This is a genomic window from Nocardia sp. BSTN01, assembly GCF_015354405.1.
Taxonomy (GTDB): domain Bacteria; phylum Actinomycetota; class Actinomycetes; order Mycobacteriales; family Mycobacteriaceae; genus Nocardia.
On record NZ_JADKYP010000054.1, the window covers coordinates 1 to 43,232 of the forward strand.

Here is a 43,232-nt window from a genome sequence, read left to right on the forward strand (position 1 = left end):
CAGAACGCCGAGCTCGACGAGCTCGCGGGGTCCGAATTGTTCTGCCGACGCCTTGTATCCCAGCTTGAGATCACTCACTGCGCCACTCCTGTTCGCCGTCACGTGCGTGCTTGGGCCGGCTCCCGGGTGGGAGACGACCGCGTCGACCGAGTGCAGCGCTGGACGGGTGTCCCGAAATTCCTGTCCCGAAATTCCACAGCGCGGCAAGCTGCGGTCGCATTCGACCATAACCAGTGCGAATTCCGCGACCGCCGCGCGTACGCACCTACCGGAACATCACATCACCATCGGCAATAGCCCACAATTGGCTCGTGACTGCCGACAGTGAACCGATTCTGTCCTACCTGACCGATATGGACGGCGTGCTGGTGCACGAGGACCACCTCATCCCCGGCGCCGATGCGTTCCTGACGGAGCTGACCGAGCGGGAGATTCCGTACCTGGTCCTGACCAACAACTCCATCCGCACCCCGCGCGATCTCCAGGCCCGCCTGCTCCGGATCGGGCTGGACATCCCGGCGTCCTCGATCTGGACCTCGGCGACCGCCACGGCCACCTTCCTGAACGAGCAGCGTCCCGGCGGCACGGCGTACGTGGTCGGCGAATCGGGGTTGACGACCGCCCTGCACGAGATCGGCTACGTGCTGACCGACAGCGATCCGGATTACGTCGTCCTCGGCGAGACGCGGACCTATTCGTTCGAGGCGATCACCACCGCGATCCGGCTGGTCGAGCGCGGTGCCCGGTTCATCGCCACCAATCCCGACCCGACCGGGCCCTCGCGCGAGGGCGTGCTGCCCGCGACGGGTTCGGTGGCCGCGCTGATCACCCGGGCCACCGGGCGCGACCCGTACTACGTCGGGAAGCCGAATCCGCTGATGATGCGCTCGGCGCTGCGCCAGATCGGCGCGCATTCGCAGTCGGCGGTGATGATCGGCGACCGGATGGACACCGATGTGATCGCCGGACTCGAGGCGGGCATGCGCACGGTCCTGGTGACCTCGGGAATCTCGACCCGGGCATCGGTGGAACAGTTCCCGTACCGGCCGACGGTGGTGATCGATTCGGTGGCCGATCTCGTGGGACGCACCGGCAATCCCTTCGCGGCCTGAGCGGAAAGTCCGGGCGGCGCACCGGATGTACGCCGGCACAGGACTTCCCGGCGGATCCCATCAGTCCGGACTTACGCCGCGATCCCCGGATTCCAGTGCCTCCAGCGCAGCCGACAGATCGCCCAGCGCATCCACCACTTCGGCGAACCGCTGCGGACCCAATTGTCGCGCAAGCTGTTTCGCCATGACGGCATGTTTCGGGGTGATCCGGCGGACGGCGGCGTAACCCGCATCGGTGATCGCCACCAGCTTCGCGCGGCGATGCGACGGATTCGGCCGGTATTCGGCCAACCCCTTGCCCACCAGCAGGTCCGCGATGCGCTGCACGCTCTGGCGGGTGATGCCCATCTCGCGCGCGATCCCCGATACCGGCAGCGGTTCGTGCAGCACCGCGCCCAGCACCTGCCACCAGGCCGCGGTGATCTCCGCCGGTTTCGCCAGTTCCTCTGCGATCGTGAGGAATTGGCCGTTCAGCTTGAAGGTCGTGATGGCCGCCGCGGAGAACAGTTCGGCGTCACCGCGGCTCATGCCGGCTCGACCGCCGCGGCCCGCAGGGCGAAGAACCCGCTCGGATCCCGGTCCGCGTAGAGCCGATACCAGGCGTCCAGGACGGCCGGCTCGAACAGATCCAGCCGCGCGAAGATATGGCGCGCGAAGTCGATCGGCGCGATGCCACTCGCGGTGATCAGATCGCCGTCGGTCACGGCCGGTTCGTCCACATAGTGTGCCGCTCCCGAATATCCGGTCGAGGCAAGGTTTTCCGGGGCGTTGCCGGTGTGCGGCCGAGCATCGAGCAGGCCCTGTTTCGCCAGTCCGTAGGTCGCGCCGCAGATCGCCGCGACCGGTACGCCGGCCGTCAGGAAGTCCGCTGCCGCCTGGGCGAACGGCGTGAGTTGCCCGTCCTCCCAGATGTCGGCGCCGGGCAGGATCAGCATCGCGCTGTCGGCCGGGGAGAGCTGCTCCAGAGTCAGATCGGGAAGCACGCGCAGCCCGCCCATCGAGGTGACCGGCTCGAGGGTGGCGCCGACGGTGCGGATCCGCAGGCTTCCCGATTCGCGCTGCATCAGTGGGCGATTGATACCGGCCGTGACGTAGCTCGGCTCCCAATCCGCGAACGTGTCGTACACCGCCACATGAACCGTTTCAGCCATGACAGTATGCTGTCATAATTGACAGCATACTGTCAACGGCTTTCGCTGGCTCAGCTCAGCGCCTGCTCCAGATCGCCGAGCAGATCCTCCACATCCTCGAGTCCGATCGAAATGCGCAGCACCCCGTCGGTGAGCCCCACGGCCGCACGCCCTTCGGCACCCATCGCCCGATGCGTGGTGGTCGCCGGATGCGTGATCAGAGTCTTCGCGTCACCGAGGTTGTTGGAGATGTCGACGATGCGCAGCCGGTTCAGCACCTCGAAGGCGCGCTTCTTGCCCTCGTCGGCGCCGGCCGCGAGTTCGAAGGTCACCACGGTGCCGCCGCCGGACATCTGCGAGGTCGCCAGCTCGTGCTGCGGATGCGAGGCGAGGAACGGGTACTTCGTCCAGGCCACGCCCGGATGCCGTTCCAGGAACTCGGCGACGGCCAGCGCGGACTGCGCCGACTGCCGCACCCGCAGCGGCATCGTCTCCAGACCCTTCAACAGGGTCCAGGCGTTGAACGGGCTCAGCGCCGGACCGGTGTGGCGCATCAGATTCTTGACGGGCCCGTCGATGTAGTCGCTCGTGCCCAGGATCGCACCGCCGAGCACCCGGCCTTGACCGTCGATGTGCTTGGTGCCGGAATACACCACCACATCGGCGCCGAGGTCGAGGCTGCGCTGCAACAGCGGCGTCGCGAACACGTTGTCCAGCACGACCTTCGCACCGGCGGCATGGGCCAGCTCGGTCACCCGCCGCACGTCGACGAGGGTCTGCATCGGATTCGAGGGGGTCTCGAAGAACACCGCGGCCGTCGGCTGCGCGAGCGCGCGCTCCCACTGGTCGAGGTCCTCACCGTCGACGAAGACGGTCTCCACGCCCCAGCGCGGCAGGATCTCGTTGCACACCACGAAACAGGATCCGAACAGGCTGCGCGCGGCCACCAGCCGATCGCCCTGCCCGAGCAGCGCGGCCAGCGCGGTGAACACCGCGGACATCCCGCTGGCGGTGGCGAAACACGCCTCGGCGCCCTCGAGCAGCCGCATCCGCTCCTCGAACATCGCGACCGTCGGATTGCCGTAGCGCGAATAGACGAAATGCTCGATATCGCCGGTGAAGGCCGCTTCGGCCGCCTCCGCGCTCTCGTAGACGAATCCGGACGACAGATACAGCGCCTCGGAGGTCTCCTCGAAACCGGAGCGGCGCAGCCCACCGCGCACGCCCAGGGTCGCCGGACCCACGCCCTCGGGCAGCGGCCGATCGAATGCACCGCCGGTGATCATGACTGCCTCCACGAAAAGAATCGCCGCACAACAGATCCGCTCACGACTGCCGCCACGGCAGACCGAGTGCGCGCCATCCGGCGCCACCACGATGCCCCTCGGCGTCCAGCGGACCCTCGAAACCCTCGAGCACGTTGTAGGAGGGCGCGAAGCCGGCCGCTGTCGCCGCCGTCGCCGCGCCGATCGAACGCTGCCCGGACCGGCACAGGAAGATCACCGGGGCATCGCTGCCGCCCGCGCGATCGGCCAGCACCTGTTTCAACTGCTCCACGAACGCGGGATTGGGCGAGCCGGTGCCATCGACCCACTCGATGAGGGCGGTCGGCCGCTCGATCGAGGTGGTGTCGGGCACTCCGACGAATCGCCATTCGGCCTCGGTGCGCACATCCACCAACACCGCATCCGGATTGTCGCGCAACAACTCCCACGCCTGCCCGGGCGTGATGTCACCGGCGTAACTCACTTGTCGAACCTCCTACGGAATCCGCACTTGCCGCGTCCGGTCGGACCGCGGCCAGGTCGTCACCCGGAGCACCCCACCGCGGAGGAGGGTTGCCGACCAGCGAGCCGGGGCTTACCGCTGGTACTCATGACCTGAACCGAGAATGCCTGGTCACAGGCCCGATTGTCAAACATGGACGGCGACGGCTCAGGGGTTGCCGCACACCAGCCAGGTGCCGTTCTCACGGCCGAAATTCCAGTTCGCCGCGGTCTTGTACCCGTCGATCTGGCTGGTCACCGAGGCCGTGGCGTGGTCGCCGTCGATGTGCACCGCGTCGACTCCGGCGATCTCCACCTTCTTGCCGACGGAGCCGGCGCCCAGCGGCGACTTCTTCTCGTCGAAGCCCGCGCATTCGGTGGTCTTGCGCCGGTCGGCGTCGGAATCGCTTCTCGCCGTGGCGAAGTTGCGCGCGGCGATGGCGACCCGGTCCGGATCTGTGAGATTGTTCTCAGCCGGGCGGGTGACCCCGAGGATCACGACGGCGAGCACCGCGAGGACCGCGATGGCGGCGGCGATCAGGAACGGCTTCGCCGATCGCGTGGTATCGCGCTGATCGATCGAGGTAGCCGGATCATCGCCCCGGGGGTCGCTCCGGCCGGCCGGATCGCTGTCACTCATGGTGCGATCATCCCCGGTGGGCCGAAGTGTCGAAGATCACGCCCGCATTTTCGCGCGGATACCGGGAATAGCGGCGGTGTGTGCCACCGATAGAATCACCAGAACTCCGGCCACATCCGGTGCACGGATCGGGAGAGCTCCGCGCGGCAACGAGGCAGCATCGGCGGAGCAGTCGGGCAGGGGCCCGGCCCGCACGTCAACTTAGCCTAAGCTAAGAAGGACGGCTGACAAGACGAGAGTTTTCGACCAAAGGTGCGCGTAGAAATGACCGAACACGCTGGAACGAAGAGCGGCGCGGGCGACCGCCCACTGCGCATCGCGATCGTCGGTGCCGGACCGGCCGGAATCTACGCCGCCGACGCGCTGATGAAGTCCGAGGTCGAGGCGAGTATCGACCTCTACGAACGCATGCCGGCCCCGTTCGGTCTCATCCGCTACGGCGTCGCGCCCGACCACCCGCGCATCAAGGGCATCATCACCGCCCTGCACAAGGTCCTCGACAAGCCGCAGGTCCGCCTGCTCGGCAACATCGACTACGGCAGCGACATCGACCTCGAGGATCTGCGTCGCTTCTACGACGCGGTGATCTTCTCCACCGGCGCCAACGCCGACCGCGCCCTGGGCGTCCCGGGTATCGAACTCGACGGCAGCTACGGCGCCGCGGACTTCGTGTCCTGGTACGACGGTCACCCGGACGTGCCGCGCACCTGGCCGCTGGACGCGGAGAAGGTCGCCGTCCTCGGTGTCGGCAATGTGGCGCTCGACGTGGCCCGCGTGCTCGCCAAGACCGGTGACGAACTGCTGCCGACCGAGATCCCGCCGAACGTCTACGAGGGCCTGCGCAACAACAAGGCGCTCGAGGTGCACGTCTTCGGCCGCCGCGGTCCGGCCCAGGCCAAGTTCACCCCGCTGGAGCTGCGCGAACTCGACCACTCGCCGACCATCGAGGTCATCGTCGATCCGGAGGACATCGACTACGACGAGGGCTCCGAGGCCGCGCGCCGCCACTCCAAGCAGGTCGACATGGTCTGCAACACCCTCGAGCAGTGGGCCATCCGCGATGTCGGTGACCGCCCGCACAAGCTGTTCCTGCACTTCTTCGAATCCCCGGCCGAACTGATCGGCGAGGACGGCAAGGTGGTCGGCCTGCGCACCGAGCGCACCACTCTGGACGGCACCGGAAACGTCAAGGGCACCGGGACCTTCAAGGACTGGGATGTCCAGGCGGTCTACCGCGCTGTCGGCTACCTGTCGCAGAACATCCCGCAGCTGCCGTTCGACGACCAGGCCGGCACCGTGCCCAACGAGGCCGGACGCGTCCTGGTCGACGAGAGCGCCGACGGCGGGGCCCGCTACCTGCCGCAGACCTACGTCACCGGCTGGATCAAGCGCGGTCCGGTCGGCCTGATCGGCCACACCAAGGGCGATGCCAACGAGACCATCGCCTGCCTGCTCGATGACGCCGCCTCCTTCACCCCGGCCGCCGAACCCGATCCCGAGGCCGTGACGACGTTCCTCGAGGAGAAGGGCATTCCGTTCACCACCTGGGCCGGCTGGTACCGCCTCGACGCCCACGAGCGGTCGCTCGGCGAGCCCGAAGGCCGCGAGCGGGTCAAGGTCGTCGAACGCGAGGACATGCTGCGCGCCAGCGAGCCGCACAAGGTCTGAACACCACGCCGGATCCGCATTCGTCACCGACCTGAGGCATGCTGATCACGTGTTCGATTCACACGTTCACATCATCGACCCGCGGTTTCCGCTGGTCGAGAATCAGGGCTACCTGCCGGAGCCGTACACCATCGGCGACTATCGAAAGCGCATGGCGCACTTCGATGTCGACGGTGGTGCGGTGGTGAGTGCGTCCTTCCAGGGCACCGACTCCACGTTCATGGTCGCCGCGCTGGCCGAACTCGGGCCGAACTGGGTCGGCGTGATCAATCTGCCCTCGGACGTCACCGACGAGCAGATCATCGAACTGGACCGGGCCGGAGTGCGGGCGATCCGGTTCAACCTCAAGCGCGCCGCGGTCGACATCGTCACGCTGACCATGCAGGCCGTGCGCGCCTACGAACTCGCCGGATGGCATGTCGAGCTCTACATCGACGGATCCATGCTGGGCTCGCTGGAACCGGTCATCTCCAAACTGCCGGCGCTGAGCATCGACCATATGGGCATGTCCGACGAGTGCCTGCCCTATCTGCTGAATCTGGTGGATCGCGGGGCCCGGGTGAAGGCCTCCGGGTTCGGGCGGGTGTCGATGGATGTGGAATCGGCGATGCGGCGGGTGCACGCGGTGAATCCGGGTGCGCTGATGTTCGGTTCCGATCTGCCGGGCAACCGGGCCGGGCGGCCGTTCCGCGATGCCGATATCGAGATCATCGGCCGGGCCGTCGGCGCCGATATGTACCGGGTGCTGGAGGACAACGCCCGCGCCTGCTACCGGCTGCCGGTGAAGGTGCGCTCGGCCGAGGATCCGGTGCCGACGCTGCCGATTCCGCGCGCCGAACCGCCGACGCTGCGGCTGCGCCGCTCGGAACTTCCCCAGCCGCCGAATCGCCGTCAACCACCGGACCACAACCAGCCGCCGGACCGGACCCGACCGCTGCGGATCATCGAATAACCGCCTACACCGCACCCGGATGCCGTGCGTCACATCCACCGCTTATTGTCGTAGTGTCAACACCGGCGCGCGCCGCCGGTCGCAGGATCGACGACGAACCGAGGTAGGGCGTGAGCACTTCATCCACCACCACCGGGCAGGGCCCACTCGCGGGCATCAAGGTTCTCGAGCTGGCCGGAATCGGCCCCGGCCCGCACGCGGCACTGCTGCTGGCCGATCTGGGCGCCGATGTGGTGCGCGTGCAGCGTCCCGGCCAGCTGCCGGGATTCATGGAACGGCCGCAGTGGCGGGGACGCACCATCGTCGAGGCGAACCTCAAGGATCCGGCCGATATCGAGAAGGTGCTGGGCCTGATCGACAAGGCCGACGTGCTGCTGGAAGGTTTCCGGCCCGGCGTCACCGAGCGGATGGGCCTGGGCCCGGACGTCACCCTCCAACGCAACCCGCGCCTGATCTACGGCCGGATGACCGGATGGGGACAGTACGGTCCGCTCGCCGACCGCGCCGGCCACGACATCAACTACATCTCGCTGACCGGTGTGCTCAACGCCATCGGCCGCAAGGGTGAGCGCCCGGTCCCGCCGCTGAACATGGTCGGCGACTTCGGCGGCGGTTCGATGTTCCTGGTGATGGGTGTGCTCTCCGCGCTCGTCGAGCGGTCCGTCTCGGGCAAGGGCCAGGTGATCGACGCCGCGATGATCGACGGTGCACTCTCGCTCTCGCACATGATCTGGGGTATGCGCGGCATGGGGCTGTGGTCCGACGAGCGCGGCACCAACCTGCTCGACACCGGTATGGCCTTCTACGACACCTATGAGACCTCCGACGGCAAGTACATGGCCGTGGGCTGCATCGAACCGCAGTTCTACGCCGAATTCCTGAAGGGTCTCGAGATCGACCCCGAGGGCCTGCCGATGCAGATCGACCCCAACGGCCAGGACCAGTTGCGCAAGCTGTTCGCCGAGAAGTTCAAGACCAGGACCCGCGACGAATGGGCCGCGATCTTCGACGGCACCGACGCCTGCTGCACCCCGGTGCTGACCTTCACCGAGGCCACCGAGAACGGCCACATCACCGCCCGCGAATCGCTGGTCGAGATCGACGGCGTGGTCCAGCACGCCCCGGCCCCGCGCTTCTCCCGCACCCAGGGCGGCACCCCCACCCCGCCGCCCTCGGCCGCCACCGCCATCGACGAGGTATGGGCGAACTGAGTTCACCGCGGGCGCGGGTCCGCGCGGATCGGCGCCCGCTCGGCGAGTCGCCGCACCGGGAGCGCGACGACTTCACTCCGCGGCCCGGCCCGGCGGCGCGCCGCATCCACGCTCCCACCGGGCGATCTCACAACATGTCGGTATACCCCCTGGATCCGCTTGCGGCCGTTCGGTCTTCACCGCATCCCGCCCTGATACGCGAGGCACTACAGTAATTTCATGCCTCGCAACTGGCCGATGATCGAGCGTGGTGGCGAATTGGGGTCGATTCGCGCCGCGTTGACCGGCACCGAATTCGTCGGCGCGATCCTGACCGGCGACGCGGGAGTGGGTAAGACGACCCTGGCGCGGCAGGCGACAGCCGCGGTAGGCGGAAGTGTGCGCTGGGTGGCGGGCACCGAGTCCGCACGCAGTATTCCGCTCGGAGTGTTCGCACATATGGTCGGTGTGTACACCGCGCACGACCCCGTCACATTCATGGCCGCCGCCCGCGAGGCGCTGCTGGCCGACGGCGACACCATCATCGGCGTCGACGACGCCCACCTGCTGGATCAGCTCTCGGCAACGCTGTTGCTGCAGTTGGCCATCGACAAGGCCGCGCGGATCGTCTGCACGGTACGCAGCGGGGTGCAGGTGCCGGATGCGGTGACCTCGCTGTGGAAGGACGGTCATCTGCTGCGGATCGACCTCACGCCGTTCTCCGAACCGCAGAGCGTCGAACTGGTCGAATCCATGCTCGGCGGACAGCTGGAGGGATTCACCGCCAATCTGATGTGGGAGTCCTCCGGCGGCAACGCCCTGTTCCTGCGGCATCTGGTGGAGGGTGCGCTGGAGGCGGGCACGCTGCGACAGGTCAACGGGGTGTGGCAGTTGCGTGGGCGGGCGGCGGTGACCTCGGAACTGGCGGCGCTGCTGGAGGATCGCGTCGAACAACTGCCGGAGTCGGTGCTGCGCGTGCTGGAACTGCTCACCTTCTGCGAGCCCATCGATCTCGACGTGCTGGCCGAACTGGCCGGGGAGGACGCGGTCGAACAGGCCGAAACCCGCGGTGTGATAAGGATCGTCGAGAACGGCCACCAATTGCTGGTGCGCTACAACCATCCGCTGTTCGGTGAGGTGATCCGGCGGCGCCTCGGCATCGCCTCGGCGCGCCGGCTCCGGGGCCGGTTGTATTCGTCGCTGCGGGAGCGGCCCATCAAATCCGCCTCCGATCGCATCCGGCTGGCCGAATTGGCTTTGGACAGTGACAAATCCGCGGATCTGGAATTGTTCGAGGCGGCCGCGGCCGATGCGATCGGACTGGCGAACATCCCGCTCGGAGAGCGGTTCGCGCGGGCGGCCGTGGAGCGTCGCGGCGGGGTCGAGTCCGCGGATCTGCTGGCGCGCGCACTGCTGTGGCAGGGCCATCGCATCGAGGCCGAACGCACGCTGGCCAGTTTCGATCCGGACCAGTTGAACGAGGTGCAGCTGGCCCGCTGGGGCAGCACCCGCGTCTCGAATCTGCTGTGGGCCATGGGCGATGCCGACCGCGCCGACGAGGTGCTGTCCCTGGTGCGCAGCCGGGTCCGGCATCCGAAGATCGTGTTGACGTTGCAGGGCTTGGCGTCCGCATGTGAGGTGAACGAAAACCGTTTGGAGCAGGCCTTCACCGACGCCGAGGCGGTGATGTCCACACCGGACGCACCGGCCTGGGCGGTGTGGTGGGCGTCGTTCGGCGGCGGTCTGGCGCTGGCGCTGATGGGTCGCGGTGCGGCGGCGCGCGAATACACTCTGCGGGGCCATCAGGTCGAGGAGCAGGTCGACGGGCCGACGCGATTCATGTCCGCGCACGCGGAAGTGCTGGCGCTCACCTTCACCGGTGAACTGGAGGCCGCACGACGCTGCGCCTCCGGCTATTTCGGCTATTCGGCGCCGGGACAGTACCTGGCCTGGGGGCTGTCGAAGATCCTGCAGGGCACCGTCGACGTGGCACAGGGCCACTTCCCGGAGGGCGTCGAGAATCTCGAACAGGCGCTCGCCGCCCTGACCGCCGAGGGCGCCGCCGCGTGGATGTTCCCCGCGAGAATCCGGCTGGCCGAGGCCTATTCGGCTCTCGGCCGGGCCGCGGAAGCCGCCGAGACGATCGCCGAGGCGCGGCTGCGCGGTGGCAGGCACAGCGCGGTCTACGAACCGCAGCTGGAAATCGCGCGCGCGTGGCAGGCCGCCGCCGAAGGCACCGTGGCCCCGGCCGTGCGGCTGGCCATCGGAGCCGCCGACGCAGCGGCCCGTTCCCATCAGCATGCGATCGAGGCCATGGCCCTGCACACCGCGGCCCGCTTCGGCGACCGTACGGTGGCCGGGCGGCTCGCCGATATCGCCGCGCGGATCGACGGCGCGCTGGTGCAGGTGCAGGCTCGCCACGCCGTGGCGGTCGCCTCCCAGGACGGGCCCGGATTGGACGCGGCCGCAGCCGAATTCGAGCGGATGGGCGCCCTGCTCTCGGCCGCCGACGCCGCCGCGCAGGCCGCCTCGGTGCACGAGCGGCACGGCGATCGGCGCCGACTGCTCGAATCCGCCGCGACGGCCAATCGCCTGGCGGCGGCCTGCGGCGGCGCGAGCACACCGGCGCTTCGGCAATCGGCACAACCCCTTCCGCTCACCGCGCGCGAACGCGAAATCGCCAATCTGGTCGCGGCCGGGCTCAGCAACCGGCAGATCGCGGACCGGCTGACCGTATCGGTGCGGACCGTCGAGGGCCATCTCTATCGGGCCTGTATGAAGCTCGATGTCACCGATCGCGAAGCACTCGCCGATCTGATGCGCGGCGAGCCGCCCCGAGGAAAACAGCGCTGACCATCACGCGGGCGTCGAATCGTGGTGAGACGCCACGGATCACAGAATTCGGCACTGCACACCCGGCGCGGTGTCGATTACGATGCTCGCGGCGGCCGTGGTCGCCGCACAGGCAGACTTGCTGACGAGGGTGGTGCTCGGCGTGATCCGTCGAAATCGGTATCTGATGACGGGTATTCGGGTCGCGATGGCCGCGGTACCACTCGCGGTGGTCCTCGGATTCGCCGGTACGGCGGCGGCGACCGGCCCGGTTCAGCCCGGTGTGACCACCCCGGATGCCCCGGCGCCCTCCGACGAGCCGGCGGAATTGCGTTCCGCCTCACCCCAACACGTGCCCACGCCGCAGTCCGCGCCCCGGGCCGCCCCCAAGCCGGAACCGAAGCCCAGCGAACCGCCGGCTCCGCGCGAAGTGCGGGTCGGCGGTTTCAGCGCGCCGGTTCCCGACGCCGTCCCGGATGCGGTGGTCGACGGCGTCAACCGAGCCAACGACGGCATCCAAGGCGCGATCAACCCCAACCCCGAACACAAGTAGTTCCCGGTCACCGGTCGGCGCCCTTGTGCCGCCGGTAATAACGAGCGACGCGGGCCCGGTTGCGGCAGCGTCGGCCCCCGGCGCCGACGCCTACCTCGCCGACCTGCCCGATGCCGAGCTGCACCTGTTCGACACCGGCCATTTCGCCCTGGAAACGCAACTGCGTGAGATCGCCCCGCTCATCGCCGAATTCCTCGATCGGCTGCCCGCGTCGCACTAGCCCCCGCTGCGCTCAGAACAGGGTCGGTTCGCCGAATCCCGAGGTGCGTTCGATTTCGAGCAGCCGGGCCTTGGTCGCGATGCCGCCCGGCGCGGAGAAGCCGTGCAGCCCGTGGTCGGCCGCCAGCACCCGGTGGCAGGGCACGATCAACGGAACGGGATTGCGGCCCAGGGCTTGTCCGACGGCCTGGGCCGCACCGGGCGCCCCGGCCCGGGCGGCGACCTCGCCGTAGGTGAGTGTGCGTCCGGGGCCGATGGTGCGGGTGATGTCGTACACCGCGCGATGGAATTCCGGTTGCGCGCGGTAGTCCACCGGAATCCACCGCAGATCGTCGAGCTCCCCGGTCAGATGCGCGCGGATGGCCCGGATCGCCTCGGCCATCCCGCCGGACGGGTCGACGACGCGAACTCGCTCGGCGGCGATCGCGTCCACACCGCGGCGCAACATGCCGGCCGTGAGGGCACCGGCATCCGAGATCTGTTCGGAGCCAGACGGCCGGGCGGGCTCGATACCCCGGACGACGACTTCCGGCAGTTGGAACCGCACGACGCCGTCATCGGTCCACCCCATCGCGCATCGGCCGATGGCGGTATCGAATTCGGTCACCGAGACCGAGGACAGCTTGCCCGCAGACATACCCCACAGTGTGCACCGAGGGTCCGACATCCTCGGCTGTTGCAGTCCAGTATCACCGACTGGACTGATACCGCTCCGGCGGTCAGGGCACCACAGGCGGTCGAGTCGCCGACCGGTCCCGTGCCACGCAGGTTTGCCGCCCCCGCAAGGCCGCGAGATCTCGGGCCGGATCGCGGCGGCACTCCACCTCGCGCAGTGACCAATCCGCCATCGGCGCATGCGGGCGATACCGCTCGAAGAGCGCGACGACCCGGCGCCCGGATCCGGTGGCATAACGATAGGCGGCCAGGAGAACGACCGCGACGACCAGCAGAGCGGCGAGACCGGAGAACATGAGGTCCAGCCTGCCCGCATCTGGACTTGAATCAAATAGCCACTACCCGGATACTGGCCCTTATGGCAATACGCGTGATCAGTGCGGCCACCCTCACCCGCGACCTGGGCCGCTGGCGGCACGACGAATCCGGCGCCGCTCGCCGCGGCGCGCGCCCGGCATATCTGGCGCTCGCGGAGAGTATTCGCCTGCTGATCCACGACGGCCGGGCCCCGCTGGGGATCGCCCTGCCGAGCGAACGCGACCTGGCGACCGCGCTGGGCGTCAGCCGCACCACGGTCACCTCCGCCTACGCGCTGCTGCGCGAACACGGCTATCTGATCAGTCGGCAGGGCTCGCGCAGCACGGTGGCCCTGCCCTCCGACGTCGCACACGACGGCACCAAACCGGCCCGCAGCATTCTGGCGGTGATGTCGCCGACGGCGCAGCCCACCATCGACCTCACCTACGCCGCGATGTCGGCGCCGCCGCAGATGAACGACGCCTATTCCGCCGCGCTGCAAGGACTTCCGATCTATCTCGGCACCCACGGCATGGATCCGGTGGGCGTGCTGCCGCTGCGGGAGATGCTGGCGCGCCGCTACACCGAACGCGGCCTGCCCACCGAACCGGATCAGATTCTGGTGACTCTCGGTGCGCAGCACGGACTTCGGCTGTTGCTCAATGTGCTCACCGCTCCCGCCGAACGCGTCCTGATCGACCACCCGACCTACCCCAACGCGATCGAGGCGATCCGCGATGTCGGCGCCCGGCCGGTCCCCGTGCCACTGCGTCCCGAACAACCGGAGGCCGCCTGGGACCTCGACGGAATCCGCAGTGCCGCACGGCAAACCGCCGCCAGTACCGCCTACCTGGTGCCGGACTTCAACAATCCGACCGGCCTGCTGATGAACGCCGACGCCCGTGCGGAACTGGCCGCGATCGCCCGTGAGACCCGCATGACGGTGATCGTCGACGAGTCCATGGTCGATCAGCAGCTCGACGGCGAAACACCCCCTCCGGCAGCCGCTTTCGCGCGCGGTTCGGAGATCGTGACGATCGGATCGGCGTCCAAGTCGTTCTGGGGCGGCCTGCGCGTCGGCTGGATTCGGGCCAACCAGTCGCTCATCGCGAAACTGCTCGGCACCCGGTCCACGGTGGACCTCGGCACGCCGGTGATGGATCAGCTGGCCACCGGCTATCTGCTCGACCATGTCGGCGTGATCCTCGAACAACGCCGCGAACAGCTACACAGCCGTCGCGCCGCCCTGCTCGAGGCCCTGTCCGAGGAACTGCCGGACTGGCAGGTGAGTCCCGGCCGCGGCGGTATGTCGATCTGGGTGCAACTACCGGCTCCCGTCTCCACCGCCCTCGCCGCCACCGCGCCCAATCACGGTGTCCTGCTCGCCGCCGGTCCGCGCTTCGGAGTCCAGGGCGCGTTCGAACGTTTTCTGCGAATCCCGTTCACCCACACCGAATCCGATCTGCGGGTGGCGGTGAAGTCGATCGCGGCGACCTACGCGTCGCTGACCCCGCACGCCACCGAACCGTTGGCGCCGCTCACCTGCTACTGAGCCCGAAGGCTTCCTAGTTCAGGATGTCGTGACGGACGATCGTCTCGTCGCGGCCGGGCCCGACGCCGATGCAGGACACGCGGGCACCGGAAAGCTCCTCCAGCCGTTCGACGTACGCGCGCGCGTTGGCCGGCAGATCCTCGAAGCTGCGGGCCCCGGAGATGTCCTCCCACCAGCCAGGCATCTCCTCGTAGATGGGCCTGGCGTGGTGGAATTCGGTCTGCGTGGTGGGCATCTGCTCCACCCGCTCGCCGTCGATCTCGTAGGCCACGCAGATCGGCACCCGGTCCAGGCTCGACAGCACATCCAGTTTGGTGAGGAAGTAGTCGGTGATGCCGTTGACCCGGGTGGCGTACCGCGCGATCACCGCGTCGAACCAGCCGGTGCGGCGGGCGCGGCCGGTGGTCACGCCGACCTCGCCGCCGGTCTTGGCGAGATATTCGCCGGACTGGTCGAACAGTTCGGTCGGGAACGGCCCGGAGCCGACGCGCGTGGTGTACGCCTTCAGGATGCCGAGCACCGTGGTGATCTTGTTGGGTCCCACGCCCGCGCCCACCGCGGCACCGCCGGAGGTGGGATTCGACGACGTCACATAGGGATAGGTGCCGTGGTCGACGTCGAGCAGGGTGCCCTGCGAACCCTCCAGCAGAACGGTCTCGCCATTCTCCAGGGCCTGGTTGAGCAGCAGCCGGGTGTCGCTGATGCGGTGTTTGAAGCCCTCGGCCTGATTCAGCACCTCGTCGACCACCTGCTGCGGGTCGAGTGCGCGCCGGTTGTAGATCTTCACCAGCACCTGGTTCTTGAATTCCAGTGCGGCCTCGACCTTCTGGGTGAGGATCTTCTCGTCCAGCACATCGGCGACGCGCACGCCCACGCGAGCGACCTTGTCCTGATAGCAGGGTCCGATGCCGCGTCCGGTGGTGCCGATCTTCTTGTTGCCGAGGAAGCGTTCGGTGACCTTATCGATGGCCACGTGGTACGGCATGATCAGGTGCGCGTCCGCCGAGAGCAGCAGCCGGGTGGTGTCCACGGAGCGCTGTTCCAGTCCGGCGAGTTCGTCGAGCAGCACACCCGGATCGATGACGACACCGTTGCCGATGACATTGGTGACGCCCGGCGTCAGGATGCCGGACGGGATGAGATGCAGCGCGAAATTGTCGCCGTTCGGCAGGACCACGGTGTGACCTGCGTTGTTGCCACCCTGGTAGCGGACAACCCACTGGACGCGGCCACCGAGCAGATCGGTAGCTTTGCCCTTACCCTCGTCGCCCCACTGGGCGCCGATCAGCACGATTGCCGGCATGGGAGTCTCCTACGGTTTCGACACGCAGCATCGGCGACGCTGCAGCTACCTGCCGTTGCAGAGCCCGATGACGGCGCTCCCGAGGCCCGTCCCTCGTTCCGTGTGGCGGTGGCCGGAGGGACAGTCTAGTGGACACAATTCGTGCCGTAACCAGCCACCTCCTCCCCCGCGCGGCGCAGCGGAGAGCGCGCCGACCGCCCGAGCCGATTACAGTGGCCTGCGGAGGCGTCCCGGCAGGGGTGCGCCCGGTAGGCAGCGAGGGCGATGGCGTTGGCAGGTCCGAGGAGGGTGTTCGGCAGTTGAGTACTCATGTTCTCCGCTGCAACGGCGCTCCCGTGCCCATCGCGCTCGCGTCGCTGCCCACTACCCAGACCACGGCGATCCCCGAGACCGCCGAACTGGACGAACTGCTTCCGGTGCTGGCCGCCGACAACCAGCCGCGACTGATCGTGCTGGGCGAGGACGCCGGTCTGGCCGCGGTGCTCACGCATCTGCTGCGCACCGAACGGCTGACCGTCGAGATCGGCTACGTGCCGGTGGATCGCACCTACGGTTCCCGCGCCTATCAGACCGGGACGGGCTCGCACGCCGCGAAACGGGCGCTGGAAGGCCGGGCCGAGCCGACCCCCCTGATCCGTGACGAGACCGGTACCGTCCTGGTCGGCCGGGCCACGATCACCGGGCGCGACGGCGGCAAACTCGAGGGCGAGGCCTACGTCGACGAAGTCCGGTTGTTCACCGGAAAGGTTGCGGCACTGCATGTTTCGCCGACGCTCGAGATGCCGGGCGTGCGCGCGACGGTGCAGCGCGGCTGGGGTAAGAAGCGCTGGGTGGCCGGGCGTGCGGTACAGCTGGGTTCGCCGGGCGCCGCGGTGACCCGCGACGGCATCGCCGCCGATCGCACCGTGCCGCGGTCGAGTTTCTACCGTCATCACGAACCCTGGCTGCTGGTGCGATGACCTATTCCTTCCCGGCTCGGCGAGTAGTGCGGTACGGACGACGGCCCCGGAGGCGGCAGCTTGCGTAACCACGTAGGGGCCCGGGAGTACCGCCGAGGGATCAGCCCGAGTCCGATCTTCTTGCTGATCGTCGTGATCACCGCCCTGGGCGGGGCACTGGCCTGGGATGCCGACCCGCTGTCCACCCGGGCCAAGGCCGGCGTGTTCGTCCTCGTGGTGGCGGGCTGGATTCTCAGCGTGTGCCTGCACGAATTCGGCCACGCGTACACCGCGTATCGAGCCGGGGACCGCGAAGTGCAGATGCGCGGATACCTGACGCTGAATCCGGTCAAATACAGCCATCCGCTGCTGTCGATCGCACTGCCGATCTTCTTCATCGCGCTGGGCGGGTTCGCGCTGCCCGGCGGCGCGGTCTATCTGAATACGCAGAACTTCTCGACACGCACCCAGCGCGCGATCAGCGCGGCGGGTCCGGCGGTCAACGCGTTGTGCGCGGTGGTGCTGCTGGTGATCGTCCGATTCGCCGGCTCCACCCACGACCACGCCGCCTTCTGGTTCGGCCTGAGTTTCCTGGCGTTTCTGCAGATCACCGCGACGATTCTGAATCTGCTGCCGATTCCGGGGACCGACGGCTACGCGATCGTGGAGCCGTCGCTGAGTTATCAGACCCGGCGTTCGCTGGATCAGGTGAAGCCGTTCGGGCTGTTGCTGTTGCTCGCGATCCTGTGGGTGCCGGAACTCAATCGGGTGTTCTTCGACGCCGTCTACTGGGTGTTCGAGCTGTCGGGCGTGCCCTCGGACTGGGCGGCCATCGGTAGTTATCTGACCCGCTTCTGGACCTGACACGCGAGTGTTCGGCGGGCGCGCCCGGTTCCGGTTCGATTCGCCGGCGAACGGGAACCGGGCGGCCCTCTTCGCGACGGAGCGCCCGCCCCCTACGCGGTCGGCCGCACACCAAAACGGCCGCACGTCGCATCCGTCGCGAAGTTTTCCGACCGCGCCACCCCTCGTCGACGCGGTCGAGACAAACGTACGATCCACGCCGCCCCGCGACACGAGTAGTCGACTACCCGATTCGAACGCGGTGGCCGTGCGCAGCCGGACCCGGCGACCTCGCGGACCGCTCGGCGACTACTGGTACCGCCGTGTCGTCAATCCTGCGGCGCCACATAGGGGTTCTGCACGGTGGGCGGCAGCAGCGCGATCGCCGACAGGCGTGTGATCCCGCAGACCTGCATCAGATCGACCACGATGGAACGCAATTGGGCGAAGACCACGTGCGAGGACAGGCCGGCGCCTTGGACCAGGTCCTTGGTCGCGCCCTTGGCGACTCGTCGCAGGACGCGCGTGGCCTCGGCGGCATCGGGCTGTTCGCCGGGTTCGGCAACCATGTAGCGGCGCACCACTTCCACCGCCTGCCCCAGTTCTTCGACCTCGGCGATCATTCGGGGATCGAGGATTTCGTCGTCGCGCACCAGGGTCAGGGCGCGGCGCAGCAACACTCGGGTATTGCGCACGGCATTGTCGAGCGGGTCCACCGCCGCGCGGATCGCTTCCAGCCGCGGCCGGGAATTCCAGTACAGCGGTGAGATCCGGCTGACCTCGCGCCCGCCCTCCACCGCATTGCGCAGGCCGTCGATCTGCGGTTGCGTACCGCGCACGGAATGCAATGCGGCGCGGACCTTCTCCGCATTCTGCTCGTGGAGGCCGTCGGCGCATTCGGTCAGCGCCGCACCGAGGACGGTGAGGATATCGGCGGCCTGCTGCCGGGCCCGGCGCACGGGGTGCAGCGGAATCGCGGCCACCACCACGACGCCGACGAACCCACCGACCAGCGCGTCGACCATGCGGTTGAGACCTCCGCCGGTATGCGGCGGCATCAACGTGGCGACCAGCACCGCCGAACTGGCGGCCTGCATCGGGATGACCGCACCTCTGTCGAGAAAGACCGCGATCGCCATCGCCACCCCGACGACGAGCGCGATCTGCCACGCACCCGTTCCGACCTGTCCGATGAAGAAGTCGCCGATCCCGATCCCGACGGCCACACCGCCGACGAGTTCCACGGATCGGCGCAGTCGCGCACCGAACGACACGCCGATCGAGATGACCGCGGCCATCGGCGCGAAGAACGGTTGGGGATGTCCCACCAACCGGTGGGCGACGAACCAGGACAGGGCCGCGCCCACCGCACACTGGAAGATCGGAAGCGCGGATCGGCGCAGACGCACCCATCCATTGCGCATGCGCTGTTTACCGCTGTCGCGAACCGCATCGACGGTGATGGCGGTCGCGAACCGTTCCGTGCCGGCCAGTCTCAGTCCAGACCGAGTTCGGCGGCGGCGCGGGGATCGCAATCCTCCAGCAGGTCCAGGCAGCGGGCGTATTCGTCGCTCTCACCGATGGCCTGGGCGGCGCGCGCGAGCGCGCCGACCGCACGGAGGAAGCCCTGGTTGGGTTCGTGGCTCCACGGCACCGGGCCGAAGCCCTTCCACCCGTTGCGGCGCAGCAGGTCCAGGCCACGGTGGTAGCCCGTGCGGGCGAAGGCGTAGGCCGCCACCACATCGAGGGTCACCTCGGCCTGGCCCTCCGGCGCGCCCACGATGCCGGCGCGGTCGAGCGCATCCTCGGCCAGCTGCGCCCAGGCCACGGAAGCCGTCGGATGCGCGGCGGCGACCTGGACCGGGTCCTGATTGTCCAGCAGGGCCTGTTCGGCTTCCGTGTTTTCGGGAAGCAATACCGGCTGCGGTCCGAGCAGATCACCGAAGGAGGTCATGGGCTTCATTGTGCACCGCCACCGCACCGGCTCGCCGGGCAGCGGGTACGCCGGGCCGATGCCGGGCCCCGGTCGCGATGGCGAGCCCTTATATGGTTGCGCGTCTGCCGCCTCCTACGCGCCCCGACCCCATTAGGCTGGCCGTCTGAGACCGACAGTCGACGACCGACAGCCGATAGTGAGCAAGGGGTAGCGCGTGTCCGACCCGAACGACGACCAGAAGCCGCACCAGGGCGCCTCCGGCGACCGCCCGCGTCAGGCTGCATCCGGTGCGGGTCCGGACGGTCCGGCGACGCCCGGCGGTAAGGGTGGCCCCACTCCCGGCCGCGAACCGGACTCCGGCGCCGCGGACCGTACCCAGCGCATCTCCCGGGATCAACTGCCCGGCGCCGCCCCCACCGCGCCCATGCCGTCACCGTCGGCGCAAACCCAGGTCATTCGCGCGCCGGGGGCGAAGAACGCTGCCGGACAGGCGAATTCCGGCGCCGGCGACAAGTCCGGCGCGGGCGCTCCCGGCGCGGAATCCGGCGGTTCCGGTACCGCCGGTTCCGGCAAGCCGGCCGTCGGTGCGCCCGGCTCGAAGGCGAGCGACGGGGGCGAGCCGGCCGGTGCCGAGAAGGGCGCCGCCGGAAAGGCGGGCACCGCGCCGAGCGACGCGGCGGCGGGCGACGCGGAGACGGTCGCCATCCCCAGGCGCACGGAGTCCGGCAAGAAGACCGAGGAACCCGGCAAGGCTCCCACCTCGGAGGACTCCGGCAAATCCGACGCCGCGACCGGCACTGCCGGAGCTGCCGCCACGAACGGCCCGGCGACGACGAAGGGCCCGGCCGCCGCACCCGATGCCGAGCGCATCGCGAAGGGTGCGAAGGGTGCGAGTGCCGCGAAGCCTGCGGGCGTCACGGAGACTGAGGGCGTCGCCGAGACTGGGAGCGTCACGGAGACTGGGAGCGCCGCGAAGGCCGGTGGCGCCGCAGGTGCCGCGGCCGGGCAGGGCGTCGCCGATGCCGCGCGCGCCGCCGCACCGGGATCGAAGGCGCCGAACGCCGCCGCGAACGAGAACGGCGACGGCACCGACGAGTCGAAAACCGTTGCCTTGCCCAAGATTTCGTCCGGCAAGGGTGGCGAGAAGACCGCGAAGTCCGGCCCGGCGCAGCAATCCGGCGGCGCGAACGGCGGTCGGGGCGGCACCGCGCCGGACCCGAAAGCCGAAGCGTCACAGGACGTTCCCGCGATATCGAACCCGTCCGACGACGCCACGACGATCCTGCCCATTCAGAAGCCCGATCCGGCGGTCACCGAGAAGCTTCGTGCCACCCCGCCGGGAGCCGGGCAGAGTGACCCGAAGCGCCCTGGGGCACAAAGTGGTCCGGGCGGTGAGCCGGGCGCGCCCGGCGCTCCGGGATCGCGAGGGCCCGCAGCCGGCGGACCGGGACCGAACGCCCGCATCGGCGGGCCGGCCGCCGCGGCCGGTGCCGCGGGGCTAGGCGCAGCCGCTGCCGGTGCCCAGCGCGGCCCCACAGCCGGCGCACCGGGGCAGGGCCGGACGAGCGGTCCCGGCGGTCCGGGGCAAGGTCCGGCGGGCGGGCCCGGTCAGGCCCAGCAGAATCCCGCGGGCGGAGCAGGAAAGCAGGGCGCGGCCGGCGGCCCCGGCGGGCCGGGGCAGGGTCCGGGCGGCCCGGGACAGCGAGTCAGTGGCGGTCCGGGCGGACCGGGACAAGGTTCGGGCGGCCCGGGACAGCAGGTCGGAGCAGGTCCGGGCGGACCCGGACAGCAGGGACCTGCCGGTGGCCCCGGTACGCAGGGCCGTGGACAGGGTCCCCAGCGTCCCGGCGGACCGAACCCGCAGGGACCGGGTTCTCAGGGGCCAGGTGCACAGGGCCCAGGCGCAAAGGGTCCAGGCGTGCAGGGCACGGGCACACAAGGCCAGAACGGGCAAGGCCCAGGTGCCCAAGGCCCAGGCGCACCGGGTCCGAACGTGCAAGGCGCGAACGCACAGGGTCCGAAAGCCGCAGGTGGACAGGGGCCGAAGGGTCCGGGCGCCCAAGGCCCGGGCGGGCCCGGACCGCAGGGACAGGGTGCGCCGGGGCCTCAGGGTCCGGGCGGGCACGGCCCAGGGGCCCCCGGACAGCGTCCGGGCGGGCCGGGGATGTCCGGAGCAGCCGCAGCGCTCGGCGCACAGGGCCTGAAAGGTCCTGCGGCGCAAGGTGATCAAACCCCGCGCCCCGGAGGCGCGCCGTCACCTGCCGACACCAAGATGACCGCGCCGGCACTGTCCGCGCAGTCGAACGGTCCGGGCGCACCGGGTGGGCCGAACCAGCCGGGCGGCCCGGGGCAATCGGGTACGCCGAACCAGCCGGGTGGACCACAGCCGGTTCCCCCGCGCCCCGTGGCACAACCGCAGCGTGTTCCGGCGGCGGAACCGGATGCGGCGCCGGGTCAGGCTGCGCGCAGTAAGCGCTGGCTGTTGCTCGCCGGCGGTGCGGTCGTGGTGGTGATCGTCGCGATCGTGGCGGTGGTCGCCCTGGCCACCGGCGGTTCCGACAATTCCCCGGAGGCACAGGTCAAGGGCGCGGTCAACAGCTACACCAATGCGCTGGCGTCGGGGAACCTGAGCCAGCTGCAGTCCGCGACGTGCGGCAAACTGCACGACTTCTACCAGAACATCGCACCCGATCAGTACGCCGGCGTGCACAAGCTGGCGGTGGATCAGAAGAAGATCCCGAAGGTCGCGGGTGTGGACGGCGTCCAGATCACCGGGGACAAGGCCGTCGCTCAGGTCGACATCTACACCGATGCCGATCCCAGCCGCTCGACCGCCCGTACCTTCGATCTGCAGCAGACCGACGGCGGCTGGAAGGTGTGCGATCCCGCCGGCGCCGCGCAGTAGCCGCGCCGGAGTCGATGACGTGCGTCACCTCGCCGTCACATCGCGCCGTGTGCCGGCGATGCACATCACAGACACCTGGTCAGCGGTCCGGTACGCCGATAGCATGGCCCGGATTGTCACGCCGCCGACCCTCTACTGATCCGTTCCGGGGTGGTCGACCGGTGCTGTCGTTTACGCAGTAGGAATCGAGCAGGGAGCAAGGGACATGCCGGAGCTGGCACCCGACGCGCCGGCATCCACGGCACTGGCCGGTCGGCACTACCGGATTCGGGACCGCTACGAGGTGGGCAGGGAGAAGGTCCGCGAATTCGCGCGGGCCGTGCAGAACCATCACCCCGCCCACCACTTCGAGGCCGACGCCGCCAAGCTCGGCTGGAATGCCGTCGTCGCGCCGCCGACCTTCGCCTCGGTGCTCGGCATGGCGACCACGCAGGCCCTGCTCGGCAGCGTGCTCAGCCGATACGACCTGTCGCAGATCCTGCAGACCGATCAGGTGTTCCACATCCACCGCCCGATCCTGGCCGGCGACGTCCTGCGCAGCGAGGCGGAGATCGAATCGATCCGCCATTTGCGCGGGAACGATTTCATCACCGTGAAGGCCACCGTTCTCGATGCCGAGGACGCCGTCGTCCAGGTGGGTATCACCACGATCGTGGCGCGTCTGGGCGCCGAGGTCGACACCGATATCGTGCGATTGGTCGACGGTGTGGTCATGCATCGCCGGGAAGTCGGCGCGACCACTCCCGAGGTGCTGATCCCGATCGCCACCGAGGAGGCCACCCCCGAACCCTCGCGCGCCGACTCGCGCAGAGACGTCACCGTCGACACCCAGCCGAATTTCGACGATCTCGCGGTCGGCGACCGGTTGCCCACGGCGACGATGCGACTGACCCGCGGCGATCTGGTCAACTACGCCGGTGTGGCGGGGGACCCCAACCCGATCCATTTCAGCGATCGCGCCGCCGAGCTGGCCGGTCTGCCCACCGTGGTCGCGCACGGCATGCTCACGATGGGTCTGGGTGCGCACTATCTGACCTCGTGGCTAGGTGATCCGGGAGCGATCGAAAGCTACAGCGTGCGTTTCTCCGGATACGTTCCGGTGGAACGTTTTTCGCCGGCGTCGATCGAGTTCTCCGCCAGGATCAAGTCCCTGGACCCGCAGCGCCGGGTCGCGACGATTCTGCTGAGCGCCACCTCCGCGGGCAAGAAGCTTTTCGGTCGCGCGCTGGCCGAGGTCCAGTTGTCCTGATCCCGCGCGTCAGTCCAGCCGGGCGTGCATCAGGTAGACGTTGTAGTCGCTCCAGGTGCTGATGGTGAAGTAGAGATCCGACGACGTCGACCACGGATGGATGAATCCGCCGTAGAGTTCGGGATATTCGGCCGAGACGGGCACCAGCGGCGAACTCGGCGACCACACCCCCTGCGGTGCATTCGATTCCCGCACCACGACCGCGGCCTTCGCGGTGTCGAGATAGCTCATCTGCCAGACACCGCGAGCGCTGTCGTAGCGCACCGACAGTTCACCGACCGGCCCGTCGACGATCGGCGTGGCGGACGCGGCGCCGCCGACCGGGGTCCAGTTTCCGTCGCGCCAGTACTGATAGGCCGAGGTGTCGAGCACCTGATCCTTCGGCACCCGGGCGAGGCCGACGGCGCCGAGCCGCGTATTCGGTGTGCCGAACAGGTAGACGTAGTCGCCCTGCGGAACCATCGCCGACACCTGGAAATTCGCGAGCCCGAAGATGTTGTCCCAGTGCGCGTGCGGATCCTTGGTCCAGGTCTGCCCGTGGTCGTCGGAATACGCGATGCCGCCGTAGTTGGTGTAGAAGGTACCGGGCAGGCTGTTCCAGGTCCGAATCGACATGTAGCTCATGAACTGCCGGGTGTCGTCGGCCGAACCTCGGTGCGGCAGAGCGAAACCGGAGGTCGGGATCGTGGTGATCTCGATATTGTCCTGCTTGCGACTGGTGAGCACCTCGGCGGCGTGGCAGCGGTCGTCGGCGACCATGCGGTCGATGATCATGCCCCGGTCCAGGTCGCGATTCGTGCTGAACGCGAGCAGATTGCTGCGCCAATCCTCACCCATCCCGCCCGGCGGATGGAAGTCGTGACCGACGGTGTCGCCGAAGGCCGTCGCTATCTCCCCCGGCCCGCTCTCCCACATGATGCCCAGGTCGGTGCCGGCGACCTGCCAGCGCTTGTCGGTGCGGTTCACCGAATTCGCGCCGGTCTCCTTGGCCACCTCGCGAACCCGGCTCACCTTCGGCGCCGGCAGCGCGGCCACCACCGGACCCGGTTCGGTCGGCGGCGCGGCTCGCGGCGGCGCGGGCGGCGCGGGTTCGGGCGAGGGGCCGGGCGGCAGTGCGAAATAGAACGGCTTCGGCTTCAGTAGCACCTCCGGCACACCGAGCCGGTTCAGCAGACCGGGCGGAGGCGGCGGACCGTCGGTCAGGTCCGGGCACGGGCTGACGCACGGATCGACCGGCAGATCCACGCTCGTGCGGGTCGCAATCGCGGGCGGCGGTGCCTGATCGACGGTCACCACCGGATACGGAATCGGCACCTCGAGCTTCTTCGGCACCACCGGCTCGTGCACCGGAGCGGGGTCGGTGGCACACGGCCCGGCGCCGGGAACGGTTGCCGCCGAACCTGTCCCGGGTTCGGCGACGGCAGACCCGGGCAGCCCGACCAGCAGTCCGGCGCCCAGCAGCACCACCGCGACCGAAGCCGGTACGCGCACACGCATCAGCAACCACCCCTCGCCGACCGACGATTTCCCCTACCCGCGACCTCGTCCCGCGGGCGGCACGCGCCGACCCTACCCGGGCGATGCCGCGCCACGGCGGTTATCGCGCACTCGCGGGTGTGTTCGGCGCGGCCTATTCGGTCTCGGCCTCGAAACTCAGCACCGTCGAACCGATCCGGATGAGTTCCCCGCCGAACAGCATGGTGCCGCTGTCGACGACCTCGTCGTCGACGTAGATGCCGTTGGCCGAGGCCAGATCCTTGATCAGCATCCCGGCCCGGCTGGGCAGGACGTGCGCGTGATAACGGCTGACCTTCGGATCGTCGAGGATCAGATCGTTGTCGGTCATGCGGCCGATCTTCAAGCCGCCCTTGGCGATCGGCACCACCCGGCCGTCCGCCAGCCGCAGCCGTCCGGCGCGGGCGCTGCGCGGGGTTTCGGTGACGGTTTCGGTCATCGCCTTGGCCATCCGCTCGACCTGAGCGATGGCCAGCGTGTTGAGCGGTTCCTGCCGCAGGACGCGCTTCTCCAACTCGGCCAGCGCCGGGCCGGGATCGATGCCGAGTTCGTCGGCGAGTACCGCACGCACCCTGCGGCAGGCCTCCAGCGCGTCGGCCTGGCGGCCGGACAGATACAGCGCGGTGATGAGCTGGACCCACAGCGGTTCCCGCATCGGGTGCTCGTTCGTCATCGCCACCAGTTCGCCGACCACCGACGAGGCTCGGCCACAAGCGATTTCGGCATCGATGCGGGCGGAGGCGACGAGCAGGCGTTCCTCGTCCATCGCGGTGGCGAAGGTGTCGGCGAAGCGGGTGCCGGACAGATCGTCGAGGGCCTTGCCGCTCCACTGTTCCAGCGCCGCACCGTACAACCGCGACGCGCCCTCATGGTCGCCCGCCGCGGCGGCCTCGATCGCGGCCTTGTGGGCGGCCTCGAATCGGCCCAGATCGCACTCGTCATCGGTGATTTCGAGCCGGTAGCCGGAGGATTCGGTGCGCAGCACCGCGGCCGAGTCGACTCCCGAATTACGCAGCGCCTTACGGATATTGGAGACGAAGACCTGCAGGCTCGCCTGATAGGAGTCCGGCGGTTCCTCGTTCCAGACGATATCGGCCAGCGCCTGCGACGAGACCGCACGCCGCCGGTTGACCGCCAGGGCGGCCAGCAGCGCCCGCGGTTTGGGTCCGCCCACCGCAACGGCGGCGCCGCCGACCGAGAGTTGTACGGGACCGAGTACGCGGACGTCGAGACGGCTGGGCGGAACAGGTTGGGGGCCGGTCGGATCGCTCACCGGTCTCGTTCCTCGCGTCGGCCGGATACCCGGCACAGTGCCCATCTGCTCACGGAGATGATCATCCCGTGCCGCTGGCGAATGAGACAACCCGTCACCACGGCGGCCGCGAATGCCGAGGGTGCGCCGCCCACCGGGCGACGCACCCTCGTTCCGCTTCCGGAACTACTTCGCGCTGACCGACTTACCGGCCGAACGCAGGTCGTTGCAGGCTTCGATGACCCGCTCGGCCATCGATGTCTCGGCCTTCTTCAGGTAGCTGCGCGGGTCGTAGGTCTTCTTGTTGCCGACCTCACCGTCGATCTTCAGCACACCGTCGTAGTTGCTGAACATGTGCGCCGCGATCGGACGGGTGAAGGCGTACTGGGTGTCGGTGTCGACGTTCATCTTCACCACCCCGTACTTCAGCGAGTCGTCGATCTCCGACTTCAGCGAACCCGAGCCGCCGTGGAAGACGAAGTCGAACGGCTTGGCGCCGTCGCCCAGGCCGAGCTTGGCCGCGGCCACGCGCTGCCCCTCAGCCAGCACCTCGGGCTTGAGCACCACATTGCCCGGCTTGTAGACGCCGTGCACATTGCCGAAGGTGGCGGCGAGCAGATACTTGCCGTTCTCACCGGCGCCCAGGGCGTCGATGGTCTTGGCGAAGTCCTCGGACGAGGTGTAGAGCTTCTCGTTGATCTCGGCCTCGACGCCGTCCTCTTCGCCGCCGACCACGCCGATCTCGACCTCGAGAATGATGTTCGCCGCGGCCGCCTGCTTCAGCAGTTCCTTGGCGATCTCGAGGTTCTCGTCGATCGGGATGGCCGAGCCGTCCCACATGTGGGACTGGAACAGCGGGTTCTGCCCGGCCTTCACCCGCTCCTGCGAGATGGCCAGCAGCGGACGCACGAAACCGTCCAGCTTGTCCTTGGGGCAGTGGTCGGTGTGCAGCGCGATCGTCACGTCGTACTTGGCTGCCACCACATGAGCGAACTCCGCCAGCGCGACCGCACCGGTGACCATGTCCTTCACGCCCTGGCCGGAACCGAATTCGGCCCCGCCGGTGGAGAACTGGATGATGCCGTCACTGCCGGCCTCGGCGAACCCGCGGATGGCCGCGTTGATGGTCTCCGAGGAGGTGCAGTTGATCGCGGGGAACGCGAAGGAGTTCTCTTTGGCCCGACCGAGCATCTCGGCGTAGACCTCCGGAGTCGCGATGGGCACTGAGTGACCTCCGTATGTGTGCTGCGAACAACAATTCTGTCAGCCCATACCCTAAGTTCATGGCCCGTTGTCGCGAAAGGCGGGATGGGGTCGGGCGCGCTTGCGGCGGACTTGCCGGGCCGGGCGCGCACCCGCGTCGACCGCCGGGAGCGGTCCGAAACTCGGTTGACCGAAATTCGCCAACGCCTGAGAGGTTCCCATGAGGTTCGGTGAGATCGCGCGGTGACCGGTACTGTGGGGCCCGTGACCACGCTGGCCATCACGAACACTCTCGCCGACGGATTCTCCGTCCACAAGCTGCTCGACCCCATGTATCTGCTGACCGATACCTGGATGTCGAATGCGGTGCTGCCTGCCATCCTGGTCATCGTCTTCATCGAGACAGGGCTGCTGTTCCCGATCCTGCCGGGCGATTCGCTGCTGTTCACCGGTGGCCTGCTCGCGGCGCTCGAACATCCGCCGGTATCGATCTGGGTGCTCGTTCCGGCGGTGGCCGTGACCGCGATCGCCGGCGATCAGTGCGCCTACTGGATCGGCCGGGCCATCGGGCCGACGCTGTTCCACAAGGAGGACGGGCGCTTCTTCAAACAGCGCTACATCACCGAGACGCACGCCTTCTTCGAGAAGTACGGTCCGAAGACGATCATCCTGGCGCGATTCGTGCCGATCGTGCGGACCTTCATGCCGGTGCTCGCGGGCGTGTCGAAAATGGATTACCGCAAATTCCTCACGTTCGACATCATCGGTGGCATTCTGTGGGCCGGCGGCATCACGGTCCTCGGGTACTTCCTGGGGAACGTCGGGTTCATTCGCGATCACGTCGAGGCCATCTTCCTGCTGATCGTGTTCGTCTCGATCCTGCCCGCCATCATCTCCGTGGCGAAGAAGCTGCGTAACCACGAGCCGGTGCTCGAGATCGAGGAGCCCACGATGTCCGTACCGACGAACGAACCCACGCACTGACACCATTGCCTGCTACGCCGTTACCCCTTGCACTGGGCGGATTCGATCCGCTGCAGTCCGCCGGGCCGGCACTCGTCTGGACCGTCGTCCTGGTCTTCGTCTTCCTCGAGTGCGCGGTGATCATCGGCCTGTTCCTGCCCGGCGATTCGATGCTGCTGACCGCGGGCATCATCTTCGCCTCCCACGAGACGGGGCATACACAGGTATGGGCGTTGGTGGTGGCGACCATGCTGGCGGCCATCGCCGGTAATCAGGTGGGGTATGTGATCGGCACCCGCACCGGCCATCGCCTGATAGCCCGCAAGAACGGCAGATACGTCAACGCCGAGAATCTGGCCCGGGTATCGGATCTGCTGCATCGGCACGGGTTCGCGGCGGTGCTCATCGCGCGCTGGATTCCGTGGGTGCGCACACTGTGCCCGCTGGTCGCCGGTGCGGCCGGAATGGACCATCGCCGCTATACCGTGGCCAGTTCGATCGGCGCGGTGATCTGGGCGCCGATTCTGCTGCTGCTCGGCTACTACACCGGCGGCTACCTGAACAAGGTGTCCTGGCTGATGCCGACCGTGAGCGGCTCGCTGGTCGTGGTGCTGATCATCGGCACGGTGATCGGGCTGCGGCAGTACCGGGCGGAGATGTCGCGGCCGGCCGAGGACTTCGATGTGGACCTCGAGGCCCACGACGGCCAGACCTTCGACGCCGAGGGCTTGGACCGGCAGGCTTTCGATTCGGATGCCCTGGACACGCTGCCGCTCGAGATCCGGGCCGCCGACTATCCGGACACCGTGCCGCTGCGCACCGTCCGCCCCGAGCGCGCGGCCACCGCGGCGCCCGCGCGCATCGTGTGGACCGATCCCCGGCACTGACCGGACGGACGGGCGGCGTCAGAGTCCGGCGGCCGTCACCGCCTGCGCGGCCTCCATCAACATCCATCCCGACAGCTGCACCGACAGATCCCGTTCCGGTGTCCGCGACGACGTGACCGAACCACCCGAGGTCGACCGTCCGGCGCCGGCGGTGCCGCCCGGCAGCCGTGCCGGTTCGTTCCAGTCGTGGCCGAACAGCGGATCGCCCTCGACCTCGAGCCGGCGGTCCCAGGCCGCGCGGGCCGACGCTTTCACGATCGCGGCCGCCGAGCGACGGACCGATCGTTGCGCCATCTCGTCCCCGGGCAGCATGATCGCCACCAGCGCGAGATACCGGGCCAGAATCCCGTTGAACAGACCGCCGTCGCCCCCGCCCCCGCCGGTGACGACATTCCGTTCCGTCATGTGGTCCTCGACCGCGCGGAGCAGTAGCTGCACACGTTCCAGGTGACGAGCATCTCCGGTCCGGACGGCCAGTTCGGTTTCCAGTCCGAGGACCACGCCCTGGCAGTAGCTGAACGTCGGCCGTTCGATCCGGCCCGAGGGCAGGTGGATTCCGTCGAGGATCAAGCCCGTTTCCGGATCGCGCAGCGTGGCATCGATCCAACCGGCGATCTGCGCGGCGCGCTCGTGATGCCCGAGGCGCGCGAGGGCGATGGCGGCCGGGCCGTTGGCGGGTGCGTTGAAATAGTCGGCGCCCTTACGCCACGGCACCGCACCGATCTCCGGCTGCCACCCCGCCATGAGCTGCTGCTCCAGCGCGATCAGCCCGCCGCGCACCTCGGTGAGGCCCCGCATGCGTTCGGCCCGCTCCAGAGCGAGTGCGAGCCACGCCATATCGTCGTAATAGTTGTTGGTCCAGCCGGTGATGTTGCGCAGCCGGAGCGCATGCGCGACGGCGGCGATGCGCGCGGTGCGGGCCGGGGTGGGCTCTCGGTTGGCGGCGTCGACCGCACAGTCGATCAGATGGGCCTGCCACCAGTAGTTCCAGCTGAGAAACAGCCGCTCCCCCCGGGTGGCGGGCCAGCCGACCATGCCCAGCTCGACCCCCGGCAGCAGCCACAACCGCCGCAGATGCCGGGACACGATCGCCGACTCGGCCGCATCGGCTCGCTGTGCCCAGATCTCGGCGCCCGGCTCGGCAGCGGAATCGACTCGTGCGCGCCCCCGCCGCAGATGCGGACGCGGTTGCACGTCGTCGCTCCGCGAGTTCATGGGTACATCGTGCCAGTCCGAGCCCCGATTTCGCGCCCGATTTGTTACGCGATCGACTCGTGTCCGCGACGTGCCGAACCGGCCCGGCGGCCACGGCGCGTCAAACCGGTCCCGCGGCATCGGCCGCGCGGTCCAAACGTGCTGCGAGAGCGCGGGATCGGTCACGGAACGCGTGCGGCTCCTCGATCACGAAATCGGCGTCGAGGAAGGCGAGGTTGAGCACCAGCCATTCGAACGAATCCACCCACGTGGTGATCCGGCAGCGCTGCGGTCCGCGCGACTCGATATCGCAGTCCTGAAATTTCAGGATGTCGGCGACCGCCGCGGCGGGAGCGGCGACGGTGACGACCGCGCGATGCCGGCCGGCCGTGAGCTCGCGCCGCAGATAGCCCGCGGCCGTCTCGGCCGGTAGCGGTCGCGGCTCGAAAGATGTTCCGGTGGCGGCGATATCGGCGATCCGATCCAGGCGGAAGGTGCGCCAATCCCCGCGGTCGCGGTCCCAGGCCAGCAGGTACCAGCGCAGATGCTGATACACCTGCCGATACGGTTCGACCCGGCGCCGGGCAACGGCGCCGGTGCGGGTGCGGTAGTCGACGACGAGGTGTTCGTGGTCGGCCGCGGCCTTGGCCACGAGCGCCAGCACCGCCGCGTCGACTGCGGGCGCCGCCACCGCTGCCGTCTCCACCGTCGCCCGCACCGCGTTCGCCCGGCCGCGCAAGCGCTTCGGCAGCAATTGGTCGATCTTGCCGAAGGCGCGCAGGGCGGCGGCACCGATATCCGACGAGCCCTGGTGCTCCCCCTGGCTTGGCGGTTCCGACGTCGCCGCGAGCATGCCGAGGGCGACGACCGTGGCGATCGCCTCGTCGTCGTCGAAGACCAGCGGCGGGAGGATGCGACCGGCGGTGAGCTGGTAGAAGCCGCCCGGACCGGGCTGGGTGGTGACCGGATAGCCGTATTCGCGCAGCCGCTCGACATCGCGGCGGACCGTGCGCGGACTGGTCTCCAGGCGGGCGGCCAGTTCGGCGCCGGTGTAGCGGCGGCCGGTCTGCAGATAGGCGAGCAGATCGAGCAGGCGGCGAGTGGCGCTCATGACTCCATCCTCCGCGAATTGCGGTCACGAGTTGTCCACATCTGTCCCTAGCGTCGGGATATGACTTCGATCCGCATTCGCGCAGCGCGCACCAACAACCTGAGAAGTGTGGATATCGACGTGCCGCGGGGCCGGCTGGTGGTGTTCGCCGGGGTCTCCGGTTCGGGCAAATCGTCGCTGGTTTTCGACACCATCGCGGCCGAGGCGGGGTACCAGGTGAACGAGAGCTATCCGCCGTTCGTGCGCAATCGGCTGCCGCGGTGGACGCGACCCGAGGTGGACTTGATCGATGGGCTCTCGCCGGTGGTGGTGATCGATCAGAAGCGGCTCGGCGGCAATGCCCGTTCGACGGTCGGCACCATCACCGACGCGTACACCTATCTGCGCCTGTTGTTTTCGCGGATCGGGCAGCCGTACGTCGGGGAATCCAATCACTTCTCGTTCAACGATCCGGCCGGAATGTGCCCGGCTTGTTCCGGTCTCGGCGAAACCCTCGTTCCCGATATGGAGCAGGTGCTCGACCCCGATCTCTCGCTGGAACAGGGCGCGATCCGGTTGCCCGGCTTCGCCGCCGGCCAGTACTGGTACCGCCGCTACGCCGAACTCGGGGCCTTCGATCCGACGGTGCCGCTGCGCGACTGGACACCCGCCGAACGCGAAGCACTACTGCACGGCGGGCCACCCGCCGCTGCCCTGCGACCACGTCCGCCGAAGGACTACGAAGGGGTGATCGAACTGTTCGAGCGGGTGTACATGCACACCTCCGACAACCTCTCCGAACGCAAATAGGCTGTGCTGCAACGATTCACCCGATCCGGGCCGTGTCCGGAATGCGATGGGCAACGGTTGAATCCGGCGGCCCGCTCGGCGCGGGTACTCGACCGCACCATCGTCGAGATGAGCCGGATGGAGATCGGTGAACTCGCCGAGCTGATCACCGGGGTGCGCGCCCCCGACATGGTTTCGGTGGTGTCCGCGCTGCACGAGCGGCTTCGTGCCCTCGCGCACATCGGCCTCGGCTACCTGTCGCTGTCGCGTCCGACGACGACACTGTCCGGCGGAGAATCACAGCGCATCAAGACCGTTCGCCATCTCGGCAGCAGCCTCACCGAAATGCTGTACGTCTTCGACGAACCCACCGTCGGATTGCATCCGCACGATGTGCGGCCGATGACCGAACTGCTGAAATCGTTGCGGGACAAGGGCAACAGCGTTCTGGTGGTCGAACACGATCCGGATGTGATGCGGGTCGCCGACCATATCGTCGAGGTCGGTCCGGGAGCCGGAGCCGAGGGCGGACGGATCGTGTTCACCGGTGACTTCGAGCGGTTGACGACCACGGACACACCTACCGGGCAGGCGTTGCGGATCCGGCGCACCGGCCGCACACCGCGGGTGCCGACCGGAAAACTGCGCATCGACAACGCGACTCGCAACAATCTGCGCGACATCTCGATCGACATCGCGACCGGTGTGCTGACCGTCCTCACCGGCGTCGCCGGTTCGGGTAAGTCGAGTCTGGCCGCGGAACTGGTGCAGCGGCATCCGGCGACCGTGGTGGACCAGCGTCCGGTCGGCACCAATCGACGGTCCACGCCGCTCACCTACGCCGGCATCGCCGGCGTGGTGCGCACCCTGTTCGCGAAACGAAACGGGGTGAGCGCCGCGCTGTTCAGCGCGAACTCCGAGGGCGGCTGCCCGGTGTGCGAAGGCGCCGGCGTGATCTACACCGATCTGGCGTTCATGGACGGTCAGGAAACGGTGTGCTCGGCGTGCCACGGTCGCCGGTTCACCGATCGGGTGCTCGGTTACACCGTCGACGGCCTGACCATCGCCGATATCGACGATCTGACCGTCGCGCAGGCCATCCGGCGACTGCCCGCCATCGCGCGCGGCCTGCGGCATCTCGACGAGGTCGGACTCGGTTATCTGCGGCTCGGGCAGTCGCTGACCACGCTGTCCGGTGGGGAATGCCAGCGGCTGAAGATCGCCAAGGAACTCGCGCGTGGTGACCGGCACACCCTCTACGTCCTGGACGAGCCGACCACCGGGTTGCATCTGCGCGATATCGATACCCTGATCCAGCTGTTCGACCATCTGATCGACCGGGGCAACACCGTGGTCGTCATCGAACACAACCTCGACGTGGTCCGCGCGGCCGATCGGGTGATCGACCTCGGACCGGGGCCCGGCCGGCACGGCGGCCGGATCGTCTTCCAGGGAACCCCGGACGATCTGCTGAGCTGCCGCGAATCCGCGACGGCCGCGGCACTGCGTGAATCGCGATGATCACCAGGAACGGTCGAGGTCGGCGTGCTGGGTTATCCACGCGTGCATGGCGATGCCGGCCGCGACACCCGCGTTGATACTGCGGGTCGAGCCGAACTGCGCGATCGACACCGTCATGACCGCGGCCCGTTTGGCGGCCTCGGTGACGCCCGGTCCCTCCTGACCGAACAGGAGCAGGCAATCACGCGGCAGCGCAGCGGTTTCCAGCGGCACCGATCCGGGCACGTTGTCGACGGCCACCACGGTGAGATGCTCGCGCTCGGCGAACTCCAGCAGTTCGGCGATATCGCTGTGATGCACGATGTGCTGGTACCGGTCGGTCACCATCGCGCCGCGGCGATTCCAGCGGCGGCGCCCGACGATGTGCACCGCCGCGGCGGCGAAGGCGTTCGCGGTGCGCACCACCGTGCCGATATTGGCGTCGTGCCCGAAATTCTCGATCGCGATGTGAAACGGATGACGGCGGGTGTCGATATCGGCGACGATCGCCTCCCGCGACCAGTACCGGTAGGCGTCGACGACGTTGCGGCGGTCGCCGTGCGCGAGCAGTTCCGGATCGAGGCGCGGATCGCCGGGCGGCTCGGTACCGAATTCGTCGCGCCACGGGCCGACGCCGTGCGGATGTTCACCCCACTCGGTCGGGCCCGGCACGTCGCCGTCCGATGGATCGGGCAGCGGCTGGAGCGGGTGATTCACGCCGGTCATCGTAGCCGCGCCCGGTACCGTCGGATCCGATGGTGGTGCTGTCCACACCGTCGATCCGCCGGTCTGCTCCCTCGTCCCGCGGATCGTTGCCGACCAGCATGGAAGCTATGACCGAGACACTCGCCGAACCGACGCTCGTCCTCGACCGTCCGGACTCGCGCCCTACCGCCGGATCGGTGCTGCGGGCGATCCTGCGCGCCCCGTTCGAGGCACGGACCTGGAAAGAGCTGACCTACCTGGTCGTCGCCGCGATCCTGGGCTGCCTGGTGCTGGTCTATCTGTTCGCCGGCTACGGCGCGGGACTCTACAGTTCGATCCTGATCATCGGCGCTCCCCTGCTGGCCGGGGTGCTGCTGGGTGGCCGGATCTGGGGACGGATCTACCGCGCGGTGGGTGCGGCGCTACTGACCGCCGATCTGCCGGCCCCGCCGGATTTCGCCGCCCGGCCCGGATTGGTGGGCTGGTTCCGCGGCGTCTTCACCGATCGCACCGCGTGGCGGGCGCTGGTCTTCCTGGTGGCCGAGGCGATTCTCGGGGTGTTCGTCGGATATGTGGTGCTGACCGTGATCGCGGTGACGGTCTTCACCGCGATCTCCCCCGTTCCGTGGGCCGTTTTTCACCCTGTCAATGTGGATCCGCAAGGGCGCGAACATCATTCGCTCGCGCAATTCGGCGACTACTACGTCGACACCTGGCCGCGGGTGCTCGGTCTCGCGGCGGTGGGGATCATCGGCTGCTTCCTGCTGCCGTGGCTCGTGCGCGCGGTGTGCTGGGCGCATCGCGCACTGATGCTGACGCTGCTGACACCGACCGCCCGCGATCGGCGGATGGTCGAACTGCAGGAGAGCCGGCGCGTCGCGGTCGAGGATTCCGCGGCGACGCTGCGCCGGCTGGAACGCGATCTGCACGACGGCACCCAGGCACGGCTGGTGAGTATCGCGATGACGCTGGGCCGGGCCGAGGAACGGCTCGCCGCGGGCGCCGATCCGGCCGCGCTCATCGCCGATGCCCGCGCGAGCTCGAAGGATGCCATCGCCGAGCTGCGGGAACTGGTGCGCGGCATCCATCCCCCGGCGCTCGAACTGGGACTGGAACCGGCGCTGGAGACGCTGACCGCACGGTGCGCCGTACCGGTCGAACTGCGCGTCCACCTGCCGCAGCGCCCCAGTCCGGCGATCGAGGCGATCGCGTACTTCTCGGTCGCGGAACTGCTCACCAATGTGGTGAAACATTCGGGGGCGAATGCGGCGTGGGTGTCGGTCGCGCCGTCGGGTGCGGCCACGATGATGGTGAGTGTGCGCGACAACGGTCACGGCGGGGTGCGGCAGCCCGGTCCGGTCGCCCGGGAATCCGAGGCCGACGCACCGACCGAGCGGCTGGTCAGCGGCGGCCTGTCCGGTCTGGCCGCGCGGGCGCGGGCCGTCGACGGCAATCTGAGCATCGACAGCCCGGTCGGCGGGCCCACGAACATCACCGTCACCCTGCCGATCGCGGGGCCGCAATGAGCACGGCCGAGGTCGGGTCCGATCGTCACGCCGAGGCGCTGCGCATCGTGATCGCCGAGGACAGCGCGATCCTGCGGGACGGTCTGGCCGGGCTGCTCACCGATCGCGGGCACGAGATCGTGGCGATGGTCGGCGATGCGATCCGGTTGAGCGAGATCGTGGCCGAGACCCGCCCCGACGTCGCGGTGGTCGATGTGCGGATGCCGCCCTCGTTCACCGACGAAGGTCTGCTCGCCGCCATCGAACTGCGCCGCACATTCCCCGGCACCGGCGTCCTCGTCTTCTCCCAATGGGTCGAAACCCGTTACGCCACCGAACTTCTGGCCGGCGGCGCGGGCGGTGTCGGTTACCTCCTCAAGGACCGGGTGGCCGACGTCCGCGAATTCGTCGACGCCCTGCAGCGCGTCGCCACCGGCGGCACCGCGCTGGACCCCGAGGTGGTGAGCCAGCTGTTCGGCGCTGCCCGGCAACAGGATTCGCTCGCCCGCCTCACCCCGCGCGAACGCGAAGTCCTGGAACTGATGGCCCAGGGCCTCACCAACGCCTCCATCGCCACCACCCTCACCGTGACCGAACGCGCGGTGGAAAAACACATCGGCAACATCTTCCTGAAGTTGGACCTGCCCCCGTCGGACACCCACCACCGCCGGGTGATGGCCGTGCTGCGCCTGCGCGGATAGCGCGGCAGCCGTTCCGTCGTGAGAAAGTTGCCACGCCAGCCACCACACCGGAGGTCGTACCGTGTTGTCACAGTTCCCCGACCGTTTGCTCACGCTGACCGACTGGAATGCTCTCCCCGAGGACAACGCCAGGTACTACGAACTGGTCGACGGCGTCGTGGTGGCGGTCCCTCGGCCACCGGGACGTCATCAGCAGGCGGTATGGCGTCTCGCCGACCAACTCGAACCGCAGCTACCGCATGCCTATTGCGTGGTCGCCCAGGCCGAACTGGTGATCACTCCGGGGCCGGTCCCGACGGTCCGGGTCCCCGACCTGATGGGGCGGTGAAGGTCGCGGCGGTCGCCGCCGACATCCCGAGAGCCATCGGTGACGACGTCTCGATCACGGTCGAAATCCTGTCCCCCGGCACCCGCCGAACGGATCGAGTCGCCAAATTCGCCGAGTACGCCGAGGCCGGGATCGAGCACTACTGGCTCGTCGACCTCGACGCGACGCCCACCCTCACCGCCTACCGCCTGGACAGTGGCCGCTACGAACTGGTCGCCGAAGATCAGTCCGAGGTTCGCATCGACGTGACCGGCACTCTCGTCACCCTCGATCTACCCGCGCTGACCGGATCCATTTCCCACTAGTCGCGACAAATGACAGGCCGTACTTGCGGCGGGGCCGCAGCGCGACCTCACGCGATGAGCTGGGGACCGTCTCGGCCGGTTGGCCGAAACGTGTCTGTCCGTTATGTGCTATCCGGGCCGGGTGGGAGGGGTGGGGCTTATTCTTGAGGTATCCGCGGGGTGGTGGAGGCGGTTATGGACCACGTACGCATTCTTCGGACCGTGCTCGGGGTGACGGTCGGGTATGTGATTGTGCTCGGGCTGTGGCTGGGGTGGGTGCATCAGCACACGCCGCCGGGGACCGAGCCGTATCAGATCATGGCGTTGGTGGGGGCGTTCGGATCGTGTGTGGGGATCGGGATGCTGCTGGCGCAGCGGCCGACGCGGTCGGATCGGCGGCTGCTGCGGCACGGACTGGAGGGGTGGGCGACCATCGAGCGCGTGCATCCGCTGCAGTACACCGATCACCATACGGAACTGACCGAACTCGATCTGGAGCTGACCGTGCCCGGTTCGGAAACCTATCGGGGCACGGTCGTTTTCGATGTGGCGCCGATCGACCGGCCGAGAATGCATGTGGGCGAGACGATTTCGATCCGGGTGGACCCGGCCGATCGCGATCGGATCATGCTCTGCCTGTGAGCCGCGCGGCGTGCGATCGCGATGCGGCTCAGTCGAAGTCGGCCGGCGCGGTGAGCAGATACTGGGCGCCGGCATAGGTCGCGAGGATGACGGCTTCACTCGCCCGGCGAGAGCGGGACGTGCGCGCGAACAGCCGACGCAGCACGATCAGGCCGTCGGAGAGCGTGAACAACAAGGCGCCCAGGGCCAGCCGGCTGCGCGGATCGCTTCCCGGAACCACGGTTCCGGCAACGACTTTCGCACCGGGAGCCAGGACCGGGTCCGAGGCGAGGGTCGCCGCCGTACCCAGCGTCGCACCGTAGGCGGTCAGCGGCGCGGCGATGCGAGGCGCGCGCGCCCGCAACAGCGTGGCGGCGCCGAGCCACGCGAACACCCGCGGCGCCGCGACCATCGGATGCGGCCGCGCACCGCGTCGCCACCACAGCGCCGAATATCCGCACTGCATGACCGCGAAGGCGGACGCGCCCGCGACCAGCCGGCGGTCGTCGTCGGGGTCGATCAGAAGGATGTCGCCGACGGTGGCCGCCGCCAGAGACCCGAGCAGGAGAGCCCGGTCGGATCGCGACTGTCCCCGGTCATCCGTCGCGCGAGCAGGCTCGGCGTCGCCACGGCCGGCCGACTCGGAGCCGCGCTCGCCCCCTCGTGCGTCCGCCTCACCAGCGGAGACCTCACCAACGCTCGACGCGCGCCCCGCGTGCACCGCGTCGGCCGCCAGCAGGGGCATGAGCAGCGGCTTCGTCGCCCACTGCCACCGGTCCCGCCCGGTGGCCGCGCCGAGGACGGTGACCACCGCGGCACCCACGTACGCAGCCCGGAACGGTCGCGCCATTCGGAATCTCCTCATCAAGCCACGACGACGGTGGACCGGTGCGACGATCGCGACCGGCCTGCTCAGAAACTGGGTTCGATCGGCTTGGGCGGGAGGGTGACCACCTGTCCGGCGTAGCTGAGCCCGGCGCCGAAGCCGAGCAGCAGGGCCAGCTGCCCACCCTTGGCCTTACCTGTCACCAGCATCTCCTCCATGGCCAGGGGGATGGACGCGGCGGAGGTGTTACCCGTGTTCTCGATGTCGTTGGCCATCGGGATGTCGTCGGCGAGGCCGAGGTTCTTCTTCATCAGCTCGTTGATGCGGGCATTGGCCTGGTGCGGCACGAAGACCTCGATATCCTCCTTGGCCACGCCCGACACCTCCAGCGCGGTCGACAGGGCGCGGGGCAGAGTGACCGCGGCCCAGCGGAACACCCGCGGCCCCTCCATCCGCAGCGCCATCCGGCCCACCGGCTCCACCTCGGGGTCGGTGCCCTGCAGTCGCTCGGCCCGGTCCATGTAGTCGAAGAAGTTGACGTCCTGGGAGATCGCCTCGGCACTCTCCCCGTCGCTGCCCCACACCGTCGGGGAGATGCCGTTGACGTCGCTGGGGCCGACCACGACGGCGCCGGCACCGTCGCCGAAGATCATGGCGGTGCCGCGGTCGGTCGGGTCGAGGCCGACCGTCATCGTTTCCGCGCCGATGACCAGCACGTATTCGGCGGAACCGGCCCGGATCAGGTCGGCCGCCACACCGAGGGCGTAGCCGAAGCCGCCGCAACCGGAGGTGAGGTCGAAGGCCGGGATGCCGTTCATCCCCAGATCGAAGGCCACCGAGGGTGCGCCGTGCGGGGTGAGCTTGAGCCAGCTGGAGGTGGCGAGGATCAGCGCGCTGATCTTGGTGCGGTCGATACCGCTGTTGGTGATCGCCCGCTCACCGGCGGCCGCCGACATGGAGCGCAGGGTCTCGTCGCCGCTGATCCAGCGACGATTGCGGATGCCGGTCCGCTCGAAGATCCACTCCGGGGTGGAGTCGAGGACCTCGCAGACGTCGGCGTTGCTGACGATACGTTTCGGCCGGTATGCCCCGATGCCGAGCATCGCAACGTTGTTGCGACCCTCGTTCACTGCAATGCTCACCACAGGAGACTCACTCGACCCTTCACACTGTCGGACATAAGACCAGCGTCCAGGCTAACCCAGGCCGGAATGTCACCCCAGAGCCAGATCCTTCAGGCCCAGAATGGAGCGATACTCCAGTCCCTCCGCGGCAATCACCTGGTCGGCGCCGGTCTCGCGATCGACGACGGTGGCCACGCCGACCACGGTCGCACCGGCCTCACGCAGCGCCCGGACCGCGGTCAGCGGCGAATTGCCGGTGGTCGTGGTGTCCTCGACGACCAGCACCCGCTTACCGGAGATCTCCGGCCCCTCGATCTGCCGCTGCATGCCGTGCGTCTTGGCGGCCTTGCGCACCACGAACGCGTTCAGCGGGCGGCCGGGGGCGTGCAGCATCGCCAGCGCCACCGGATCCGCGCCCATGGTGAGCCCGCCGACGGCGTCGAATTCCCAGTCCGACACCAACTCTCGCAGCAAAGTGCCGATCAGCGGCGCCGCCTGATGATGCAGGGTCGCCCGGCGCAGATCGACGTAGTAGTCGGCCTCCTTACCGGAGGACAGGGTCACCCGGCCGTACACGACGGCGAGCTCCCGGACCAGCTCGGCCAATCTGTCGCGGTCGGTGGTGGATTCGATCATGTGGGTTTATGTCCTTCCCCGTGCGTTGAACATGCCTCGGTTGAGCCGGGTCACCAGATTCCGCGGGATCAGCCCGGCGACGGTGGTGAGCGCCTTGTACTGCACTCCGGGCACGCTGATCACCCGGTCCTTCTCCAGATCCTGCAGCGAACCGGACACCACCTGCTCGACGTCGAGCCACAGGGGTTTCGGTAGCGACGACATCTCGATTCCGGCGCGCTCGTGAAATTCCGTGTGCACGAATCCCGGGCACAGCGCCTGCACCCGGACCCCGGTTCCGGCCAGTCCGCCGGCCAGACCCTCGGTCAAGGATATGACGTAGGCCTTGGAGGCCGAATAGGTCGAGCCGCGGCCCGGTACCAGCCCGGCCACACTGGCGACATTGACCACCGAACCTTTGGCGGCGGCGATCATCGGCGGCAGTGCGGCACGCGTCAATTGCAGCACCGCGGTGACATTGACATCCAGTTGGGCCTGCAATTCCCGCGGGTCCACGGTCCAGAACTCACCCGAGATACCGAAGCCGGCGTTGTTGACCAGGAAGTCCACGCCCGCACCGAGCCGGTCGGCGACGGTATCGCGGTCTTGCGGCCGGGCCAGATCCGCGGCCAGGACCTCGCTACGGGTATCGAAGCGGTGCCGCAATTCCACGGCGAGGGCGGTCAGTCGTTGCTCGTCGCGCGCCACCAGCACCAGGTCGTAGCCGAGGGAGGCCAGCCGGGTGGCGTAGCCCTGGCCGATACCGGAGGTCGGTCCGGTCACCAGGGCGACCGGACGGGTGGCGCCGGGGAGGCGGGCCCCCGAATCTGCGGGGCTATCGGTCATGGGTCGTCAACCACCTAGTGTCGGGCGGATAATCCCGGCGCCCGGACACCGGTTCGCGAACCGGACCGGTCACCGCGGTGCGGGGCCCTGATAGGGACGGAACCCCGGATGGAACGGACCGCCCGGACGCTGCGGCAGCTCGTCCTCGGCGGGCGGTTCGTCGAAATCCTCTGCGGCCGGGTCGCTTTCCTCGCCCTCGACGAATTCCTCGGCGGGCGGCCAGTTGCGGCGGACCCGGTTGCGGGGATCCGGCACCACCGCGAGCGCCGGGCGGCGCGGCGGCTGTTGCTCGGCCTCACCCGCGAGATCGCCGACCGGCGGGGCGATCACGCCGCCCTCGCGGTCCACCGCATCCGATGCCGGACGCTCGCCGGAGTCACGCGGGTCGCCGGGCCGCGGACCGGCCGGTGCGTCGGTGCCGCCGCGCCGAGTGTCCGCGCGGTCGATGCCGTCCACCTCGTCGGGCGCGAAACGGCCCTGGCCGCCGCGTATTTCGCCGTCCCGGGGGCGGGGTGCGCGCTCGTCGCGGAAATCCTGGTCACCGAACCGGTCGTCACCGAACCGGTCGTCTCGACCGTGCTCGTCCTCGAACCGGTCCTCGAATTCGTCGTCGAAACGCTCGAACCGGTCGCCGCGGCGCTCGTCGTAGTCGTCGAAGTCGTCGCCGCGGGCCGGGGCGATCGCCTCGTCGCGGTAGCGGTCGCGGAAACCCCGATCGGGTTCGCCCGGTTCGTCGGCGGCGTTCGGACGCGCACGACCGGGATCGTGCTGATCGGATTCCAGACGGCCGCGGTCGCCACCGGCAACCGGCGGCAGCACGTGCAGCAGACCCGAGAGCCGCAGCACGGAGTCGATCGCGGCTTCCCAATCCTTGGCCGCGGTGCCGACCGGCAGCATGCCGAGCGTCCAGTTGCCCTCACTCCACAACTGCTGCACGGTCGCCGGCAGCGTTTCGATGAAGTGGACCATCCGCTGGTCGACGGCGTGGCGAGCGACGTCCGGATTGGTCGCGAAGACCACGCGGTCGCCGATCGCGCCGAGCAGTTCCAGATCGGCGTCCTTGGGCGGGGAGGCGGTTTTGAGGCGCAGGTCGATATCGATGTCCGAGCCGATCTGGCGGCGCACGGCGACCAGCGTCGCGGCATCCTCCAGATCGAACAGAACGAACTTCTCGCCCTTGCGATTACCGGAGACCACATCGATCGCGGACAGATACCCCAGTTTGGCCATCGCGCCCCGCCGCCATGTCGATGCCAGCGAAGGTTCGACCGAAACGTAGGTATATCCCTGGGATTTGGCCCAGACCTGCCGTACGTGTCCGGTCCGCTGCCGCTGCACGCGATCGAAATACAGCAATACGATCGCACCCACCAGTGCGATCGCCGCGAGGCCGAACCAGATTGCTGCTGTCATCGCCCCCGAGTCTAGTAGGTACGCCCTCGATTGCTCGCCCCGCACGAGCTGTGTTACCGGCGCCGTATCGAACAGAGGCATACATCTACGAGCCGTACACCTTGGTGGGTC

41 protein-coding genes, 1 pseudogene and 1 riboswitch are annotated in these 43,232 nt (G+C 68.7%); of the genes and pseudogenes, 21 read left to right on the forward strand and 21 right to left on the reverse strand.

The genetic code is table 11. The features are described from left to right. Nucleotides 1–353: 353 nt before the first annotated feature. Entirely contained in the window at nucleotides 354–1,112 is a 759-nt protein-coding gene (locus IRT45_RS29335; RefSeq protein WP_194809100.1) for an HAD-IIA family hydrolase, read from the forward strand. Between the two features lie 60 nt (nucleotides 1,113–1,172). On the opposite strand, the gene IRT45_RS29340 is transcribed toward IRT45_RS29335, so the two are convergent. The 5 genes from IRT45_RS29340 to IRT45_RS29360 all read right to left on the reverse strand — a co-directional run bounded on the left by IRT45_RS29340 (nucleotide 1,173) and on the right by IRT45_RS29360 (nucleotide 4,648). Then, nucleotides 1,173–1,640, reverse strand: a complete 468-nt coding sequence (locus tag IRT45_RS29340) for a MarR family winged helix-turn-helix transcriptional regulator (protein ID WP_194809071.1) — start codon at nucleotides 1,638–1,640, stop codon at nucleotides 1,173–1,175. After that, entirely contained in the window at nucleotides 1,637–2,263 is a 627-nt protein-coding gene (locus IRT45_RS29345) for a type 1 glutamine amidotransferase family protein (protein ID WP_194809072.1), read from the reverse strand. The genes IRT45_RS29340 and IRT45_RS29345 overlap by 4 nt, the downstream gene beginning before the upstream one ends. A gap of 50 nt (nucleotides 2,264–2,313) precedes the next feature. Next, a complete protein-coding gene (locus tag IRT45_RS29350; RefSeq protein WP_194809073.1) occupies nucleotides 2,314–3,528 on the reverse strand; it encodes an O-succinylhomoserine sulfhydrylase in 1,215 nt (404 codons plus the stop codon). Nucleotides 3,529–3,568: 40 nt separating this feature from the next. Beyond that, nucleotides 3,569–3,991, reverse strand: coding sequence for a rhodanese-like domain-containing protein (locus tag IRT45_RS29355; protein ID WP_194809074.1), 423 nt, complete (start codon nucleotides 3,989–3,991; stop codon nucleotides 3,569–3,571). A gap of 18 nt (nucleotides 3,992–4,009) precedes the next feature. After that, nucleotides 4,010–4,123: riboswitch (SAM riboswitch) on the reverse strand. Between the two features lie 54 nt (nucleotides 4,124–4,177). Then, entirely contained in the window at nucleotides 4,178–4,648 is a 471-nt protein-coding gene (locus IRT45_RS29360) for a hypothetical protein (RefSeq protein WP_194809075.1), read from the reverse strand. Nucleotides 4,649–4,912: 264 nt separating this feature from the next. Between IRT45_RS29360 and IRT45_RS29365 the strand changes: the two genes are divergently transcribed. The 6 genes from IRT45_RS29365 (at nucleotide 4,913) to IRT45_RS29390 (ending at nucleotide 12,063) form a co-directional block, all read left to right on the forward strand. Next, the gene (locus IRT45_RS29365; RefSeq protein ID WP_194809076.1) at nucleotides 4,913–6,316 is read left to right on the forward strand and encodes an FAD-dependent oxidoreductase; all 1,404 of its coding nucleotides are present in this window, start codon (nucleotides 4,913–4,915) and stop codon (nucleotides 6,314–6,316) included. A 49-nt stretch (nucleotides 6,317–6,365) separates the two neighbouring features. After that, nucleotides 6,366–7,268 carry an amidohydrolase gene (locus IRT45_RS29370; RefSeq protein ID WP_194809077.1) on the forward strand — a complete coding sequence of 301 codons (903 nt, stop codon included), beginning with the start codon at nucleotides 6,366–6,368 and terminating at the stop codon, nucleotides 7,266–7,268. A 110-nt stretch (nucleotides 7,269–7,378) separates the two neighbouring features. Then, nucleotides 7,379–8,479 (forward strand): CaiB/BaiF CoA-transferase family protein, encoded by a 1,101-nt coding sequence (locus IRT45_RS29375; RefSeq protein ID WP_194809078.1) that lies wholly within the window; start codon nucleotides 7,379–7,381, stop codon nucleotides 8,477–8,479. A 219-nt stretch (nucleotides 8,480–8,698) separates the two neighbouring features. Next, the gene (locus IRT45_RS29380) at nucleotides 8,699–11,311 is read left to right on the forward strand and encodes a LuxR C-terminal-related transcriptional regulator (RefSeq protein WP_194809079.1); all 2,613 of its coding nucleotides are present in this window, start codon (nucleotides 8,699–8,701) and stop codon (nucleotides 11,309–11,311) included. A 70-nt stretch (nucleotides 11,312–11,381) separates the two neighbouring features. Beyond that, a complete protein-coding gene (locus IRT45_RS29385) occupies nucleotides 11,382–11,843 on the forward strand; it encodes a hypothetical protein (protein ID WP_194809080.1) in 462 nt (153 codons plus the stop codon). 25 nt (nucleotides 11,844–11,868) lie between these two features. Next, a complete protein-coding gene (locus IRT45_RS29390) occupies nucleotides 11,869–12,063 on the forward strand; it encodes a hypothetical protein (protein WP_309241205.1) in 195 nt (64 codons plus the stop codon). 12 nt (nucleotides 12,064–12,075) lie between these two features. Here the strand turns inward: IRT45_RS29390 and IRT45_RS29395 are convergent, their stop codons facing one another. Beyond that, complete coding sequence (locus tag IRT45_RS29395) at nucleotides 12,076–12,699, reverse strand: methylated-DNA--[protein]-cysteine S-methyltransferase (RefSeq protein WP_194809081.1); 624 nt, start codon at nucleotides 12,697–12,699, stop codon at nucleotides 12,076–12,078. Nucleotides 12,700–12,781: 82 nt separating this feature from the next. Further along, entirely contained in the window at nucleotides 12,782–13,033 is a 252-nt protein-coding gene (locus IRT45_RS29400; RefSeq protein WP_194809082.1) for a hypothetical protein, read from the reverse strand. A gap of 62 nt (nucleotides 13,034–13,095) precedes the next feature. Between IRT45_RS29400 and IRT45_RS29405 the strand changes: the two genes are divergently transcribed. Next, the gene (locus tag IRT45_RS29405) at nucleotides 13,096–14,586 is read left to right on the forward strand and encodes a PLP-dependent aminotransferase family protein (protein ID WP_194809083.1); all 1,491 of its coding nucleotides are present in this window, start codon (nucleotides 13,096–13,098) and stop codon (nucleotides 14,584–14,586) included. Nucleotides 14,587–14,599: 13 nt separating this feature from the next. On the opposite strand, the gene IRT45_RS29410 is transcribed toward IRT45_RS29405, so the two are convergent. Next, nucleotides 14,600–15,889 carry an adenylosuccinate synthase gene (locus IRT45_RS29410; RefSeq protein ID WP_194809084.1) on the reverse strand — a complete coding sequence of 430 codons (1,290 nt, stop codon included), beginning with the start codon at nucleotides 15,887–15,889 and terminating at the stop codon, nucleotides 14,600–14,602. 335 nt (nucleotides 15,890–16,224) lie between these two features. On the opposite strand from IRT45_RS29410, the gene IRT45_RS29415 reads away from it, so the two are divergent. Then, nucleotides 16,225–16,848, forward strand: coding sequence for a hypothetical protein (locus IRT45_RS29415; RefSeq protein WP_309241206.1), 624 nt, complete (start codon nucleotides 16,225–16,227; stop codon nucleotides 16,846–16,848). A 60-nt stretch (nucleotides 16,849–16,908) separates the two neighbouring features. Then, nucleotides 16,909–17,691 carry a site-2 protease family protein gene (locus tag IRT45_RS29420; protein WP_036506466.1) on the forward strand — a complete coding sequence of 261 codons (783 nt, stop codon included), beginning with the start codon at nucleotides 16,909–16,911 and terminating at the stop codon, nucleotides 17,689–17,691. 308 nt (nucleotides 17,692–17,999) lie between these two features. Here IRT45_RS29420 and IRT45_RS29425 read toward each other — a convergent pair whose 3' ends face one another. Together IRT45_RS29425 and IRT45_RS29430 are read right to left on the reverse strand one after the other, a co-directional pair. Further along, complete coding sequence (locus IRT45_RS29425) at nucleotides 18,000–19,094, reverse strand: aromatic acid exporter family protein (RefSeq protein WP_194809086.1); 1,095 nt, start codon at nucleotides 19,092–19,094, stop codon at nucleotides 18,000–18,002. 71 nt (nucleotides 19,095–19,165) lie between these two features. After that, the gene (locus IRT45_RS29430; protein ID WP_036506471.1) at nucleotides 19,166–19,624 is read right to left on the reverse strand and encodes a DUF3151 domain-containing protein; all 459 of its coding nucleotides are present in this window, start codon (nucleotides 19,622–19,624) and stop codon (nucleotides 19,166–19,168) included. 196 nt (nucleotides 19,625–19,820) lie between these two features. Here IRT45_RS29430 and IRT45_RS29435 point away from each other — a divergent pair, with 196 nt between their 5' ends. Both IRT45_RS29435 and IRT45_RS29440 read left to right on the forward strand, forming a co-directional pair. Next, on the forward strand, nucleotides 19,821–22,511 hold the full coding sequence (locus tag IRT45_RS29435; RefSeq protein WP_194809087.1) for a hypothetical protein: 2,691 nt from the start codon (nucleotides 19,821–19,823) through the stop codon (nucleotides 22,509–22,511). Between the two features lie 205 nt (nucleotides 22,512–22,716). Then, nucleotides 22,717–23,760 (forward strand): fused (3R)-hydroxyacyl-ACP dehydratase subunits HadA/HadB, encoded by a 1,044-nt coding sequence (locus IRT45_RS29440; RefSeq protein ID WP_194809088.1) that lies wholly within the window; start codon nucleotides 22,717–22,719, stop codon nucleotides 23,758–23,760. Nucleotides 23,761–23,769: 9 nt separating this feature from the next. Here the strand turns inward: IRT45_RS29440 and IRT45_RS29445 are convergent, their stop codons facing one another. From IRT45_RS29445 to fbaA, 3 genes are all read right to left on the reverse strand, one after another. Further along, on the reverse strand, nucleotides 23,770–25,257 hold the full coding sequence (locus IRT45_RS29445) for a DUF4185 domain-containing protein (protein WP_194809089.1): 1,488 nt from the start codon (nucleotides 25,255–25,257) through the stop codon (nucleotides 23,770–23,772). Nucleotides 25,258–25,390: 133 nt separating this feature from the next. Continuing rightward, nucleotides 25,391–26,548 carry a BTAD domain-containing putative transcriptional regulator gene (locus tag IRT45_RS29450; RefSeq protein ID WP_309241207.1) on the reverse strand — a complete coding sequence of 386 codons (1,158 nt, stop codon included), beginning with the start codon at nucleotides 26,546–26,548 and terminating at the stop codon, nucleotides 25,391–25,393. Between the two features lie 165 nt (nucleotides 26,549–26,713). Continuing rightward, nucleotides 26,714–27,751: a class II fructose-bisphosphate aldolase gene (fbaA, locus tag IRT45_RS29455; protein ID WP_194809091.1), complete on the reverse strand. Its 1,038-nt coding sequence runs from the start codon at nucleotides 27,749–27,751 to the stop codon at nucleotides 26,714–26,716. 309 nt (nucleotides 27,752–28,060) lie between these two features. On the opposite strand from fbaA, the gene IRT45_RS29460 reads away from it, so the two are divergent. Together IRT45_RS29460 and IRT45_RS29465 are read left to right on the forward strand one after the other, a co-directional pair. Continuing rightward, a complete protein-coding gene (locus tag IRT45_RS29460; protein ID WP_194809101.1) occupies nucleotides 28,061–28,714 on the forward strand; it encodes a DedA family protein in 654 nt (217 codons plus the stop codon). 32 nt (nucleotides 28,715–28,746) lie between these two features. Further along, nucleotides 28,747–29,382: pseudogene (locus tag IRT45_RS29465) on the forward strand (DedA family protein); the annotation flags it as partial. A 216-nt stretch (nucleotides 29,383–29,598) separates the two neighbouring features. Here IRT45_RS29465 and IRT45_RS29470 read toward each other — a convergent pair. Further along, the gene (locus IRT45_RS29470) at nucleotides 29,599–30,795 is read right to left on the reverse strand and encodes a glycoside hydrolase family 76 protein (protein ID WP_194809092.1); all 1,197 of its coding nucleotides are present in this window, start codon (nucleotides 30,793–30,795) and stop codon (nucleotides 29,599–29,601) included. Nucleotides 30,796–30,895: 100 nt separating this feature from the next. Continuing rightward, the gene (locus IRT45_RS29475; protein WP_228535446.1) at nucleotides 30,896–31,885 is read right to left on the reverse strand and encodes a YafY family protein; all 990 of its coding nucleotides are present in this window, start codon (nucleotides 31,883–31,885) and stop codon (nucleotides 30,896–30,898) included. A 60-nt stretch (nucleotides 31,886–31,945) separates the two neighbouring features. Between IRT45_RS29475 and IRT45_RS38100 the strand changes: the two genes are divergently transcribed. Beyond that, nucleotides 31,946–32,674, forward strand: a complete 729-nt coding sequence (locus IRT45_RS38100) for a hypothetical protein (protein ID WP_375540166.1) — start codon at nucleotides 31,946–31,948, stop codon at nucleotides 32,672–32,674. 57 nt (nucleotides 32,675–32,731) lie between these two features. Beyond that, the gene (locus IRT45_RS38105; protein WP_375540167.1) at nucleotides 32,732–34,174 is read left to right on the forward strand and encodes a hypothetical protein; all 1,443 of its coding nucleotides are present in this window, start codon (nucleotides 32,732–32,734) and stop codon (nucleotides 34,172–34,174) included. Here IRT45_RS38105 and IRT45_RS29485 read toward each other — a convergent pair whose 3' ends face one another. After that, nucleotides 34,175–34,879, reverse strand: a complete 705-nt coding sequence (locus IRT45_RS29485; protein ID WP_194809093.1) for a TrmH family RNA methyltransferase — start codon at nucleotides 34,877–34,879, stop codon at nucleotides 34,175–34,177. It lies immediately after the preceding gene. A 107-nt stretch (nucleotides 34,880–34,986) separates the two neighbouring features. Here IRT45_RS29485 and IRT45_RS29490 point away from each other — a divergent pair, with 107 nt between their 5' ends. From IRT45_RS29490 to IRT45_RS29510, 5 genes are all read left to right on the forward strand, one after another. Then, nucleotides 34,987–36,384: a sensor domain-containing protein gene (locus IRT45_RS29490; protein WP_228535448.1), complete on the forward strand. Its 1,398-nt coding sequence runs from the start codon at nucleotides 34,987–34,989 to the stop codon at nucleotides 36,382–36,384. Then, nucleotides 36,381–37,064, forward strand: a complete 684-nt coding sequence (locus IRT45_RS29495; RefSeq protein ID WP_194809094.1) for a response regulator transcription factor — start codon at nucleotides 36,381–36,383, stop codon at nucleotides 37,062–37,064. The genes IRT45_RS29490 and IRT45_RS29495 overlap by 4 nt, the downstream gene beginning before the upstream one ends. Before the next feature lie 61 nt (nucleotides 37,065–37,125). Next, entirely contained in the window at nucleotides 37,126–37,392 is a 267-nt protein-coding gene (locus tag IRT45_RS37595) for a Uma2 family endonuclease (RefSeq protein ID WP_194809095.1), read from the forward strand. Continuing rightward, nucleotides 37,389–37,697 carry a Uma2 family endonuclease gene (locus IRT45_RS37225; protein ID WP_194809096.1) on the forward strand — a complete coding sequence of 103 codons (309 nt, stop codon included), beginning with the start codon at nucleotides 37,389–37,391 and terminating at the stop codon, nucleotides 37,695–37,697. The genes IRT45_RS37595 and IRT45_RS37225 overlap by 4 nt, the downstream gene beginning before the upstream one ends. 174 nt (nucleotides 37,698–37,871) lie before the next feature. Continuing rightward, nucleotides 37,872–38,318, forward strand: a complete 447-nt coding sequence (locus IRT45_RS29510) for a hypothetical protein (RefSeq protein ID WP_036506520.1) — start codon at nucleotides 37,872–37,874, stop codon at nucleotides 38,316–38,318. A 28-nt stretch (nucleotides 38,319–38,346) separates the two neighbouring features. On the opposite strand, the gene IRT45_RS29515 is transcribed toward IRT45_RS29510, so the two are convergent. From IRT45_RS29515 to IRT45_RS37230, 5 genes are all read right to left on the reverse strand, one after another. Continuing rightward, the gene (locus tag IRT45_RS29515; protein ID WP_194809097.1) at nucleotides 38,347–39,147 is read right to left on the reverse strand and encodes a lysoplasmalogenase; all 801 of its coding nucleotides are present in this window, start codon (nucleotides 39,145–39,147) and stop codon (nucleotides 38,347–38,349) included. A gap of 62 nt (nucleotides 39,148–39,209) precedes the next feature. Beyond that, the gene (locus IRT45_RS29520; RefSeq protein ID WP_194809098.1) at nucleotides 39,210–40,268 is read right to left on the reverse strand and encodes a beta-ketoacyl-ACP synthase III; all 1,059 of its coding nucleotides are present in this window, start codon (nucleotides 40,266–40,268) and stop codon (nucleotides 39,210–39,212) included. Nucleotides 40,269–40,337: 69 nt separating this feature from the next. Then, nucleotides 40,338–40,883, reverse strand: coding sequence for an orotate phosphoribosyltransferase (pyrE, locus tag IRT45_RS29525; protein WP_036506528.1), 546 nt, complete (start codon nucleotides 40,881–40,883; stop codon nucleotides 40,338–40,340). A 6-nt stretch (nucleotides 40,884–40,889) separates the two neighbouring features. Beyond that, nucleotides 40,890–41,708: an SDR family oxidoreductase gene (locus tag IRT45_RS29530; RefSeq protein ID WP_194809099.1), complete on the reverse strand. Its 819-nt coding sequence runs from the start codon at nucleotides 41,706–41,708 to the stop codon at nucleotides 40,890–40,892. A gap of 69 nt (nucleotides 41,709–41,777) precedes the next feature. Then, nucleotides 41,778–43,121: a hypothetical protein gene (locus IRT45_RS37230; protein ID WP_228535450.1), complete on the reverse strand. Its 1,344-nt coding sequence runs from the start codon at nucleotides 43,119–43,121 to the stop codon at nucleotides 41,778–41,780. Nucleotides 43,122–43,232 lie beyond the last annotated feature (111 nt).

Coding starts and splice junctions, on each gene's coding strand:
- IRT45_RS29335 (WP_194809100.1), top strand. CDS start 354: ATGGACGGCGTGCTGGTGCACGAGGACCACCTCATCCCCGGCGCCGAT.
- IRT45_RS29340 (WP_194809071.1), bottom strand. CDS start 1,640: ATGAGCCGCGGTGACGCCGAACTGTTCTCCGCGGCGGCCATCACGACC.
- IRT45_RS29345 (WP_194809072.1), bottom strand. CDS start 2,263: ATGGCTGAAACGGTTCATGTGGCGGTGTACGACACGTTCGCGGATTGG.
- IRT45_RS29350 (WP_194809073.1), bottom strand. CDS start 3,528: ATGATCACCGGCGGTGCATTCGATCGGCCGCTGCCCGAGGGCGTGGGT.
- IRT45_RS29360 (WP_194809075.1), bottom strand. CDS start 4,648: ATGAGTGACAGCGATCCGGCCGGCCGGAGCGACCCCCGGGGCGATGAT.
- IRT45_RS29365 (WP_194809076.1), top strand. CDS start 4,913: ATGACCGAACACGCTGGAACGAAGAGCGGCGCGGGCGACCGCCCACTG.
- IRT45_RS29380 (WP_194809079.1), top strand. CDS start 8,699: ATGCCTCGCAACTGGCCGATGATCGAGCGTGGTGGCGAATTGGGGTCG.
- IRT45_RS29395 (WP_194809081.1), bottom strand. CDS start 12,699: ATGTCTGCGGGCAAGCTGTCCTCGGTCTCGGTGACCGAATTCGATACC.
- IRT45_RS29400 (WP_194809082.1), bottom strand. CDS start 13,033: ATGTTCTCCGGTCTCGCCGCTCTGCTGGTCGTCGCGGTCGTTCTCCTG.
- IRT45_RS29405 (WP_194809083.1), top strand. CDS start 13,096: ATGGCAATACGCGTGATCAGTGCGGCCACCCTCACCCGCGACCTGGGC.
- IRT45_RS29410 (WP_194809084.1), bottom strand. CDS start 15,889: ATGCCGGCAATCGTGCTGATCGGCGCCCAGTGGGGCGACGAGGGTAAG.
- IRT45_RS29425 (WP_194809086.1), bottom strand. CDS start 19,094: ATGCGCAATGGATGGGTGCGTCTGCGCCGATCCGCGCTTCCGATCTTC.
- IRT45_RS29430 (WP_036506471.1), bottom strand. CDS start 19,624: ATGACCTCCTTCGGTGATCTGCTCGGACCGCAGCCGGTATTGCTTCCC.
- IRT45_RS29440 (WP_194809088.1), top strand. CDS start 22,717: ATGCCGGAGCTGGCACCCGACGCGCCGGCATCCACGGCACTGGCCGGT.
- IRT45_RS29445 (WP_194809089.1), bottom strand. CDS start 25,257: ATGCGTGTGCGCGTACCGGCTTCGGTCGCGGTGGTGCTGCTGGGCGCC.
- IRT45_RS29460 (WP_194809101.1), top strand. CDS start 28,061: ATGTATCTGCTGACCGATACCTGGATGTCGAATGCGGTGCTGCCTGCC.
- IRT45_RS29470 (WP_194809092.1), bottom strand. CDS start 30,795: ATGAACTCGCGGAGCGACGACGTGCAACCGCGTCCGCATCTGCGGCGG.
- IRT45_RS29475 (WP_228535446.1), bottom strand. CDS start 31,885: ATGAGCGCCACTCGCCGCCTGCTCGATCTGCTCGCCTATCTGCAGACC.
- IRT45_RS38100 (WP_375540166.1), top strand. CDS start 31,946: ATGACTTCGATCCGCATTCGCGCAGCGCGCACCAACAACCTGAGAAGT.
- IRT45_RS29485 (WP_194809093.1), bottom strand. CDS start 34,879: ATGACCGGCGTGAATCACCCGCTCCAGCCGCTGCCCGATCCATCGGAC.
- IRT45_RS29490 (WP_228535448.1), top strand. CDS start 34,987: ATGACCGAGACACTCGCCGAACCGACGCTCGTCCTCGACCGTCCGGAC.
- IRT45_RS29495 (WP_194809094.1), top strand. CDS start 36,381: ATGAGCACGGCCGAGGTCGGGTCCGATCGTCACGCCGAGGCGCTGCGC.
- IRT45_RS29510 (WP_036506520.1), top strand. CDS start 37,872: ATGGACCACGTACGCATTCTTCGGACCGTGCTCGGGGTGACGGTCGGG.
- IRT45_RS29515 (WP_194809097.1), bottom strand. CDS start 39,147: ATGGCGCGACCGTTCCGGGCTGCGTACGTGGGTGCCGCGGTGGTCACC.
- pyrE (WP_036506528.1), bottom strand. CDS start 40,883: ATGATCGAATCCACCACCGACCGCGACAGATTGGCCGAGCTGGTCCGG.
- IRT45_RS29530 (WP_194809099.1), bottom strand. CDS start 41,708: ATGACCGATAGCCCCGCAGATTCGGGGGCCCGCCTCCCCGGCGCCACC.
- IRT45_RS37230 (WP_228535450.1), bottom strand. CDS start 43,121: ATGACAGCAGCAATCTGGTTCGGCCTCGCGGCGATCGCACTGGTGGGT.